37 protein-coding genes and 1 pseudogene are annotated in these 44,770 nt (G+C 64.5%); 19 read left to right on the forward strand and 19 right to left on the reverse strand.

Annotated elements, in window-relative coordinates:
• Positions 1-372 precede the first annotated feature (372 nt).
• Positions 373-1,041, reverse strand: coding sequence for a GntR family transcriptional regulator (locus GSE44_RS21585; protein WP_159350910.1), 669 nt, complete (start codon positions 1,039-1,041; stop codon positions 373-375).
• A gap of 137 nt (positions 1,042-1,178) precedes the next feature.
• Here GSE44_RS21585 and GSE44_RS21590 point away from each other — a divergent pair, with 137 nt between their 5' ends.
• Genes GSE44_RS21590 through GSE44_RS21610 form a run of 5 tightly spaced genes read left to right on the forward strand, consistent with a single transcriptional unit; the run spans position 1,179 to position 7,252 of the window.
• Entirely contained in the window at positions 1,179-2,294 is a 1,116-nt protein-coding gene (locus tag GSE44_RS21590) for an ABC transporter substrate-binding protein (RefSeq protein WP_159350911.1), read from the forward strand.
• A gap of 4 nt (positions 2,295-2,298) precedes the next feature.
• Positions 2,299-4,035 (forward strand): ABC transporter permease, encoded by a 1,737-nt coding sequence (locus GSE44_RS21595; protein WP_159350912.1) that lies wholly within the window; start codon positions 2,299-2,301, stop codon positions 4,033-4,035.
• The gene (locus GSE44_RS21600) at positions 4,028-5,128 is read left to right on the forward strand and encodes an ABC transporter ATP-binding protein (RefSeq protein WP_159350913.1); all 1,101 of its coding nucleotides are present in this window, start codon (positions 4,028-4,030) and stop codon (positions 5,126-5,128) included. The genes GSE44_RS21595 and GSE44_RS21600 overlap by 8 nt, the downstream gene beginning before the upstream one ends.
• Entirely contained in the window at positions 5,115-6,362 is a 1,248-nt protein-coding gene (locus GSE44_RS21605; RefSeq protein ID WP_159350914.1) for a CaiB/BaiF CoA transferase family protein, read from the forward strand. Before GSE44_RS21600 ends, GSE44_RS21605 begins: the two co-directional genes overlap by 14 nt.
• Positions 6,359-7,252: an HpcH/HpaI aldolase/citrate lyase family protein gene (locus GSE44_RS21610; protein WP_159350915.1), complete on the forward strand. Its 894-nt coding sequence runs from the start codon at positions 6,359-6,361 to the stop codon at positions 7,250-7,252. The genes GSE44_RS21605 and GSE44_RS21610 overlap by 4 nt, the downstream gene beginning before the upstream one ends.
• Before the next feature lie 499 nt (positions 7,253-7,751).
• Here GSE44_RS21610 and tcuA read toward each other — a convergent pair whose 3' ends face one another.
• The 5 genes from tcuA to GSE44_RS21630 all read right to left on the reverse strand — a co-directional run bounded on the left by tcuA (position 7,752) and on the right by GSE44_RS21630 (position 13,847).
• Positions 7,752-9,026 carry an FAD-dependent tricarballylate dehydrogenase TcuA gene (tcuA, locus tag GSE44_RS21615; RefSeq protein WP_328799098.1) on the reverse strand — a complete coding sequence of 425 codons (1,275 nt, stop codon included), beginning with the start codon at positions 9,024-9,026 and terminating at the stop codon, positions 7,752-7,754.
• Positions 8,942-10,057: an AI-2E family transporter gene (locus GSE44_RS25385; protein WP_328799099.1), complete on the reverse strand. Its 1,116-nt coding sequence runs from the start codon at positions 10,055-10,057 to the stop codon at positions 8,942-8,944. Before GSE44_RS25385 ends, tcuA begins: the two co-directional genes overlap by 85 nt.
• Before the next feature lie 234 nt (positions 10,058-10,291).
• Positions 10,292-11,035 carry an acetoacetate decarboxylase gene (locus GSE44_RS21620; protein ID WP_159350916.1) on the reverse strand — a complete coding sequence of 248 codons (744 nt, stop codon included), beginning with the start codon at positions 11,033-11,035 and terminating at the stop codon, positions 10,292-10,294.
• Positions 11,036-11,048: 13 nt separating this feature from the next.
• Positions 11,049-12,260, reverse strand: a complete 1,212-nt coding sequence (locus GSE44_RS21625; protein WP_408015138.1) for a patatin-like phospholipase family protein — start codon at positions 12,258-12,260, stop codon at positions 11,049-11,051.
• Between the two features lie 702 nt (positions 12,261-12,962).
• Complete coding sequence (locus GSE44_RS21630; protein ID WP_159350918.1) at positions 12,963-13,847, reverse strand: alpha/beta hydrolase; 885 nt, start codon at positions 13,845-13,847, stop codon at positions 12,963-12,965.
• 923 nt (positions 13,848-14,770) lie between these two features.
• Between GSE44_RS21630 and GSE44_RS25895 the strand changes: the two genes are divergently transcribed.
• Positions 14,771-15,694, forward strand: a complete 924-nt coding sequence (locus tag GSE44_RS25895) for a Bug family tripartite tricarboxylate transporter substrate binding protein (protein ID WP_268893686.1) — start codon at positions 14,771-14,773, stop codon at positions 15,692-15,694.
• A 101-nt stretch (positions 15,695-15,795) separates the two neighbouring features.
• Positions 15,796-17,475, forward strand: a complete 1,680-nt coding sequence (locus tag GSE44_RS21640) for a thiamine pyrophosphate-binding protein (protein WP_159350920.1) — start codon at positions 15,796-15,798, stop codon at positions 17,473-17,475.
• 761 nt (positions 17,476-18,236) lie between these two features.
• Here the strand turns inward: GSE44_RS21640 and GSE44_RS26330 are convergent.
• Both GSE44_RS26330 and GSE44_RS21645 read right to left on the reverse strand, forming a co-directional pair.
• Positions 18,237-18,365, reverse strand: coding sequence for a hypothetical protein (locus GSE44_RS26330; RefSeq protein ID WP_268893684.1), 129 nt, complete (start codon positions 18,363-18,365; stop codon positions 18,237-18,239).
• 152 nt (positions 18,366-18,517) lie between these two features.
• Positions 18,518-18,919, reverse strand: coding sequence for a c-type cytochrome (locus tag GSE44_RS21645; protein ID WP_328799100.1), 402 nt, complete (start codon positions 18,917-18,919; stop codon positions 18,518-18,520).
• Positions 18,920-19,385: 466 nt separating this feature from the next.
• On the opposite strand from GSE44_RS21645, the gene GSE44_RS21650 reads away from it, so the two are divergent.
• The 5 genes from GSE44_RS21650 (at position 19,386) to GSE44_RS21670 (ending at position 23,841) form a co-directional block, all read left to right on the forward strand.
• The gene (locus GSE44_RS21650) at positions 19,386-20,186 is read left to right on the forward strand and encodes a cytochrome c oxidase subunit II (RefSeq protein ID WP_159350922.1); all 801 of its coding nucleotides are present in this window, start codon (positions 19,386-19,388) and stop codon (positions 20,184-20,186) included.
• A gap of 93 nt (positions 20,187-20,279) precedes the next feature.
• Positions 20,280-22,061, forward strand: a complete 1,782-nt coding sequence (ctaD, locus tag GSE44_RS21655) for a cytochrome c oxidase subunit I (RefSeq protein WP_159350923.1) — start codon at positions 20,280-20,282, stop codon at positions 22,059-22,061.
• The gene (locus tag GSE44_RS21660) at positions 22,058-22,759 is read left to right on the forward strand and encodes a cytochrome c oxidase subunit 3 (RefSeq protein ID WP_159350924.1); all 702 of its coding nucleotides are present in this window, start codon (positions 22,058-22,060) and stop codon (positions 22,757-22,759) included. Before ctaD ends, GSE44_RS21660 begins: the two co-directional genes overlap by 4 nt.
• 29 nt (positions 22,760-22,788) lie before the next feature.
• Complete coding sequence (locus GSE44_RS21665) at positions 22,789-23,493, forward strand: heme-copper oxidase subunit III family protein (RefSeq protein WP_235925048.1); 705 nt, start codon at positions 22,789-22,791, stop codon at positions 23,491-23,493.
• Between the two features lie 9 nt (positions 23,494-23,502).
• Positions 23,503-23,841 (forward strand): cytochrome C oxidase subunit IV family protein, encoded by a 339-nt coding sequence (locus tag GSE44_RS21670; protein WP_159350926.1) that lies wholly within the window; start codon positions 23,503-23,505, stop codon positions 23,839-23,841.
• Positions 23,842-24,435: 594 nt separating this feature from the next.
• Here GSE44_RS21670 and GSE44_RS21675 read toward each other — a convergent pair.
• Positions 24,436-24,621: a DUF3606 domain-containing protein gene (locus tag GSE44_RS21675; protein ID WP_159350927.1), complete on the reverse strand. Its 186-nt coding sequence runs from the start codon at positions 24,619-24,621 to the stop codon at positions 24,436-24,438.
• Positions 24,622-25,210: 589 nt separating this feature from the next.
• Here GSE44_RS21675 and GSE44_RS21680 point away from each other — a divergent pair.
• Positions 25,211-25,843 (forward strand): antibiotic biosynthesis monooxygenase, encoded by a 633-nt coding sequence (locus tag GSE44_RS21680; protein ID WP_235925049.1) that lies wholly within the window; start codon positions 25,211-25,213, stop codon positions 25,841-25,843.
• Between the two features lie 182 nt (positions 25,844-26,025).
• Complete coding sequence (locus GSE44_RS21685; protein WP_159350929.1) at positions 26,026-26,487, forward strand: NUDIX hydrolase; 462 nt, start codon at positions 26,026-26,028, stop codon at positions 26,485-26,487.
• Between the two features lie 215 nt (positions 26,488-26,702).
• Here the strand turns inward: GSE44_RS21685 and GSE44_RS21690 are convergent, their stop codons facing one another.
• Entirely contained in the window at positions 26,703-26,957 is a 255-nt protein-coding gene (locus tag GSE44_RS21690) for a GlsB/YeaQ/YmgE family stress response membrane protein (protein WP_159350930.1), read from the reverse strand.
• Positions 26,958-27,464: 507 nt separating this feature from the next.
• Here GSE44_RS21690 and GSE44_RS21695 point away from each other — a divergent pair.
• Positions 27,465-27,941, forward strand: a complete 477-nt coding sequence (locus tag GSE44_RS21695; protein ID WP_159350931.1) for a DUF2934 domain-containing protein — start codon at positions 27,465-27,467, stop codon at positions 27,939-27,941.
• Positions 27,942-28,096: 155 nt separating this feature from the next.
• The gene (locus tag GSE44_RS21700; RefSeq protein ID WP_159350932.1) at positions 28,097-29,107 is read left to right on the forward strand and encodes an alpha/beta fold hydrolase; all 1,011 of its coding nucleotides are present in this window, start codon (positions 28,097-28,099) and stop codon (positions 29,105-29,107) included.
• Between the two features lie 138 nt (positions 29,108-29,245).
• Here GSE44_RS21700 and GSE44_RS21705 read toward each other — a convergent pair whose 3' ends face one another.
• On the reverse strand, positions 29,246-30,103 hold the full coding sequence (locus GSE44_RS21705; protein ID WP_159350933.1) for an alpha/beta hydrolase: 858 nt from the start codon (positions 30,101-30,103) through the stop codon (positions 29,246-29,248).
• Between the two features lie 807 nt (positions 30,104-30,910).
• Here GSE44_RS21705 and GSE44_RS21710 point away from each other — a divergent pair.
• Positions 30,911-31,288, forward strand: coding sequence for a response regulator (locus GSE44_RS21710; RefSeq protein ID WP_159350934.1), 378 nt, complete (start codon positions 30,911-30,913; stop codon positions 31,286-31,288).
• 18 nt (positions 31,289-31,306) lie between these two features.
• Positions 31,307-31,519 carry a dodecin gene (locus GSE44_RS21715; protein WP_159350935.1) on the forward strand — a complete coding sequence of 71 codons (213 nt, stop codon included), beginning with the start codon at positions 31,307-31,309 and terminating at the stop codon, positions 31,517-31,519.
• 517 nt (positions 31,520-32,036) lie between these two features.
• On the opposite strand, the gene GSE44_RS21720 is transcribed toward GSE44_RS21715, so the two are convergent.
• The 6 genes from GSE44_RS21720 to GSE44_RS21750 form a co-directional block, all read right to left on the reverse strand.
• The gene (locus tag GSE44_RS21720) at positions 32,037-34,748 is read right to left on the reverse strand and encodes a hybrid sensor histidine kinase/response regulator (RefSeq protein ID WP_159350936.1); all 2,712 of its coding nucleotides are present in this window, start codon (positions 34,746-34,748) and stop codon (positions 32,037-32,039) included.
• A complete protein-coding gene (locus tag GSE44_RS21725) occupies positions 34,729-34,944 on the reverse strand; it encodes a type II toxin-antitoxin system ParD family antitoxin (RefSeq protein WP_159350937.1) in 216 nt (71 codons plus the stop codon). The genes GSE44_RS21720 and GSE44_RS21725 overlap by 20 nt, the downstream gene beginning before the upstream one ends.
• A 301-nt stretch (positions 34,945-35,245) precedes the next feature.
• Positions 35,246-35,968 (reverse strand): SH3 domain-containing protein, encoded by a 723-nt coding sequence (locus GSE44_RS21730; RefSeq protein ID WP_159350938.1) that lies wholly within the window; start codon positions 35,966-35,968, stop codon positions 35,246-35,248.
• 888 nt (positions 35,969-36,856) lie between these two features.
• Positions 36,857-37,660 carry a Bug family tripartite tricarboxylate transporter substrate binding protein gene (locus tag GSE44_RS21740; protein ID WP_159350940.1) on the reverse strand — a complete coding sequence of 268 codons (804 nt, stop codon included), beginning with the start codon at positions 37,658-37,660 and terminating at the stop codon, positions 36,857-36,859.
• A gap of 61 nt (positions 37,661-37,721) precedes the next feature.
• Positions 37,722-38,591 (reverse strand): HpcH/HpaI aldolase/citrate lyase family protein, encoded by an 870-nt coding sequence (locus tag GSE44_RS21745; protein ID WP_159350941.1) that lies wholly within the window; start codon positions 38,589-38,591, stop codon positions 37,722-37,724.
• Positions 38,588-39,802 (reverse strand): CoA transferase, encoded by a 1,215-nt coding sequence (locus GSE44_RS21750; protein WP_159350944.1) that lies wholly within the window; start codon positions 39,800-39,802, stop codon positions 38,588-38,590. Before GSE44_RS21750 ends, GSE44_RS21745 begins: the two co-directional genes overlap by 4 nt.
• A 400-nt stretch (positions 39,803-40,202) precedes the next feature.
• Between GSE44_RS21750 and GSE44_RS21755 the strand changes: the two are divergent.
• Positions 40,203-41,344: pseudogene (locus GSE44_RS21755) on the forward strand (IS3 family transposase).
• Between the two features lie 511 nt (positions 41,345-41,855).
• Here GSE44_RS21755 and GSE44_RS21760 read toward each other — a convergent pair.
• Both GSE44_RS21760 and GSE44_RS21765 read right to left on the reverse strand, forming a co-directional pair.
• Positions 41,856-42,974: a YihY/virulence factor BrkB family protein gene (locus GSE44_RS21760; RefSeq protein ID WP_235925050.1), complete on the reverse strand. Its 1,119-nt coding sequence runs from the start codon at positions 42,972-42,974 to the stop codon at positions 41,856-41,858.
• A gap of 1,031 nt (positions 42,975-44,005) precedes the next feature.
• On the reverse strand, positions 44,006-44,770 hold a 765-nt coding region (locus GSE44_RS21765), incomplete at its 5' end, for an ISAzo13 family transposase (RefSeq protein ID WP_235925051.1).

A 44,770-nucleotide genomic window follows, 5' to 3' on the forward strand; every position in this document is an offset into this window, starting at 1 on the left:
TACCGGCCCGCAGCGGCCAGCACCCCACGCCATCATCCCCGATAGAGACGATCGCGCCGGTGGCCCCGGTCTCCGGCCGGGCTACGCCCGACCTGCGTCCGGGGCCACCGGCCAACTTGCCTGTCGGTACCGGCCAAGATGGTTGTCGCTGAACACGCCCGACACCGCAAAGCTTCCGTCAGCGCTCCGCGCGGGCATCGCCTACCTCTGTCATGCCGCTTGAATGGTCAAAGTCCAGCTCAGGTACGGAACTGGAGGGAATCACGATCAACTGGTTTGATTTGGACGTTCGCGCCGACCTCGACCAGATTGAGTTTTGAAGGCCTGGAACTCGCGCGCTGCAGCTATCCAGTCTGTCCACAAGAGGTGCGGCTATTTCTCAACCATGCTGTCTGTTTCCGCTGTGTCGAGTGCAGGGTCATTGGCGGGTGAGTCGAGGATGTGAGCGCGTACGCTTGCCGAAACTGCTGCTGGGTTGCGGGAACGGAGCGCGGCAATGATTTTTCGGTGCCCCTCCGCACTGCGCCTTAATGCCCGCACCGAGGGCCAGAGAACCAGTGGCCAGAGGCGGGCGCGGTCCCGCGTCTCGGTCGCAACCTCCACCAGGACACGGTTCGGTGCGAAGCTGTAAAGGGTGTCGTGGAAGTCCAGGTTGGTCTGGCTCTGGCTGGTCATGGTTCCCTCCATCACCGCCTGGTCAAAGGCGTCGGCCTTCGTCTCCAGCAGGCGCAGTGCGGCATCATCCAGTCTCGGCAGCGCGCTGACAGCGGCTTCGGATTCCAGCAGCGCACGCACCTCCAGCATGTCGCGCACCCTTCTCAGGTCCGGCATAGCAATGCGGAAGCCCCGGTTCGGCACATGCTCTACCGTCTGCCGCAGTGCCAGTTCGGCCAGTGCGGCACGGACGTCGAAGCGCGTGGCATCGAAGCGCTCCTCCAGATCCACCTGACGCAGCCATTCTCCCGAACGGTAGGCGCCGGCGCGGATGGCAGCGGCGATCTCCGCGGCAAGGTGACGCTTTCGAACGGTTGAGCGAGCCATGCGGGGATTGTTCCCGAGGTGGAAAAGGGTTGCGCCAGCCGTAAGCCTAGGCTTAGCCTATTGGCGCCAATCTATGCGCCAAAGAGCGTCGGGTCGAGCCTTCTAGAGTCGGCCTATATTTGGGAAGGAAACAGAGAATGGTCTGGATCGGCCGTCGCACGGCTTTGGCTATCCCTGCCCTTGTCCTTGCGGACCGGGCGCTGGCGCAGGGGGCGCCGCCCTCCTATCCGCAGGCCTATCGCGACATCGTGGCGGGGGGAGAACGAGAGGGGAGCCTGCTCGTCTACTCCATCATGTCCGCCGAGAACTGGCGGCCCGTGCTAGAGGGTTTCAATCGTCGTTATCCGAAAATCCGTGTCGAAACCCTCGACCTGCCGAACTCGCGGGAGGTGTTCGAGCGCTATCTGGCTGAGCGGGGCACAAACAGCCGAACGGCAGACCTGCTCGCCACCGCCGATCCCTCGGGCTGGATCGAGTTCCAGCAGCGTGGGGAGGTGATGCCGTATGAATCGCCGGAGGCCGCCGCCTGGCCGGCCTGGGCCAAGCCCTGGCCGGGCGTCTACACCATCTCCGCCGATCCGCTGGTGTTCATCTTCAACAAGTTGCTTGTGCCGGAGGCGCAGCAGCCGAAGAGCTTCGCTCAGTTTGCCGCGCTGGCGCAGGAGAACCAGGGCCGCTGGCGCAACAAGATCACCAGCTACGGCGCGCATTTCGGCGGTTTCGGCTACTCGGCGAATTTCGGCTTCGTGCAGAAGCACGGCGACCGTGCCTGGGAATGGTTCCGGCAACTGGCGCCGCTACAGCCGCGCTGGGAGCGCTCCGGCGGACCGATGACGGAGAAGGTCACCTCCGGCGAGTACGCAGCCGGCTGGTTCGTCTCCGCCATCACCTTCTGGCCGCGCCTGAACGATCCGGCCCGGGCGCGCGTCCTGGGTTGGAATTTCATCGAGGACGGCCAGCTCGTCATCCTCCGCGGCATGGCCATCCCCAAGGCGGCGCGCAACGTCAACGCCGCCAAGCTGATGATCGACTACATCGCCTCGGCCGAGGGTCAGCAGGCCTTCGGGCGCGGTGGCCTGACTCCTGCGCGTCCTGACGTGCAGCCGGGGCAGGGCATTCGCCATACCTACAGTTCCATCGTGCAGGCCATCGGCGGCGAGAAAAACCTTGCCTTCATCGACTACAACCCGGCGATGGTGGACCAGTACCAGCCCTTCGTTGATCGTTGGAAAAGCGCCTTCGGGGTGAGCTGAGGCCATGGACGCCATTGCCGCGCGGGTGGAGGCTGCGCCAGCAGCCCCGCCCGCCGTCCCACGCATCCCGCGCGCCGTGCCGATCCAGTACGGAACCGCGCTGCTGGTGCTGGTGCTGGTCGCCGCGCCCCTGCTGCCGGTGCTGTTGCAGTCCCTGCTGGATGGCGCGCTCTACGAGCATGAATACACGCTGACCCTGGCTAACTTTGCGCGTCTTGCACGCACCGAGGGCTTCGGCCAGGTACTGCTGAACACCGCGTTGCTGGCCGGCATGACCACGGTGGTCGCGCAGGTGGCGGGCACCGTCGCCGCGATCCTGTTCGGCCGCACCGACCTGCCGATGGCGCGCGTGCTGGGCGAGTTCTTTCTCTGGCCGCTCTACCTCTCCGCCCTGGTGCTGTCCTTCGGCTGGTATGCCGTTTACGGGCCATCCGGCTACCTCACGCTGCTCTGGCCCTCGGTACTGGGCGAAGCGCCCTGGAACCTCTACTCCCTGGCTGGCATGGCAATGGTGGCGGGCGTCTCGCAGGCGCCGCTGGCCTACATCTATTGCCTCTCCTCCGCGACGATCACCGACCCCTCACTGGAGGAGGCCGCACGCGTCTCGGGCGCCGGCACCTTCCGTACCCTCTGGCGCATTACCCTGCCGCTGATGATGCCGGCCATTGCCTACAGCGCGGTTCTGAACTTCACCATAGGGCTGGAGCTGCTGTCCATCCCGTTGATCTTTGGCGACCCGGCCGGCATCACGGTCCTGACCACCTTCCTGTTCAACAACGGTGTCTCTTCGCCCCGGCCCGACCACGGGCTAGTTGCCACGGCTGCGGCGCTGATGCTGCTCATCGTCTGTTTTCTGGTCTGGCTACAGGGCCGGATGCTCGGCAACACGCGCCGCTTCATCACACTTGGTGGCAAGGCCACGCGGCCACGTGCCTTCCGTCTCGGCGCACTGCGCTGGCCACTCTTCACGCTTGCCGTGCTCTACATCCTGGCGACGGTGATCGCGCCGATCGGCACGCTGGTGCTGCGCGCCTTCACCAGCTTCCTCTCACCCATGATCCCATTGGGCGAGGTGCTGACCACCGGCAACTTCGCCACGCTGTTCGACTATCCTGTCTACTCGCGCGCGGTGTGGAATTCCTTCGTGGTCAGCCTGCTGGGCGGCGCATTGGCGACGGCGCTGATCGGCCTGATCGCTATCATAGTGCATCGGTCGGAGTTCCGCTTCCGCGGTGCGCTGCATTATCTGGCTCTGTTTCCGCGGGCCGTGCCCGGCGTTGTCGCCGGCATCGGCTTCTTCTACGCCTTTGCGCTGCTGCCGGGGCTCGGGGGCTTGCGCAACTCCATCTGGATCCTGGTGATCGCCTTCACCATGCGCTTCATCCCGGCCGGCCTCGGCGCCGTAGCACCCATGCTGCTGCAGGTGAGCCCCGATCTGGACCGCGCCGCTCGCGTCCAGGGCGCGGACTGGTGGACCACCAGCCGCCGCATCGTGCTGCCCCTGATGCGGCCCGCCCTGGTCGGTTGCTACACGATCCTCTTCGTCTCGTTCTTCAAGGAATACTCCACGGCCATCTTCCTCTTCGCACCGGGCAGCGAGGTCATCGGAACCGCGCTGCTGCAGCTTTGGGTGCAGGGGGAAGCGGGGCTGGTCGCCGCGCTGGCCACCATTCAGGTGGTGACCATCGCGGTCTGCATCGCCGCCGTGCGCGGAATCTTCGGGGTGAAACTGCATGGCTGACCTCCTGATCGAAGGACTTACCAAGCGCTTCGGCGGCGTTACCGCCGTCGATAACATCAGTCTCCACGTGGCGGACGGCGAGTTCGTCACGCTGCTCGGCCCTTCTGGCTGCGGCAAGTCCACCACGCTGGCGGCTATCGCAGGACTGGACCAGGCGGATGGTGGGCGCATCGAGGTTGGCGGCACCGTCTACTTCGATGCCGCGCGAGGCATCTACCGCCCGCCCGAAGCCCGCAGCTGCGGGTTGGTGTTCCAGAGTTACGCGCTTTGGCCGCACATGACGGTGGCGGACAACGTTGCCTTTCCGCTCTCCCTGCGGAAGGTACCCGGTCCCGAGCGCCGCCGCCGCATCGAGGAGGTGCTGGCGCTGGTCGAGATGGAGCGCTTCGCCGACCGCTACCCGCATCAGCTGTCGGGCGGGCAGCAGCAGCGTGTGGCGCTGGCGCGCACCCTGGTCTACCACCCGGCCATCCTCCTCCTCGACGAGCCGCTCAGTAACCTTGACGCCAAGCTGCGCGACCGTGCCCGCGCCTGGCTGGCGGAGCTACGCACGCGGCTGCGGCTGACCACCATCTACGTCACCCATGACCAGATCGAGGCGCTCTCGCTCTCGGACCGGGTGGTGGTGATGAACGGCGGCCGCATCGCGCAGGTCGGCGCGCCGCAGGAGATCTATGAGCGCCCCGCCGACCCGTTCGTGGCGGATTTCATCGGCACCACCAACTTCCTGCCCGCCCGCGTGGTAGGGGCGGCGCCGGCAGGCGGGCGCACCTTGCTGGAGCTGGCTGACGGTCAGAGGCTGGAGGTCGTGGCCGAGCGTCCGGCCGCCGAGGGCAGCCGCGTCACGATAGCCTATCGCCCGGAGCAGATCCGCGTCGCACCGGAAGGTGGCGGCGGCGAGGATGGGTCGGTCCTCTCTACCCACGTCACCAGTCGTTCCTACATCGGCGGCAACTGGCAGATCGGGCTCGACCTCGCCGGCTCACCGATGCGGCTGGAGGCGAGGCAGGCGCCCGCCGGCGATCCGCTGCGCCTCTGGCTGCCCCATTCCGGTGGCATCCTGTTCCAGGGAGGTGCCGATGCCGCCGCTTGACGCCAGCGAAGGAGGTCTGCCCCGCGCCGACTACACTCCCGGAGTGCGCGGGCCGCTCGAAGGCCTGCGCGTCCTCGACCTGTCGCGGCTCGTTGCCGGCAACACCCTGACCCAGCACCTGGCTGATTTCGGCGCCACGGTGGACAAGGTGGAGCCGCGCGACGGTGACACGCTGCGCGGCTGGCGGGTGCGGGGCGTGGAGACCGCCTGGAAGGTGCATGGCCGCGGCAAGCGCAGCCTCTGCATCGACTTCCGCCATTCAGGAGCGGTGCCGCTGATCCGCCGCCTTGTTCCCGGTACGGCTGTGCTGGTGGAAAGCTTCCGTCCGGGCACGCTCGAGGCGATGGGCCTCTCACCCGAAGCGCTGCTGGAACTAGAGCCGCGCCTTATTGTGCTACGCATCAGCGGATGGGGCCAGGACGGTCCCTACAGCCGCCGCCCCGGCTTCGGCACGCTGATCGAGGGCTTCGCCGGCTTCGCCGACATGAACGGCTTCGCCGACCGTGAGCCGGTGCTACCGCCGATGTATCTCGCCGATACCATTGCTGGGCTGACCGGCACCTTCGCGGCCATGGCCGCCCTGCGGGAAGTAGAGGTGAATGGCGGCCGCGGGCAGGTCATCGACCTGCCGTTGCTCGACCCGCTCTTCACCGCGCTGGGGCCGCAGGCGGCGAACTACAGGCTGACCGGGCGGACCAAGCAGCGCACCGGCAGCCGTTCTTCCACGGCTGCGCCGCGTAATGTCTACCGCACCAGCGACGGTGCCTGGGTCTGCCTCTCCGCCTCCACCCAGGGCATGGCGGAGCGGGTGCTGCGCACGATCGGGCGGAGCGAGTTGGTAGATGACCCGCGCTTTCGCACCAACGAGGCCCGCGTGGCGCATAATGCGGAACTGGACGCCGTGATCGGCGGCTTTGTCGAACAACGAACGTTGGAGGAAAACGTGGCCTTCTTCGAGGCGGCCGAGGTAACGATCGGCCCTGTCTACGACATCGCGCGCTTTATGAAAGACCGGCATGTGCAGGCGCGGGCCCTGCTGGCCGACTACCCGGACGAGGACATGGGGCAGTTCCCCATGCACGCCGTCTCGGCACGGCTCTCGGGCACACCCGGCGCCATCCGCACCCCGGCGCCGCGGCTCGGTGAGCACAACCGGGACATCCTCGCCGCGCAGGGCTTCACCCCGGCCGAGATCGACGCCGCGCTCGCCTCCGGCCTGGTGAGGGCATCGTGAGGACCGCCCCGCATCCGGTCTGGCGCTCCGGCCTTTTTGTGCCGGTGAACGTGGAGCGTTTCCTGGCCAAGGCCAGCGAGCGCGGCGCGGACGCCATCCAGCTTGACCTGGAGGATAGCATCGCACCCGGTGACAAGCCCGAGGCCCGCAAGCGCGTGGAGGCGGCGGTGGCGCAGCTGCGGCGGGAGGGCCGCTCCGATATCCTGGTGCGCATCAACCAGCCGCTGGAGGACGCGGTGCGCGACCTGGAGGCGGCGGTGATCCCAGGTGTCGACGCCATCATGGTGACCAAGACCGAGGGGCCGGACCACCTGCGGCTCTTGGACGAACTGGTCTCCCGCCTGGAGCAGCGGCGAGGGCTGCCGGAGGGCGGCATTCGCTTCGTCGCGCTGATCGAGGCGCCGGGACCCTTGGCGCAGGCACACAGCATTGCGCGTGCCACGCCCCGCCTCGTCGGCCTCTCGCTCGGCGCCGAGGACTACGCCACCGCGACCGGCGGCGAACCGACGGAGGAAGTACTGCTGATGCCCAAGCAGCAGATCTTGCAGGCCGCCACCGCAGCCGGGCTGATGCCGATGGGTACCATTGGGACCGTGGCCGATTACTCCGACATGGACGCTTATGCGAGGGTGGTGCGCCGCTCCGCTCGTTTCGGGTTTGTCGGCGCTTCGGCGATACATCCTTCGCAGGTGCCCGTGTTGAACGCTGGCTTCAGTCCCTCCAGCGAGGCGGTGGCGCAGGCGGAGCGGATTGTTGCCATGGATCGCGAGGCAGCAGCCCAGGGGCGCGGCTCTTTCGCGCTCGATGGCAAGATGATCGATATCCCGATCGTCCAGCGAGCCGAGGCGCTGCTGGCACGGGCGCGGGCTATCGCCGCGCGCAGCGGTTGAGACCAGAGGCAACAGAGGGCGCTTTGCCTGGCGGCAACGTCCAACCATGGGGAAAAGTCGTATCATGCCTAGGTGCTTCCCGGCGGGGCGTCGTCCGCTCGCGCTTGGCCCAGCTGTCCTCAATCATGGTGCTGTCATGGTGATCGGCCCGCTCCCAAGTGCGCAGGTCCTGGCGGTCTGATCCTGGCAGGACATCCTCTGGATCAAGGCCGGCATCGGGCTGCCGGCCTTGGACGGGCTGTACGCCTTGTCTGGGACACTTCCGCGGGCGCAGCGCAACGCCGGGACCATCGAGAAGGTGCCGGTTGCCTACATCGCGCTGGCGCGTAGCCCCAGGCTGCTCATCTATCATGCAGGCGAAGGCGGCGCGCCTTCGCGGCCTCAGCTTTCACCCGGAGCTGGCCGAAGAAGATGCATGGTCGGGATGATCCTCCCGGCTCCAAAGATCACCATGAGCGCCAATGACGCCGAGTTCGCAACAATGCCGAGGGCGCGGCAATCATCCTCCTGCGGAGCGGTCCATGGTGGGGGCGCCGCAGGTGAGAGCGTGGCGCGCAGCGGATTCGCCGGCCAGCCGCCCAAAGACGGCACCGGCTGTCAGGCCCGCCCCGCCTGGATAGCCGTAGTAGAACAGGCTGCCCACCAACTCCCCAGCCGCATGGAGGCCGGGAACGGGGCGCTGCGCCACGTCCAGTACGCGGCCGGTGGGTGGATCGGTCGCCAGGCCGCCGAAGGTGAAGGTAATGCCACAGCTGACCTGATAAGCCTCGAAGGGTCCTTCCTCGATGGCCTGGGCCCAGTTGCTCTTGTCCACCGGCAGACCCTGCGTGCGCCGACCGTCGGTGACCTGGCGGTCAAAGGGAATGTCGGTGCAAATGGCGGCGTTGAAGCGGCGGATCTCCTCCAGGAAGCCGGCCGGATTCACGCCCTCCATCTTCTCCGCCAACTCCTCCAGCGTCTCCGCACGGACCTTGGCGACGCCCCGCATTCGATGGGTGTCGGTCAGCAGCGGGATCGCTTTGGCATCGAAGACCTGCCAGGCGAAGCCGTCCGGCTGGGCAAGAATCGCGCGGCCCATCTTTGAATAGGTGCGGATGCGCAGGTCCGAGCCCTCGTCCATGAAGCGCCGGCCCTCGGCATTCACCATGATGCCGTAGGAGTAGGAAAATTTGTTGAAGCCGTCGCCGACGGCGAGGTCGCCAGTGGGCGGGGCGTTGCTGTCCCAGGCGACAGAATGGCAGCCGGACCAGTGGCCGGTGGACATGGCGCCATTCTCGAGCGCCATGCGGATGCCCTCGCCGGTATTGAAGCGCGTGCCGCGCACCTTCTCCAGCTCCCAGCCAGGCCCCAGGTAGCGGGCGCGCATTTCTGCATTCGCCTCAAAGCCGCCGCAGGCGAGCACAACGGCGCGGGCAGGAATCTCGATCACCGCATCGGCGGTGCGGACGCGGACGCCACTCAGCTCTCCGCCGTTGAAAAGGAGACCGGTGGCGCGATGGTCGTAGCGGATCTCGATGCCGGCCTTGGTGGCGGAGGCGAGTTCCGCCGCGATCAGTCCTTGGCCACCGCCCCATGCGTCCAGCACGAGTTCGCCGCTGAAGGCGACGCAGCCATCGGGGCTGCGGACCGCCATGCGGCCCCAGATCGGGGTGAAGCGGACGCCCTGGCGCTGCGTTGCAGAGCTGGCGGTTATTGCTCGCCGAGCAAGTCGCGCCAAAGGAGCATCAAAACCGCCATGATGGCGGGGCCGAGGAAGAGGCCCAGGAGCCCCCAATTCTCTAACCCGCCGAGGATGCCGAGCAGTACCCAAAGGAACGGCAGGCGTGTTGCTCCGCCGATCACTGCGGGACGGACGACGTGGTCGGCCAGTGACGTCACCACCATCCCAAAGGCAAATACGCCGGCAGCACCTTCCAGCGCCCCCTGCATCAGCAACCAGAGAGCCACGGCTCCGAAAATGATGGGGGCCCCGAAGGGGACCATAGCGGCAACTGCTGTCACGGTCCCAAGCAGAACTGGGTGGGACAGGCCAGCAACGGCATAGGCCATGCCAAGCAATGTGCCGACGCCCAGCCCGACGAGCACGAGGCCATTCACTGTGACGTGCACGGAGGCGATCGCTTGCCTACCAATGCGCTCGCCCGCCGGCCCGAAAAGCCGATCAGCAGCCAGGAGAAGTTGCTCGGACAGCTGTCGGCCGTGACGCAGCAGAAAGAAAAGCGTGAGTAAGGTGAAGCAGAACTGCACGAGACGATGTACGAGTTGAGATCCGAAGCGGCGGCCGATGGACAGGATATCAACCTGATTGAGCCTGCTCAGCCATGCTGATGTGCCGGCCGGATCGCTCAATGTGCGATTCCACCAATCCGCGACAGCTGTCCCGCCTATCGGCAGGGCAGCGACCCAGGTTGGAATCGGCACGCCATCGCGCTCGACAGCACGAATCCACTCGAGGGCAACGTGCATCTCCCGGCTCAGTTCGGCAGCGGCGATCATCAAAGGCACGATGAAGAGAAGCCCAAACGCCACGGTGAACATACCTGGCAGCAGGATGTCGAGCCTGGGTGCAGGCCAGTAACGCCGAACGTGCTTGTAGAACGGCCAAGCGGCGATGGCGAAGACCGTCGCCCACACGAGCGCCAACAGGAAGCCCCGCAGAGTCCACAAGCCGAGCAGAAGTAGGGCGCCCCCAAGAACGACTCGAGCTCTGCGTTGCGCCGACGACTTACTCGGCGACATGATTGCAGCCTGCGCTGAGGGTAGCGCCTGGCCAGTTTCAGCATGGTCCGTGGGGTGCCGGCTCATAATCTCGAAGGCTTCTCACAGTTCGAAAGTAGGGCGCGGCTGACGCCTATCGCGGCCGCGCCTCGCTCCTGTCCGAACGCCGCGGAATCCCTGAAGCAGCGATCATGACGTTCGCACGCCCCCGATCCTCCGCCCTGGCATAGAAGGTCGGTGCCGATGGTGCAGCCGGCGACGACGGAGTCGAGATTCTCAGCACTCATGGCGGCGCTCCAGAAACAGGCCGCTAGTCGGCCGTCACGCAAGGTAATCGTGCAGCACACGTCCATAGGGCAAGGTGAAATCCACCACCTGATGGCGTCCGCCGGCAATACGGCGGATCGGCAGATCTGCGACGCGGCAGTTCACATGCGGGATCAGGTGCAGACGCGCGTCGCCTTCCCAGGCGCCATGCACGACAACATCCTCAAGGCGGTAGGCAACGAGCTGCGCCACCTTCATGGAGCCGTCGACATCGGGCAGAAGCTTCAGGTTCACATTGAGGCCGCCGATTCCCTTTGCTACCTCGTCCAGGCGGTCGTGTAGGCTGCGGTGCTTATAGGTCATTGTGCCAAGGGCGACGCGCTCGTCATCGTAATATAGCGTGCCGGTCAGCGTGTCCTTCGTCACCTTGAGCTCCGGTTGGCCCCACTTCTTCGGGAAACCCCAGATCTCGCGGCCTGCCGAGATCGGGGGCTCGTCGTTCAGGTACATTTGGATCGAGAAGTTGCAGGGCTCACCCTGGTACAGGGCGTGGGCCCCGCTGCCGCTCTCCTCGTAGTCGCCGAAGCCCGAGGAGTCCGGCATCTTCATCCACTCAAAGTAGACGAGGTTGCCCGGCGCCGGCTCCAGCGGCTCCGGCAATATTGCGCGGAGCGCCTCTGGATCGGTTTCGTAGGTGATGATCAGGTATTCCCGGCGCACGAACCGGTAGGGACCGCGCGGGTAGCTCGGAGACGAGGCGGGCATGCTCGTCGCGCGCAAGATGTCGTCACGGTTCATGGCGGTCTCCTATTCAGTCTTCGTGGCCGGGGTCGATGACCATCACCCCACCGTCGGGTGGCAGGGCAGGGCGGCTACCATGACGCGCCATGTAGCGTTCCACGTCGGCCACGCCGCACGCCCAGTGCTCCATCATGGTCTGGCGCGAGAACTCGTAATCCTTCGAGCCGCCCTCATAAGGGCGCTTGCGATAGATCAATTGCACGACGGTGACCGCGTTCTCCTGCGCCATATCGCGAAGCAACCGGACGTCCTCGCTGTCGGACAGTTCCGGCGGCAGGGCCCGGATCAGCCGCCGTACGGCAGCCTTGGCGGCGTGCAGGCGCAGATGTGCATCGGTGTTGAGGCGGGTGCGGCTGGAGTAGCGGATATCGGTCTCGCGTTCGTCCGCCTCCATTAGGTTGCGTGGCATTGGTCCGCGCGCGTTGAACAGATCCACCTGGAAGATGACCAGATCATTGACGCCTTCCTCGTCCAGCACGAACTCAAGCGGGGTGTTGGAGACCAACCCTCCATCCCAGTACGGCTCCCCCTCGATGTTAACGGGAGGAAAGCCCGGCGGCAGCGCACCGGAGGCCATAATGTGCTCCGGCCTGATCGTGGTCCGGCTGCTGTCGAACACGACGTTGTTGCCCGTCAGGATGTTGACGGCTCCAACACTGAGGCGAACCTTCCCGTCATTGATCCGGTCGAAGTCCACCAGGCTCAGTAGCGTCTCGCGTAGCGGCGCCGTGTCGTAGAAGCTCAGTGCCGCCGGGCTTCCGGGGGCGGCGAGCGGTGGCCCGAGCAGCCGCGGCTGGAAGAATCCCGGTACACCGAAGATGGCCACCATGGCGGCGCTCAGCTGGTTCAGCGTGGTTCGGACGCCGTCGCCCAGCATCAGCGTCGGCATGCGTGGCGGCGGCATAAGGCCGGACGAGGCTCGTTCCCAGAACGTCCGCAGCCGCTCCACCCGCCGCTCGGGCGGGTTGCCGGCGATCAGGGCCGCGTTGATGCCTCCGATGGAGACTCCGGCCACCCGGTCAGGCTCCAAGCCGTGCCTCGCCAGTGCCTCGTACACGCCGGCCTGATAGGAGCCGAGCGCGCCGCCGCCCTGCAGGACGAGCGCGATCCGGGTAGGCGGGCGGAGTCGCCTCCCGCCTGGCGTGTCACGCGCTGGACTAGTGGGTGTGTCGTTCCTTGGCACGTGGAGTCCTGCTCCTCTTCGCCAGTGCAGAAGCACCACTTCCGTTCCGAGACTGCAATGTTGCACATCACTGCGAGCTTGGACATATTCGATTCCGGCGGTGGAGCCGCGTCCTGCAAAGGGAGGCTACTCAGCTGATGCTTCTGTCGCAGCCAGGCATGGCCGAGCTGCGGCCTGCCAAGTTGAGTTCGGCTGCAAAGTTCCCGGGACGGCCTACCAGGATAGAATGGGGCAGAGCCGGCGGCGAGATCCTGGTTTCCACCTTCACCGCGGCGATACACACGCACTAGCGATGGCCGGATACGTGCTGCCGGTGCTGCTGAGCTGGCACGTCGGGGCGCGGATGAATGAGATCGCCGGCGACGCCAGCGTTGCGCTCGACCCGGAGGAGTTCTGGCGCGCCTGGGCCGCCCGCGCGGCGGCCAGGGTGGATACATTCGCACCGGAGTGGGACTTCTGGACCCCTGCCGAGAAGCCGCTCGCCGCATTGCGGTGCGTTGAGGAGTTCCCGCGTGCGGACTTGCCGCCGCAGCTGCAAGTACCTCGACGCACTTCAGGACCAGCTAAGCAGAGTTCGTGCAGCAAGGCACCGCCGCGCCGCGGCCCTGACCTGCCTCTTCGCCTGCTGGAGATGCCGGGCGGGTGCCAAACAGCGCAACGGCTGCCAGAAGCAAAGTCCGATTTCCTGAACACTGAGCGCCGGCCCAGCTGCGTGCCTCGCCAATGCCCGTGCCAGCCCTGCTACGTCGTAGCCAGACGGACAAAGGCACCAACGGCCGCCAGAGCGCGCCGCCCGGCCTCCAGTTGGGGATGGAAGAGGTGCCAAGCATGGATCATGTGCGGCCAGGCCTGCAGCGTCACCCGGACATCTGCCGCCGCCGCCCGACCTGCGAGCCGCACTGCATCATCGAGCAACGTCTCGGCGGTCCCGACCTGGATCAGTAAGGGCGGCAAACCGCGCAGATCGGCATGGAGCGGTGAGGCTGCTGGCGTGCGCGGATCGGTGCCTTGCAGGTAGATTGCCGCGAGCTCCGTCAGGTACGGCTTGCTGATTAGCGGATCGACGGCCGCCTTCGTGTCCATCGTGACCCCGGTATTCTCCAGGTCCACCCAGGGCGAACTGAGCCAGGCGCAGGCTGGTAAGGGCATGCCGCTCTCGCGCAGCCGCACCAAGGCCGCAACGGCCAGACCGCCGCCCGCACTCTCTCCGGCTATGGCGATGTGCGCCGGCTCGAAGCCCTGGGCCAGCAGATAGCGATATCCAGCCAACGCGTCCTCAAGTGCGGCAGGAAACGGGTGCTCGGGCGCGAGGCGATAGGCGAGTGCCAGCGTGCTTGCCCCCGCAGAGCGCCCGGCCTGTGCGATCATGTGCCGGTGGCTCGCGATCGAGCCGGAGACGTAGCCGCCGCCGTGCAGGAACAGGATCACGCGCGCCGGGTCGGCGCCGGGCGTCGTGGTCCACTCCGCCGGGACGCCGTCCGCATCGGCCGGCTCCACGCGAACATCGGACGGCAGGGCATATTGTGCGCCGAGGCCATCGAGGCGCAGGCGCCGTTCGGCTAACTCGGCCGCCCGCGGGTGCGCCGCCAGCATTTCGCGAATGGCGTCGATCTCACCGTCAGCCATGAGCCCTGTCCTTGCAGCAGATCGGCAGGATAGCAGACACAGCAGATGGTGTCCCAATCCTTGGCGCCGATGTTCCGCCTTGCCCGGCTCTGCTGGGACTTGCCACCCGTCGGCCGCATCCGGCCGAACGGGGTGGTGTGATCGACCTCGATGCCCCGGCTGGGTGCGGTCCGCACAAGACTGGCAGCTCGCCTCTCCGGAACGGGATGGCTGCTTGCGGCCGACTGGGCGCGGCAGGGGCTGCCGCTGTTTCCGGCGCCTTCTGATGCCGCCGGCTGAGCGTATGTTGCCAGGACCCTCTTCCGTGCACCAATGCTCAGCATTCAATCAGTCCGTCAGGATGAGCGGAACGGACGGAAAGGATTTCTGAATGCGGCGGGGCCCGTGCATCAGGAGCGGGATCTTTCGCCCGGCCAAATAGGCGCGGCTGACGAAGTCCGAGGGTTTGCCGAGCCTTGTTCCTCTCGGGCTTCGGTGGCGCATGCGCTTGGCCAACCAGGAAGAGCGCGGGTCGAGAAAGGTCGTCGATCTAAAGCTCCGAGGCTTCGAAGAAGCTGTGCTTGGTCTCGGCGCTTTGGAAGCGGACGGGAGGGAAGGCTTCCATGTCCTACTCCTCAGAGCTCCAACCTCTTGCAGAGACTTGTTGCAGCGGCGATGATCTTCGTCGTCGAGATCGCCGATCGCTGCGCCGGAAGCTGCCTCTTCGCACTCGGTCCCGTGCCGCAGGTTTCGGTGGTGTCGGCAGCGGATCATACTGGTGCAGCATCGGAGACGAGCGCATCGACGAGGCAGCGGTCTGTCCGCCACTTCCAGTATACAAAAGAAGCATGTCGGAGGAATCGATGGCTCACAGGGACCCCGCAGCGCCAGGGTATATGTTTGGCTCCGCTCTTGGCCGGCGTTCACTCGTGGCGGCGGCGGGCATGGTTCTTTCCGCACCGGCCCTCGCGCAGGAGCTTTGGCCTCGGCGCCCCGTGCGGATCCTCGTTGGCTTTCCTGCTGGTGGCACCACGGATATCCTTGGCCGTTTCGCAGCACAGATTCTCCAGGAGGCGCTTGGCCAGCCTTTCGTCGTGGAGAACCGCCCCGGCGCTGGTTCGAACATCGCCGCGCAGGCAGTCCTTCGCGCTCCTGCAGACGGCTACACCCTGCTGCTCGGCTCGCCTGGCACTAACGCGATCAATCCGCACCTTTACAGTAATCCGGGTTTCGACCCGCTCACCGACTTCCTACCGATTGGGCAGATCGCGGAGGTCCCCAACTTGATCGCGGCACATCCCTCCGTCGGTGTGCGAGACGCAGCGGGCCTGATTGCCTTGGCGAAGCAGCGAAGGCTCTCCTATGGGGAGACCAGCATCGGAGGGTCCACGCATTTAGCCGCTGAGCTGTTCCGGCTGATGGCGAACATCGAGGCGACGCATGTGCCCTACCGCGGCAGTGCACCCATGATGACGGACCTTCTGGCAGGCCGTATCGACTACGGCTCCGATAATCTGCCCTCCATCCTGCCGCACATCCAGTCCGGATCGCTGGTCGGTATCGGCGTCACCTCAAAGGAACGCTGGCCATCCGCTCCCACCATCCCAGCCATTGCCGAGACGCTGCCCGGCTACGAGGTCACCGCTTGGTTCGGGCTCGTTGCTCCACGCGGAACGCCCGAGGATGTTATCGGCCGGGCGAGCGCCGCGTTGCGCATGGGCTTGGAGAAGCCCGAGGTCGCGGCGCGCATGACTGAGTTGGGAGCGCGGCCATTGCCCGGAACGCCAGAAGTCTATCAGGCGCGCAACGTCACTGAGTTCAAACGTCTTGGCGAACTGATCCGGCGAATCGGTGTCCGGGCTGAGTAGTGGCGGCTGCTTGGCGGACGTGGGGCGCCCGGCCAATCTCCAACCCTGCAGGAACCTTCAAACCGCTGGCGGCCTCGCGCCGCCGCTTGGATCAATGACCCATGTCCAGCCCATATACCGTTAGCGACCTCATCGCCGAGTTCCTGGAGCGGTGCGATGCCGATACCATCTTCGGCATCGTGTCTGTACACAATATTCCGATGCTCGATGCGATCGGGCGGAGTAACCGCATCCGCTTTGTCATGGCCCGTGGCGAGCTGGGCGCAAGCCACATGGCCGACGGTTATGCCCGCGCCTCGGGCAAGATGGGCATCCTCTTCACAAGCACCGGGCCAGGAGCCGCGAACGCAGTCGGCGGGCTCGTCGAGGCGCGCTTTGCTAGCTCACCTGTTCTTCACATCACTGGACAGACGGCGACGAAGTTTGCCGAGCGCGGGATGGGCACGGTCCACGACATACCGGACCAGCGTGGTCTGATGGCGGCTGCCGGAAAGTCTGCCTACACCGCCCGCAACGCAGCTGATGTCTTTGCCATCCTGCGTCAGGCGGTGGCGGACGCCTTGAGCGTCCCCCAGGGACCGGTCACCATCGAGGTGCCGACCGACATCCAGCGTAGCCCCGTACCGCGACCTGCCGGTCTCGATCACTACACCCTGCCAAACTTTCCACCGCTCCACCCATCGGAGGCTGAAGTCGACGCCCTCGTCAGGCATGTTGCCTTGGCGAAGCGGCCTATGCTCTGGTTAGGCCGAGGCGCAATGCATGCTGGCGAACCGGCGCGTGCGCTGCTCGACGCCGGCTTCGGGATGGTGACGAGTTGGGCGGGGCGAGGCGTCGTGCCCGAGGACCACCCGATGAACCTCGGAGCCCTGAACGGCGGCGGAAACGCGATCATCGAGGATTTCTACGAAACCGTGGACCTGATGCTGGTCGTAGGATCGCGGCTAAGGGGTCATGAGACGCAGGACTTCTCGGCGGCGCTTCCGAAACGGCTGCTCCAGATCGACGCGGATCCGCGCGCCGATGGTCGAACCTACCCGAACATCGGTTTCGTGCACGGCGATGCGCGCCTTGTGCTGGAAGAACTGGTTATGCGTCTTGGCGGCCGTACAGCCGTTGAGGCCGGCTTCCGCGGCGAATTCGTCAAGCTCAAGGACCGGGCCAGGGCAGCGTTCAAGGCATCGCTCGGCCCGTATGGCACCTTTGCCGATCAACTCCGTGCGGTGATGCCGAGGGACGCGATCTGGGCTCGAGACGTCACCATCAACAATAGCACCTGGGGTAACCGGTTGCTGCAGCTGTACGATCCGACGACGAATATCTATCCCATCGGCGCCGGTATCGGCCAAGGCATGTGCCTCGGCATCGGTGCAGCGCTCAGCCCGGGCGATCGCAAGACAGTGGTTCTGATTGGCGATGGAGGATTCGCGCTCAGCATCGCTGAACTCTGGACCATCGTTCAGGAGAGGCTGGAGGTCGTGGTCATCGTCGCGAATGACGGTGGATACGGCGTCATCCGACACATCCAGGACAAGGCTGTCGGCGGCCGGCGTAGGTTCGACACGCTCCTGTCGCCGGACTTGGCGGAACTGGCCCGCCTTGCCGGCCTGCCGTTCTGGCGCGTATCGGAGCCAGGGAACTTTGGAGCGGCCGTTTCTGAAGCAATGGCGGTGCAGGGGCCGACGATTGTCGAGATCGACATGAGAGCCGTTGGTGAGCACCCACCATACTTTCCCTACGGGTCAAAGATCTCGGCCGCTCCCTTCCAGCAGGAGGTTTGAAGGGCATCATCAAGTTGAGACGGCCTAGCTTGGCTGGACGGGCCAGCTTAGGGTGGTCGGGGCTACGTACCCTAGCCAAGCGACGGACGGAGCCCGGGTAAGGCCAATGCCGCGATGCGCCGGCCAATCTCCTCGCCGGCCTCGCGGCCGAAGCGGAAGTGTAGCCCGTAGCGAGCCGAGCCTCGCCGGCCTGGCTGAGCATGTCCCGAAAGTGGGTGCGTCGTTGGGGAAGAGAGCCCCGAGCACAGAGGTTGCGGCTGCCGACCGGCAGGAATGCGCCGAAGGAAAGCTGGGATGGGCTGGGTGAGCGCAAGACGCCGTTCGAAGATGGCACCCTGGGCGCCAGGAGGCGATGCTGGGCGCCGCAGGTCGGTTCCCAGCCCAGCGGTTGCGCCCGTCGGGGATGGTGCCGCTCCAGGGCCGGCTGAGCCGTCGCCGTGGGCCCGGCCTCGCGCCACAGCCGCTCGCCCTCTGCTGCGAGCGTGCTGAACCGCGCCGCCTCGGCCGGGAGAAGATTCCTCAGCATGGTCGCGGCCGCGGCACCGGTTTTTCCGCCCGCACCCAGCGGCAGTGGCCGGTCAGACCGGGCTCACTGGCCGTTGAAGGCGGCTGCCTCCCTGAGGTTGATCAGAAGCTCACGGCTCGTCGGTGCTGACCTCCACGAGGCAACTGCCAAACCAACGATGCGCAGGCACCGCATCATTGTGAGCGGGTAAGAAGCGAAACTACCGCGATGCAGCCGGAAAAGGGCAGGGGGTGGCTTAGAGTTCGGCCGCCTGCGACCTCTGCAGCGCCACGACGTCTAGCAGGATGCGCAGGAGGTTTATCTGCTGCAGCACCTCCGTCTCCCCCAGCACCGTCGGACGAGACGGGAAAAGGTCAATCCGCACCCCAAGGGCCGCGGCATCACCCGGCCTGCCCGCCGTGCGTCAGATCGTCATCAGTTGCCTGTTCGCCTACCTCGAAGCACCCGTCCGACGGCCCCATGGTAGGCGCTATTTCCCGCCGCCCAGCAACTCAAAGCGCCCAGGTAGTGCTCGCGTTATTTCTGTTCTCGCAGATAAGCCAACAAATCATTCAGCTGCTGCTCGTTCCGCAGTCCAGCGAAAGCCATGGATCCGCCTGGAACCACCTCCTTCGGGTTTCGGATGTAGGCGCGAAGGGTATCTTCGGACCAGACCAGCCCTCCCTCCGCCTTCTGCCTCATGCTGGTGGAGTAGCGGAAGCCGTCCAATGATCCGGCAGGCCGGCCGACAACGCCTCGCAGGTGAGGTCCAACAAGGTTACGGTCAAGCGCGTGGCAGGCTCTGCACTGTCCAAAGACCCGCTGGCCGGCCGACACATCTCCGCCGGCTTGCTGCGCGGAGGCCATTGTCCCTAAGGCCAAGAGAATCGCCGACGCCGATACGAATTTGAGCATGTGCCAAGCTCCGGCCTGCTGCATCCATCTTATGCCCGGCCTCGAACGCTTGGGAAGCAAAACAATGTTCACGGCTCCTCATCTCAAGACGTCGGCCCATGGTCGGTCCGCCATGAAACGCCCCCGTTAGGGGTCGATCGCCCAATCATGGGCCGCAGCTTCAATCTCGTTGACATACATGCAAGCGGTGCGATATCGATATAAGAGCCTAATCTTCATCCCCGTCATGTTCGGACGAGGCTGCATGCGACCCGCAGGCAGTTCGGTTGATTGAGGATCAGCCGGACCGGTGCGAGCAAGATCGCCAGGCGAACCGACTGGTGATCCCCGCAGAAGCCATCCGGGCCATGCTACTGCTTTGTTCCGATCGGACGGAGGGGGATTGGCCGTAGTTCCACCGCGACGCGTTGCACCGAGCGTATCAGAGGTGAGTGCTCGATCCCTTTGCTAATTCGGATCCGCCGCCTCTGAAGGCAAGGATGGGTCAGGGATGGTGGTCGCGCTGATTATGGTGCTTGTGGTCGTCGGCTCGGTGGCCTTCCACTTGGTCAGCCCATGGTGGTGGACACCCATCGCCTCGAACTGGCACTACATCGACAACACGATCACCATCACCTTCTGGATCACCGGCTTCGTGTTCGCAGCTGTGGTCCTGTTCATGGCCTACTGCGTGTACCGCTTCCGACACCGACCCGGACTACGCGCCATGTACGAACCAGAGAACAAGCGGCTGGAGTCATGGCTCACTGTTGTAACCGCTGTGGGTGTGGCCGCCATGCTGGCGCCGGGGCTTTTTGTCTGGAGCCAGTTCGTGACGGTTCCGCCAGGATCCTCGGAGATCGAGATCGTTGGGCAGCAGTGGCGCTGGAGCTACCGCCTGCCTGGTCCAGATGGCCGCTTGGGCCTTTCGGATGTACGATACGTCACCGCTGATAACCCCCTGGGCCTCAATCCGGACGATCCAAACGGGCGCGATGATGTCGTCATCGACAATGACGACCTGCATTTGCCGATAGGAAAGCCCGTAAAGGTGCGGCTTCGTTCCATTGACGTCCTGCATGACTTCTACGTTCCCGAGTTCCGCGCGAAGATGGACATGATACCAGGTTCCGTAACGTATTTTTGGTTTACCCCGACCCGAACCGGCACATTCGAGGTGTTATGCGCCGAGATGTGTGGAACGGGCCATTCGGTGATGCGCAGCAGGGTCCTCGTGGAGACCGAGGTCGAGCACCGGGCTTGGCTAAGCCAGCAAAGAGCCTTTGCTGAACTGGAGGTATCAGGAAGATAAAGAGGCGCGGCCGACACTTGCATATTTCGGCGAGGATGAGCGGCACGACTAAGGAGTCTTCCATACACGCACACGAAGCGGGAGGAGAGTTCAATGAGCAGTGCAGCGCCCGGTGTGCAGGAGGTCATCCCCGCCTCTGACGTGGCTGAGGCCGAGCTCTACCATCCACACAGCTGGCTGACGAAGTATGTCTTTAGCCAGGATGCCAAGATCATCGGCATTCAGTACACTGTCACGGCATTGGCGATTGGAACTGTCGCTCTGGTTCTGTCCTGGTTGATGCGTGTGCAGCTCGGCTTTCCCGGCGTGCTTTCCTTCATCGACCCTGCGACCTACTACCAGTTCATCACCATGCATGGCATGATCATGGTGGTTTATCTGCTCACCGCTGTCCTTCTCGGCGGCTTCGGCAACTACCTCATCCCGTTGATGCTCGGCGCACGGGACATGGTCTTCCCCTATGCCAACATGCTGAGCTACTGGACCTATCTGCTGGCGGTTGTGGTCCTCGTAGCAAGCTTCTTTGCGCCCGGCGGGCCAACCGGTGCCGGATGGACCCTCTACCCTCCGCAAGCCATCCTCTCTGGTACGCCAGGACAGGACTGGGGCATCATCCTCATGCTCGTGTCGCTGATGCTGTTCATCATCGGCTTCACCATGGGCGGGCTGAACTATGTCGTCACGGTGCTGCAGGCCCGTACGAGGGGAATGACGCTGATGCGGATGCCGCTCACCGTATGGGGAATTTTCACAGCGACGGTGATGGCTCTGTTGGCCTTTCCTGCACTTTTCGTCGGCGCGGTGATGATGCTCTTCGACCGCCTCCTTGGGACCAGCTTTTTCATGCCCGCCTTGGTGGAGCTTGGACAGCTTCGGGAGCATGGCGGCGGAAGCCCAATCCTGTGGCAGCACCTGTTCTGGTTCTTCGGGCATCCGGAGGTCTATATCGTCGCCCTCCCAGCCTTTGGAATCGTCTCCGACCTGATCAGCGTCCATGCGAGGCGGAACATCTTCGGCTATCGCATGATGGTGTGGGCCATCGTGGCGATTGGCGCGCTCAGCTTCGTGGTCTGGGCGCACCATATGTATGTCAGCGGGATGCATCCGTATTTCGGGTTCTTCTTCGCGACTACTACCCTCATCATCGCGATCCCCACGGCCATCAAGGTCTATAACTGGCTACTGACCCTTTGGCGCGGGGACATCCATCTCACCGTCCCGATGCTCTTCGCCCTCGGCTTCATTGTTACGTTCGTGAACGGAGGTCTTACTGGCCTCTTCCTGGGCAACGTCGTGGTGGACGTTCCTCTGTCGGATACGCTGTTCGTCGTGGCGCATTTCCACATGGTGATGGGCGTGGCGCCGATCCTCGTCATCTTCGGGGGCATCTATCATTGGTATCCGAAGGTCACCGGCCGGATGCTGAACGAGGGGATGGGAAGGATCCACTTCTGGGTCACCTTCCTCGGAGCCTATGCAATCTTTTTTCCGATGCACTATCTCGGCCTGCTCGGAGTGCCGCGCCGCTACCATGACCTCGGCGAAATGGCCTTCGTGCCCCCCTCCACCGCCACCCTGAACGCCTTCATCAGCCTTGTTGCCTTTGTGGTTGGCTTTGCGCAGATCGTCTTCCTCTTCAACCTATTCTGGAGCCTGAGAAGGGGGCGGGAGGCAGGCAGCAATCCCTGGAACGCAACGACACTCGAGTGGCAGACGCCAGAAACCCCGCCCGGCCATGGCAACTGGGGCAAGGAGTTGCCGGTAGTTTATCGCTGGGCTTATGACTACAGCGTTCCAGGCGCCGCACGGGACTATGTGCCCCAGAACGAGCCCATGCCTGCCCCGACGCGGGCGGCGACGGGGCAAGCGACATGATTTTCACCCTGCTGTTCCTGGCGGCCGTCGCCGTGATCGCCGGCATATGGCTTTTCCGGCAAGGACTGACGAGCAAGCCTTGGCTAGAATCCGCGGCACCCGCAATGGCCAGCGCGCCGCCGGTGCCCGCTGCGAGAATGGGACTGCGTGTCTTCATCACCGTGGCGACGGGCTTCCTCGTGCTCCTGGTCAGCGCCTATTCCATCCGCATGGAGATGGCGGACTGGCGTCCGCCGCCGCAACCCGGCTTGCTCTGGGTCAATACGGGGGTGCTCATCGTCAGCAGCCTCGCCCTGCAATGGGCCAGATCGGCGGCGGGTAGGGGTGACATCCAGGCCGTTCAGGATGGGCTGGTGTTCGGCGGGACCAGCGCGATTGTCTTCCTGTTGGGCCAGCTCATGGCTTGGCGGGAGATGGCGAATGCCGGATATTTGCTGACGAGCAATCCAGCCAACGCGTTCTTCTACATTATCACGGCCGCGCATGCGCTCCATGTCCTGGGTGGGCTGGTGGCGCTCGCGCGAGCGGGCATGTGGCTGCGACGGGGAGCCGCAATCGGGAGACTGCGTCTGAGCGTGGATCTCTGCACGACCTATTGGCATTTCCTGCTCGTCGCTTGGCTCGTGCTCTTCAGCCTGCTGGCCTTCGCTCCGTCCTTTAGCTGGCTCTACGCGATCTGCACCGCACCGTTCAGATAGGGATCCCTCCCATGCCGGACACGGCCCCCATGCAGGCGCAGGATTCAACAGCCCGAAGCGCGGGCTGGCGGGGCGTGGTGGCTGACTGGTCCTCGGACCAGCAGTCATTCAAGGATGTCTCCTGGGGGAAGGCCATGATGTGGATCTTCCTCCTGAGTGACACCTTCATCTTTGGCTGCTTCCTTCTCTCCTACATGACCGTGCGGATGTCGACTGTCGTGCCGTGGCCAAACCCTAGCGAGGTCTTTGCCCTGGAGATCGGTGGCGTGCATCTCCCGCTCATCCTGATCGCCATTATGACTTTCGTGCTCATCACCAGCAGCGGGACCATGGCGATGGCGGTGAACTATGCGTATCGCCGGGACCGTCGCAGGACCGCGCTTCTGATGCTACTCACCGCCGCACTCGGCGCCTCCTTCGTCGGGATGCAGGCCTTCGAATGGAGCAAGCTGATCCATGAAGGGGTCCGCCCCTGGGAGAATCCCTGGGGCGCTGCTCAGTTCGGCTCCAGCTTCTTCATGATCACCGGTTTCCACGGCACGCATGTGACCTTCGGCGTCATCTTCCTGGTGATTGTCGCAAGGAAGGTCTGGCGCGGCGACTTCGACGACGGCAGGCGAGGCTTCTTCACCAGCAGGAAAGGGCGTTATGAGATCGTCGAGATCACGGGGCTTTACTGGCACTTTGTCGATTTGGTGTGGGTCTTCATCTTTGCCTTCTTCTATCTTTGGTAGGAGGGATCAGTGGCTGAAGCAGCGGCACATGCGGGGCAACAGCAGCATCCGCTCAGGCTCTACGTTGTGGTCTGGGTGTGGTTGTTCATCCTCAGCACCTTCTCCTACTTGGTGGATTTCTTTCAGCTGCAGGGATATCTCCGCTGGTCGCTCATCCTGCTCTTCATGATGTTGAAGGCGGGGCTGATCACGGCGGTCTTTATGCATATGGCCTGGGAGCGGCTGGCGCTCGCCTATGCCATCCTGCTTCCCCCGCTCCTTGTTCTGGTCTTTGTCGGCATCATGGTGCTCGAGGCCGACTACACCCTGTTCACGCGAGAGGAATTCCTGGAGGCGGGACGTGGCTGATTATGGCGAAGGCAGGCTGGTGGTCCGGCGCAACAACGTCTCGGCCAAGTCCTTGGGAGGCATGGCCGCAGCCGTGTGGCGTGATGGGCACCGGTGAAAGGCCGCGTCTCCGCAATCGCGCCATCATCGCGGCGGGGCTATTGCTTTGCATTCTCGCTGCCGTGACTCTCGCCTATTTCCTCGGCTTTCTCGATAGGCTGGGCTGACTTCCTCCAAGGCAGGCGGCTACGATCAGGCGTCAGACAGCCATGACAAGTGGATTGATCGCAGCGGCTCTAACGGAGGATCGGGTGGCCACGCGCAGGCCCACATCCCGGTCGAGGAGCAAGGGGTAGGGGTAAGCACCAGGACAGCGAAGAGGAAGCTGACGGCATTCCTCAGCATGATGACTTCCAGCCCTTGGTGGTTGTGAGGCAGGCTGGAGCAGTTCGCTGACAGAGGCCGGTGGCTAGGAGCCCATGATTATCTGGTAGACCCGCTGAGCGGCGAAGAGCCACCCGACGTAAATGATGATCAAACCCTGCTTTCGCGGTACGCTCACCAGTCGCCTTGCATGCGAGCAGAGCGAACCGCTACCATCTAGCGCGTGCCGTTTCAGGGCCGAGGTAGGCCCAGCGCCATGGCTACATCCGCCACCCGTGGTCCTGCGTGACGGACCGCGATTGCGACATCAAGTTCGGTCACCCCAAGCCTTTTGGCCCACTCCCGGATGTCGTAATCGTCGGTAATGTCGATCCGTTCGCGGACTGGTTTTTCAGGTTGCTTCTTCAGTTCGAGCACTGGATGTCCTCCCTGATCTACCCTCGCGCGATGCGGGATACGACTTGGCTGAAGCGTCTGTGGTATCGCGTGTTAAATGCTCCAGTAACAATGTCGGGAGTGGTGTCACCTGTGCCGGTGTTTCGGACGGCGCCTAGGCCGGCGGCAAAACCTGGGGATACACAGCCGCTAATTGATAGGATGTGGTCGCTCGTCAGGGGCCGGAAAATCCGCTGGAGAATCTGTCAGCGCGGCTCCTGCGCATGTCCGGTTTCCATCAGCCATAGAAGTCCGGCGATTGGGATCCTCACCTCAACAATACCTGCTTCTGAGCCTCGGCGAGATCCTCGTCGGAGGGCGCGAGATGCGCGCAAATCTGGCGTGGGGCTGGGACGGCTGCCGCGGCCCCAATGGAGGTTCGAGGCAGGGGCGCTGGGGCCACCACGCCTGCAGGAGTCGTCCCGTTTGCTCACTGGGTGAGGCAGGGCGCAACCCCAATTGCCAAACGCTCGTTCATTCCGGCAGCTGCCTCCGGGGGCGGGGCCCTTGCTGCCCGCTCGGTGCGCCAGGAGGGCCGACCTCCGCCGGCGGGCAGGAGATGCGGGAGGCGATGGCCGTGCATGTCATGATCAGCAAGAGCCACCTGGCGGGGTCCGGGAAGGACCTCGCTCTGCGCATTCGCGATCATGTGGTGCCGTTAGTCCAAGGAAGGCCTGGGTTCCGGGGCTACTGCGTTTTCGTGGCCGAGCAGGGCGATGCCGCATGCTCCGTCAGCATCTTCGACGATGGCGAAAGTGCCAGGGAGGCGGATGGCCGCATCCGTGAATGGAGCGGGGTGCATATGCGGGACCTCGTGGCGGGGGCGCCAGAGGTGCTGGGCGGGGAGGCCGCCTTTCAAGCGGTTCCGGAGCCGCAGGAACAGCAGAAGGATCGCCACGACGCCTTGTTCGCCGTGATCCGGCACTACCAGGGCCTTCCCGGGCAGACCGAAACCATGCACTCACTGGTGAGCGAGCACACGCTTCCCGCCATCACCCAGGCGGAGGGATTTCGCGGCTTCTATGCCTTCCGGGACGAGGAGGATCCCAACCAGGCCATCTCCTTCACCCTCTTCGACCGGCGAGAGAACGCGGTGGGTGCGCATGAGGAGGTCCTGTCCATCATGCGGGAGCAACTCGCCGAGCTGGCCTATCAGGAACCGGAGGTCGTCATGGGAGAAACGGTTGTGCTGGTCGCGGGCTAGGGCGACCGCAGCCCAGCGCGAGACCGATGTGCACACGACGCATGGAGTCCTGGAAGCACCCTCCCATGAGCGGTCCACGGCTTCGGCTGCAGGCGACACACCGGCACGCATGATCGGGAGCATTCCTTGCGAAGCCGCTGCGCCACCGCGCCCCGCGCTTTCTCGGTAGAACGGAGAGGCCGATGCCTGGGAAGCCCGCCCGACCACATCGGACCAGCTGTGGGGTCGTGGTGAGTGATGGGCCGCATGTACTCCTCGGCCATGCGACACGTTCGGTTCTCTGGGACATTCCCAAGGGAGTTGCCTTCCCTGGCGAGCCCTTCGCCGAGGCTGCTGCGAGAGAGCTTCGGGAGGAGACAGGTCTGAGCGTTGTACCTGCGGAACTGGTTGATCTTGGCGTGCACACTTATCTGCGGGGCAAGGACCTCGCCGTCTTCGCATGGCGGACTGATGCGATGCCCGATCCAACGACGCTGCGCTGCACCTCCTTCATGCGCCTGTCGGGCGGCGGCTGGATTCCGGAGTTCGACCGCTTCGCCGTGCTTCCCTGGGAAGAGGCGCTAGGGTGCGTCGGCAAGAACCTTGCACGGGTCCTCCGGGATCTTCGCGCCGGACCCGCATGGCCCGTTTCTTCCATTGTGTGATGGAGGGGGCGTACTTGCAGGTCCTTTGTGACGCCCAGCTGCTGAACGAGGTGCCACTGGCCGCAATCCAGTGCTGAGTTCCCGGTGCAGCCCGCTGCGAAAGTGCAGTGGGCTGCACCGGCGAATCGTTCGGAGCTCTTGCAGCAGAAACCCCATTCCCGGCCCCATCGCGAAGCGCGCTTCCCGGGGGTGAGTCTAGGTTCCGAGGACGACCCTCAGGCCGCCCGGCGCCCCACGACGAGGCGATAGATCACCAACACGATGATTGCTCCGACCACCGCCCCGATAAAGCCGGCTCCTTCATCAGCCCGATACCAGCCAAGGGCTTGGCCGAGATAGGTCGCGACTACAGCGCCAATGATGCCGAGGATCGTGGTGATGATGAAGCCACCGGGATCGCGACCCGGCATCAGCAGTTTGGCGACGATGCCCGCCAGCAGGCCAATAATGATAGTCCAGATGATGCCCATGATGCTCTGCTCCAGAGGATAGCTAGGCAGGGAGCGCCAGGCTTCATTGTGGGTTTCACTCGTTCAAGACATTTGTGGCAACGACGGCGGAGGTGTTGCGCCGTTGCTCGCTGCCGCACGCGTGGTGGCTAGCCGCAAGACTGATCGCCAGGGCGGACCCCATCCTTAGCGGCTACTTGGATGGGCGGAGTGCCGCCTCCTGGCGCGAAGACCGCAAGACAGTAGGGGAGGGAAGGTACGCCCCTTGCCGCCACAACGCGGGCGAGCCGGCCGTGAGTCCGGTCAACATCGAAGAAGCGGGAACGCCGACCGTGATCCAAAGCAGTAGCATGAACGGCACCATCCCGCCGGTTGCCGTGAGGGGCGGCGAACGCGCCCTGGGCTCGGAAGGCCCGGCGACAGACCTCGGCAACTAGGAACAACTCCATCCCAAATGTCTTCCGCCAAGCATCGCGCCCGGCGGCTTGGCACCCTATGTGGGATGGCAACAAGGCAGGGAGGTCAGCCATGACAAGCATCGTCACCGGGCTGTTCGGGAGGCGTCGCGAGGCGGATCTGGTAGTTGAGCACCTGGTCCAGGAATTCGCCATTCCGCGGGAGCAAGTCCAGGTTCACGCGGCAGATGCCGAGGGAAATGACGCCCGCTCGGCGCAGGATGACACCCAGGAGGCGCCCTTGTCCGAACTCGGATTGCCGGAGGCGGCCCTGCGCGCATACCAGGAAGGTAGCCGAAAGGGCGGCATTCTGGTCGTCGCCTGGGTGGATGACGAGCATTTGGATCGCGCCCTGGCGGCATACCGGGAGTATGGTGCCGAGGAACCCCGTGCACAGCAGGTAGAGTCACCTGCCCATGAAGGAGCTGACGTAGAGAGGCAGATTCAGCTGCGGGCATACTTCCTCTGGGAGGAGGAGGGGCGGCCTGAAGGCCGTGACCTGGAGTTCTGGCACCGGGCCCGCCAGATCGAGGGAAGTGGTCATACATAGAAGGCAGCGTTCGTTCATCGGTTCAGCGGGACACCCGAAGAGACATCCTGCTTCACTACCCCGTCTTGCAGAGCAACAACGGGTCGGGCGACGCGTTCGGAAGCCTGCACATTGCGTGGTGGGTCGACCACCTTCCCGCGCATCAAAGGATAACGATGTACCTCTTCGGCAGATCCGGAGGCGCTCGGCGCCATGGACGGACCCTGGCATGGGTCGCTGGTGCACTCGGTGCGCTTGCCCTGCTCAACCACGTCGCCGCGCGTCGGGCGGAATGCAGGCACCCACCCGAAGGCTCCTTCATCGAAGTGGATGGAGTTCGCCTGCATTACAGTGATCGGGGCACAGGAAGCCCGGTTGTCCTGATCCATGGGAACATGGTGACAGGTGATGATTACAACACCAGCGGTGTCGCCGAGCTGCTGCTGAAGAATCACCGGGTCATCATCTTCGACCGCCCCGGCTTCGGCTACAGCGAACGCCCGCGGAGGCGGCTGTGGACGGCCAAGAAGCAGGCAGATCTGCTTCGCAAGGCGCTCCGCCAACTGGGCGTTGAACGGCCAATCGTGGTCGGACATTCGTGGGGAGCCATCGTGGCCCTGGCACTCGCCGAGCGGCATTCGGCCGAAACGGCAGGCCTCGTGCTACTGTCCGGCTACTACTTCTGGACACTACGTCCAGATGTTTTGCTGGTAGCCCTCGGAGCGATGCCCGTTGTCGGAGACATTCTGCGCTACACCGTCTCGCCTCTGTTTGGCTGGCTGACGACACCGCTGCTGAAGCGGGTGCTGTTCTCCCCTGCCCAGGTTCCCTTCCGCTTCCACGAGGAATACTCCCCAGCGATGTCGCTGCGGCCTTCACAGATCCGCGCCACGTCCATGGACGGGGCCTTGATGATCCCAGGCGCTCTGAGCCTGCGGCGCGGCTATGGGAACCTGTCCATGCCGGTGGTCATCATGGCTGGGGACGGCGACAAGGTGGTGTTCAAGCGCTCGGCGGAACGTCTTCACGCCAGGATCAGAGGCAGTGACCTCCAGATTGTGGAAGGAGCCGGGCACATGGTTCATCACCTCGTGCCCAGCCAGGTTCTGGGTGCCGTCGAGGCCGTGGCTGCTGCCGCACAGGATGGTGTTGCCGATTTCGTGGAGAGGCAGCGGGCACCAAAATAGCCGCGTCCGGACCGTAAGCGCGAGCACCACGATCCGAATGCCGTCCGCGGCAAGGCTTGCGGTTGGATGCTGAACGTCGCACATGGCGAGGATTGACCGCGTGGTGACCCCCGGGCGGTAGCCGCTCGGCTTCTCTCGTTAAGAGCCCGCCAGGGACCCGGCTGCATTCTCCGCGCAACGGGTCGCCTCGGCGCGCAAGCGGGTTAGAAAGCCCATGGCCGCCTGTCTGGCGACCGTGCCCTGATCCGCCAGCAGCGCCGGATGCCCGACCTCTGGCAGGAAGGCCCCACCTGCGGGGCAGGGCGCCTCCGCTAGAATTCTGTGGCCGTGCTCCACGGGGACGATGCCGTCTCGCTCGCCATGCAGCACGAAGACGGGAGCCCGTACGCGTGGCAGGCGTGCCAAGCTGTCGAAGGGATGGCGCAGGAGCAGCCGAACAGGTGCCCAGCGGAAGGCATCCGCCGCGAGCTGACGCACCGAGGTGAAGGGGGAGTCCAGCAGCACCCCCGCCACCTGCCGCTCCGAGGCCAATGCCACCGCGACACCGGTACCGACGCTCTCACCCCAAACCAAGAGGGGCGAGCCCGGCCAGCGCGCCGACGCCCAATCCGCCTGAGCCCGGGCGTCGGTGATTAATCCTCTTTCGGTTGGCAGGCCGGGGTTGCCGCCGTAGCCCCGGTACTCGGCCAGCACGACACCATAGCCTGCGGCGGCGAAGGGACGCATGGCTTGCTCGCGGTGCCCGGCATGCCCGCCATTGCCGTGCAGGTAGAGGATCACGGGCATCCCGGGCCCGGGCTCGGAGGCCCAGAACTGCAGGCGCAGCCCATCCGCCGTGCTGGTCGCCTGGGCAGAGAAGCGGGAGCCCGGTATCGGCTCGCCAAGGGCGCCACCGCCCGCGGGAAACAATGTCCGTTCCTGGAACCACCACAGGGCTGCCACTGCAAGGACCCAGGCCAGGACCAGTACGAGGACAAATGAGACCACGCGCTTCATTCTCTCCTGAGCTCCCGGTGCCGCAGGCTCTCGGATCAGGACGCTGAACGGGAGAGGCTTGATCCAGAATAACGCCGTCGGCGCAAAACGAGATGCGCCGGGCCGCAGAGGGAGTCTGCCCGCCAAGGGTAGCTTGGCTTGTCGGGCATAAGCGGAAGCCCAGTCGGCGTCTGCGGTGCAGGCATCCCATGAAGGAAGGCAACTTGTACCGGTGTTGCTCCACAGGTTTTTGAACACGGATGGTGCCTCGCCACCCTGAGAGCCGCCCCGCTCGGGCGAAGCGTGCTGGATCTCATCCAATTGGCAAAAAGAAGGCGGCACCGTGAGGCGCCGCCGAGTTTAGGGAGGAAACGTCCAAGAAAGCAGCAACCCGGGAATGCCGAATTGCTGCGCTGCACAATATGGCTGTGGAGCCGGTCATGCAAGTCATTTTTGCAGTGCAGCATGGGTCCTTTATGCTCTGTTTCATAACGCAATAATAAGAAGTCGCTAAGCCGCCGGAGGCTCGGCCTTGGTGGGTGGCCCTGCGGCGCACGCGGCTTGCCAAGAGAGCAAAGGTACACCGGACGGCACTGGGAAGTTGGAGCGGGGCACCCGGACCCCTCACGCAAAGAACTTCGCGCCATCCGCGTTTCCTGCGTGGACACAGGGTTCGAGTTCATCGTGGGGAATGGGTGTGGGGCTGGGGTGCAACTGTGGGAGTCATCGCCATGACCTCCAGCGATTGTGTTGATGCCACGTTGATAACCTGCGCTAGTTGACCGCACCGAGCGGCGTTCCTGCCGACAGAACATGATGAGTCCGGGCATGAGCGTGGTCATCCTGGTCGAGGACGATTCGGCCGTCCGTGAGATCCTGGTCCATACGCTCGGGCATGCGGGTGTAAGGGTGCTGGACGCCGATTGTCCGAACAAGGCGCTCCTGCTGGTCAGCTCGACACCAGAATGCATGGCTGTCGTCACGGATATTAACCTCCATGCCCGCATGGATGGCTTCGATGTCGCCGAACGCGCACTCGAGATGAACTCGGACCTCGCGATCGTGTACATCAGCGGCCACTATGAGCACTGGCTCAGGCGAACCATGAAGTCCTGGGAGCGCTCCCTTACAAAGCCCTTTGAACCCAGCGAATTGGTGGAAGTCTTACGCGAGTTGGAGAGCTCTACCGACCGCTTGCAGGCATGAGCCGAAGGAGCAGCCTAGATGGCAGAGCACGTCTACAAGCTTATCGAGCTTGTCGGGACCTCCGGCGAGAGTGTCTCTGATGCTATTGAGAACGCAATCGCAAGGGCCAGCGCGACCGTGCGGAACATCCGGTGGTTCGAGGTGGTCCAGGTGCGTGGCGAGGTGGCAGAGGGAAAGGTCGCACACTATCAGGTAACGCTGAAGGTCGGGTTTACGCTCGACGAGGAATAGCTCAGCGCCTGTCTTGGAATTCTGACTTCCCAGCACCCCTCAGGCTTAGTGCTCCTCCACTAGGGCGCCAATCAGACGCAACATGTTGAGTGTACTTCTGAGAACGACAATGCGGCAGGCGTTCATCCGAAGCCGGGCGACTGGGGGACCCTGTCCGTTCCTACTGCGCGGCTGGGCCTGGGTGATCGTCGCCCCGGCCGCCTGAGCCGCCTGGAACGTAGCCATAGCTAAGCGAGCCGGCCAGCCCGACACTGGGTGTTGAAGTGTAGCGTCCGGCCGCTTCCCTGCAGTGGCTTCTGCGCCGCCAGCGCCGGTTGTTCGGTCAGCGCTTTCGTCACCACGGGAAGTTGCCTGCGGGACTTGGCTTACCTCAGTGCGGCAATGGGAGGCGCAAGCACAGAATCCGCCGGTGTGGACGCGGCGAAGGCGAGTTGCGCCAATGCCGGGTCAGCAGTCACCCCACGTTCGCCCGTCCCTTTGGGATGAGCCGAGGCTGGCACTCCGACATGACCCTGCGTCACCGGCCCGGCCGCAGCGCCTTTGACAGGCCCTCAACCGAATAAGGCTTGTGCAGCAGCTCGAAGCCCCGGGCACCACCCTTCGCGAGCACGTGGCTATAGCCGCTGGTCAGGATAATGCGCAGCTTAGGCCACCGGCGCCGGATCACCTGACCGAGCTCCACCCCGCTCATGCCGGGCATGACCACATCCGAGAAGACGGCGTCAAAACGGCTTGCATCCTCTTCGAGGATCCGCAACGCGGCCTGCGCGCTGGGCGCCCATGTCGCGGTGTAGCCGAGATCCTCCAGCAACTGCTTGGCGAACTCGCCAACCTGGGTGTTGTCCTCGACGAGCAACACGTTCCTGCGCCCCTGTTCAGCCAGTCCCGCTCCCGCGCTCGGTACCGTGGGCTGGCTCGTCGGTTTGGCCTGAGCCTGCGGGAGATACAGCGTGAAGGTCGTACCCCGCCCCACCTCACTCTCGACATGGAGTTCCCCACCGGACTGCTTGGCGAAACCGTAAACCTGGCTGAGGCCGAGACCCGTTCCTTTGCCGACCTCCTTGGTCGTGAAGAAGGGCTCGAAAATCCTGCCTAACAACTCGGGCTTGATGCCTACTCCGGTATCGGACACAGAAACCGCCACGAACTCGCTTCGGGTGCCCTTGTGACCACGGGACGGAGGTACCTCTGAGGCCAGCCAAGTCCTGAGGGTCAGGCGGCCCTCGCCGTCCATTGCGTCACGAGCATTGACCGTAAGGTTGACCAGGGCCGTCTCGAACTGGTTCGGGTCGGCCTCTACGGCGCGGCCCCGGCATGCGATCACGGTCTCGATCGCGATGCGCGCCCCGACCAGGGGACGGATGAGATCCGTGATGGCCCCCACCCGCTCACCCACGATGAACACCTCGGGCTTGAGAGGTTGGCGCCGCGCGAAGGCGAGGAGCTGCCCCGTAAGCTTCGCTGCCCGGGTGGCTGTGTCCGAGATCGCGTCGACATAGCGCTGCCGCCTCTCCTCCGGGAGGCCCGGGCGGCCGAGCAAATCTGCTGAGGACTGGATGATCGTCAGAAGGTTGTTGAAGTCATGTGCCACTCCGCCTGTGAGTTGGCCCACGGCCTCTAGCTTCTGGGACTGGCGCAGGGTCTCCTCGGCCGCCATCAGCTCGGCCGTGCGCTCGGTAACCAGGCGCTCCAGCTCCTCGGCCGCGAGACGGGCTTCGGTGATGTCCACGTTGCAGCCGGTGTAGCCGAGGAAGGTGCCTGCGTCGTCTGCGCGCGGCACGCCCTCACAGCGCAGCCACCGAACCTCGCCATGCCGGTCCCGCACGCGGGTCTCCGTGTGGAATGGTCTCCGTTCGTCGAAGGCCGCGAGGAAGGTGGCGGTGTGCCGTTCTAGATCCTCGGGCAGGACGATGCTGGCCCAACCGTCTCCCAACATCTCCGCCGCAGGGAGCCCAAACATGTGATCGTAATGCATGTTGGCGAACGTGACCTGACCGGCCTCGTCCGTCATCCAGATCAGCGCTGGAGCGCTGTCAGCCATGTGGCGGAACCGCGCCTCGCTCTCGCGCAGGGCCTGCTCGGCCTCCCGGCGGCCCGTGACGTCCAGGACAAATTCGACCACCTCCTCACCGACCCTGCGCGGTGCGAAAAGCCCCCACCAGCGCGAGCCATCCTTGCGGAAGTATTGCTTTTCGTAAGGCGTGGCCTCACCGATGGTGGTCACCTCCGCGACCGCCTTCAGGGATGGCGGGTAGAACTCCGGCGGGGTCAGCTCCTGCCAGGTTTTGCCGATCACCTCCTCGCGGCGGTAGCCGGTCATCCGCAGGAAGGCGTCGTTCACCTCCGTGAGGCCGAAACCAGGGCCCCAGAACACCACGCCGACCGTCGATATGGAGAGCGCAGTTCGAAGCCGCTCCTCACTGCGGCGCAGAGCTGACTGCGTCGTCTCGAGCTCGGTGACGTCACGGGAGGAAGCCAGCAGCAGCCCGGGCTGTCCCTCGCTGCCCGGAACCGAGGTCACCTGCACGTCCCACCACTTCGGCGTCCCCTTGGCGGTCGGGCAGAAGCCCTGGAACCGGCCTACCCGACCGGCACTTGCCTCGGCCAGGGCGTGTTCAACCTTGCTCTGCTCGTTCTGAGGCCACAGGGATATCCAAGGCCTGCCGTTGATAGCCGGAAGGTCAGCGATCTCCATCAGCTTCAGGCCGAGGCCGTTCATGAAGGTCACCCGCCCGTCGAGGTCGAGGAGCTTCAGGCAGTCAGGATTGCTCTCCAGGACGTTGTTCAGCAGCACCTTGCCAGCTTCGAGCCGCTGACCGGCCTCGTGCCGCTCGGTGCGGTCCCGGACGATCTTGCAGTAACCGATATGCTCCCCCGCCTCGTCCTCGAGCCGGGTCATGGAGCCCGCCCCCCAGAAACGGGAACCATCCTTCCGGCGGTGCCAGCGCTCGTCCGTGGCGCAGCCAGTGGCCCCCGCCTGCGCCATCTCGAGGTCGCAGGCGTCCTTCGCCTGATCCTCAGGTGTAAAGATGATGCAGGCATGCTGGCCAACCGCCTCGGCCTCGGACCAGCCCATCACGCGCTCGGCCGCGCCGTTCCAGCTCGTGATGACCCCATCGAGGTCAGCCGTGAAGATCGCGAAGTCCGTCGCGCTCTCCAGGACCAGTTCGGCGAGACGGCCCGGGTTCAGCTGGCAAACACGGGACTTGCTAACCGGCGCGCGGTCCATCGTCACCGCTCGTGCAAAGGCTGGGAACATCGGCTTGGCGCGGGAGGATCGGCTCCGCCTCGGCGCGTTCGAGCAGGCGCAGGGCGGCGCGGACCACCTCGCTCGAGCTCTGGTATCGGCCGGAGGCGACGAGCCGGGACACGAAGTCGCACAGCTCGCCTGTCAGCGCGACGTGAAGGCTGTGGTGGGCAGGCATCCCACCCTTCTAGTCGGGTGTAAGGAGGGTGTCACCCCCGGCTGGCTCGTCAGCCTCGTGGCGCCTCCTTTAGGTCCTATTGGGCGTCCATCCCAAAGTTTAGACAGCCTCGGCGGAGCGTCTGCGTGAGAGGCAATCCGCACCCGCCTCGCCCGCATTCCCCGCAGGGGGGGCGGGATGCCAACCGAGATCAGGATTGGAACCGCGGGCTGGAGCATCCGGTTCGGCAGCGGGCGCTGCAGCTCCTTCAATCCGCGAGGCCTCCCGCCCGTTGTGGGGATGCCGGTTTCGGCTGTCCCCCTCAGCGTTCGAGCATCGAGCCGTGAATCCATCCCACTGGCTCGGCTTCACCGACCTGGTACCAGCCGCCCGGCGCCTCCGCGAAGACCCTGAGCCTTGTCCCTCTCGGGACGACGCGCAGAACTGTTCCACCGCCGGCTGGGTTGCTGCGGAGATTGACCGGGTGCGCCAGAGTCGTTGTAACCGAGCCCTGTGAGGGCATGCTGCCGGTGGACGCCGGCGGCAAGGTTGGAGGTGGCGCCACCTCGGCCACAGACGGTGCAGGTGCTGGCAGCCGCGGAGGTGTCGTTCCTCCTGCTCCAGAGGCCGAAGTGTCTGGCACGGGCGGCAGGGGCACGACGGACCGGACAGAGGTCGGTCCGCCCTCATCGTAGCATCGGGTGGTTGTTTCCACGTAAGTGCGTGTGGCTTCCGCGCTGCTGGAAGCGACGAATTGCTCGATCCGGTCCATGTTCGGGCTGACGACCGACACGAACGGAATATACGGGTCCTCGCGCGCACCTGTGAGATTCACTTGCCCGCAGACCGCATAACCGCCCAGGGCCTGCCTGTGGACGATCACGCCCCTGAGCTTGGCACCCGGGGTGATGTTTCGGAGTGTCGAGCGCAGCCGCTCCTCAGACGCCTTCACGGCGGCTGCAGCCTGCGCCTCGCCTCGCGCCGCCTGCTCACGCTCCCTCTTGATATCTGCGTCCTCGCAAGCCGCCATGGCGAGCAAGATCATCAGTAAGGGCGCTGCAATCCTCATGCGCATCATCAGTCCCTTAACGCGGAGGCGGTGTAGAAGGACCGCGGCCCGGCGGATATTTCCAACGGTCTTTAGCCTTTCTGTGGAGGTGGATCGCTATCGCAGGCTGCTAGAATTCCACCGTGGCCATTGGTTCGCGGCGATTCTATGCCTGTCCTGAACAGCGAGGGTAGAATGGGAACCAAGAGCGAGGTCAGAAGTTCACAGCTGAGAACATCCGTGGTGCGTACTCCGCTGGAGTCTTGGTCGAGGCCGGCATCGCATATTGGAAGCACGTCATCGGCGACACACGACGCTCGCGCGCAGATTGGTGCCGCACGATGCAAGTGGCCCTGGCCAGCCGCACTCGGTCCGGGCCAGCTGGCGGATCGTGTTCAGCACCATCCGTCGATTCACTGCCGGTGACCGGTCCCGCCCGCCTGAACGGGCAACAAGGGGCGAACCATGCCCCACCCCGCGTTCGCCAGATCCTTCGGGAACGCTGCCGTTCGGAGGGAACTTGCCACGCCCGATGCTCCTTGGTCCACATCTCGCCTCTTCAGGTTGAGGCCGAGCCCTCATCCAACCAAGATAGGCATTCTCAAACAGGCAAATGAGCGGAGCTTCTGACGGACGCAGAAGCATCGCCACCTTTCCTCTGGCGCGGACAGCAGAGCTGGGACATCCGCCCCAACCCTGGGCCCTCTCAATTCAGTCCGGCTTGATCGCGGCCGCCTGCACGAACTCGCTTATCCGGGCGCGGTGCTGCGCCAGCCAAGTCGTAAAATCCTGCCGACTGCTTGCCACGGTCTGGCGCCCAGCTGGTCGAGCCGTTGCCGCACCTCTGGTAGCGCGAGCGCAGCCCGCGCCACCTCACCGGCACGGTCAAGCACAGCACCGGGCGTCCCCGCCGGGGCATAAAGCCCGGCCACATTCATAGATGTCAAAGCCTGGATAGGTCTCCGAGATCGCCGGAATCTCCGGCAACGGCGCGATGCGGGACAGGCTCGAGACGGCCAGCGGACGAAGTTTTCCATCCTGCACCAGGGCCAACACCGCCGTGACCGAGGCGAAGGTGAAGCTGATCTGGTTAGCCAGGAGGTCCTGCACCGCTGGGCCGCCGCCGCGATAGGCGACCTGCGTGACATCCATCCCCGCATGCCAAGCTAGCGAGGCACAGGCGAGATGCCCCGCCGATCCATTGCCCGGAGTGCCGTAGGAGAGCGTCCCTGGCTGCTTCTTCGCGAGCGCTACCAGTTCCGGCACGTTGTTCACGGGCAGCGACGGATGCACGGCCAGGATCTGTGGCGACACGGTCAGCTGCGCGATCGGCGCAAAGTCGCGCGCGTAGTCGAAAGGCAGGTTCCGATAGAGCGCATGGTTCGATCCATGGGCTGCGGCATCCACCAGCAGGGTGTATCTATCCTTCGGGGCCCGGGCGACCTCGGCGGCGCCGATTGTCCCCTTCGCGCCCGGCCGGTTCTCCACCACCACAGGCTGGCTGAGTGACTGCGTCATGGGCGTGGCGATCAGCCTTGCCGACGCATCCGTGCTGCCGCCCGGCGCATAGGGTAGCACGATGCGAACGGCCCGCTGTGGCGAGGCGCCTTGGGCCCCTGCGACGGGCAGCGGCAAGGCCAGGACGGCAGCTGCCGTGAGCAGGCCGCGGCGTCGGATCTCCATGTTCATGGCTTCCTCCTCGCTCTTATGCAGGGCGGCCTGGCGATAGCGGCCTGACCCGCCACGGCCACTATCCTGCCAGCACCAGGATCTCCTCCGCACGTCGAACCACGGGCGGATCCACCATTTTACCGTCGATCTGGAAGGCGCCGCGTCCCTCTGCCCGAGCCGCAGCATCACCTGCCACCACGCGGCGGGCCCAGTCCAGCTCCTCCGCTGTCGGAGCAAAGGCTTCGTTCAGAGGCCCAACCTGCGACGGATGCACGATCAACGCGCCGCGGAAACCCAGGCGACGTGCGCGCCGTGCCATTTCGGCAAAGGCCGCGATATCGGAATAGGCGCCGATGCTCCCGACGAAGCCGAGCGGCAGGATTCCCGCCGCGCGTGCCGCGCAGAGCACGGCATAATTCGGGGTGAGCAGCGTATCGGGTTCCGGCACGCCGCCAATGGCGGCGGAGTAGTCTTCCGGCCCCAGCGTCATGGCCGCGACACGCGGATGAGCCCCTGCAATCGCCGGCAGCACGAACAGGGCTCCGGGCGTCTCCACCTGCAGGATCAGCCTGATTCCGCCGGGTTGCAGCTCCCGCTCCACCTCCAGTTCCGCCACAGCATCGGCCACGTCGCGGACGAAGCCCGTATCCTCGACCTTTGGCAGCACCAGGGCCGTCAGGCCCGGCAGCACAGCGGCCTCCAGGTCCTGCCCGATATGCCGTAGGCTGTGGTTCACCCGGACCATTGCCGCCGTGCCGTTGCACGTGATGCTGGCGACGGAGTCTCTGAGCATTGCACGCGCGGCCGGCTTCTCTGCGGCGGGAACCGCATCCTCCAGATCCAGGATCACGCCATCCGCGCCGCGCTCATGCGCGCGGGCGATGAAGCGCTCCACATGCGCGGGCACGAAGAGGAGCGAGCGCCAACGGGGCACAGCGGGCTTGGTCATGCAGCATGGTTTCCTGCGGTCTTGCTGCCGGGCCCGGTGATCACGCCTTCGGCCAGCAGCGATTGGATTTCGGACTTGGAGAGAGCCAGCACCTCGCGCAGCAGCGTAGCGCTGTGCTCGCCCGATGCGGGCGCCGGCATGGTAACGGCGGGTGCTGCGCCGTCCTCAAAGCGGATCGGCGGCGCATGAACCGCCGCGCGGCCCAACTCGGCATCGGGCAGGTCCAGAATGGCGCCCCGCTCACGAATGTAAGGGTGGTCCCGCAACTCCGTGGCGTCCAGAACCGCGCCGGCCGTCACATCTGCGGCCTCGAACAGGGCAAGATTCTCCGCGAGGTTTTGCGTCGCGATCGCGCCGCCGATGATGGCGTCCAGCGCGTCCACATTCGCCTGCCGTGCCTCCGGGCTGGAGAAGCGTGGATCGCGGATCAAGGCCGACTGGCCAAGCGCGACGAAAAGCCGCTCAACTGAGCCCTGGATCCCGGCCGAGAGCGCGATCCAGCGGTCGTCCGCGGTGCGATAGACGTTGCGTGGCGCATGGCTCGGCGCACGGCTTCCCTGGCGGAGCGGCGCCCGGCCACTCACCTGGTGGTCAAGCGCCAAGGGGCCGAGCACGGAGAGCACTCCGTCGGAGAGCGCCAGATCCAGCACCCGGCCCAATCCGGTGCGCTCCGCCTGGCGCAGCGCCGCGGTAATGCCGACTGCGCCGTAGAGCCCCGTCACGCTGTCGGCCAGCGGCAGGGTTGGCAGCACCGGCTCCCGGTCTGGGAAGCCGTTCATGGCCGCGAAGCCCGAAAGCGCCTCCACCAGGGAACCGAAGCCTGGCTTGTGGCGCCACGGGCCCGTCTGCCCCCAGCCGGAGATGCGCGCGATGATCAGTTGCGAGTTCCGCGCATGGAGCCCATCAGGGCCAATCCCCATTCTCTCCAGCGTGCCAGGGCGACAATTTTCTATATGTGCATGGGAATGAGCGGCGAGGTCCAGCAGCAATTCCTTGCCACGCGGCGAGCGAAGATCAACCGACAGGCTGCGCTTACCCCGTCCATAGGCTTTACAATGGGTGGAGACCCCCTCGGTCCGCCATGCCCGCAGCTCATCTCCATGGCCTGGAGCCTCGATCTTGATGACCTCCGCCCCGAGATCCGCGAGGGCGGCGGTCAGCACGTTCCCGGCCACCAGTCGTGACAGGTCAAGAATGCGCACTCCCTCCATCAGGGATGCGAAGGCTGGCCGATGCTCTGATGCCGACACCGTTTCCTCCACGTTCGGCGGAGGACGTACCAGGGCCCTGGCCAGAGCGGAAATATGATTGTGGACTGGTAGCCATATCAATTCCCGATGGGCCGTGGGCATGAGAGAGCTCGGCCAGAGTGCTGCGGGTGCCAGGGTGGCATGTGCAGGGAAGAATCTTCCGCCATTACGCATATTGTCGTTGGCGACTCTCCGGAGCGTGCTCTAGGTGGGCATCACGACTGCGCGACAGGTCGGATCAGACGGTGAGCAGTTCCGGTAAGCTCTGGTCGGTGTTCTCGGCTCAACCTTCAGTTGAGGTGGTCCCCGGATTTTGGACAGGCGGTTAAGCTCGGTCTGCCTGAGAGAAGGACGGACCCGGATGACGGGTAAGCGGACGCGGTATTCGGCGGATTTCAAGGCGAAGGTGGCGCTTGAGGCGCTGCGGGGTGAGCTGACGACGGCGCAATTGGCGGCGAAGCACGGCATTCACCAGACGATGGTGGGGGATTGGAAGCGGCAGGCGATGGAAGGGCTGGCCGCGGTGTTTTCCGGCAAGTCAGCGGCCGAGGAGAGCGCGAAGGCGGCAGAGGCGGATGTCGAGAAGCTGCATGCCAAGATTGGGCAGCTGGTGGTGGAGCGGGATTTTTTGGCGAAAGCGTCCGGACGATGAGCCTGGAGCGACGACGGCAGATGATCGAGCCCGATCACCCGCAGCTGTCGATCGTGCGGCAGTGCGAGCTGGTCTTGATCAGCCGATCGGGGTTCTACCACCGGCCTGCCGAAGAGACGCCGCTGAACCTGGAGTTGATGCGGAGGATCGACGCGCAGTTCCTGGAGACGCCCTGGTATGGCTTGTGGCAGATGGCACGGCACCTGTGCCGGGAAGGCTACGAGGTCGGACGCAAACCTATCCGGAGGCTGATGGCCTAGATGGGCCTGACGCCGATCTACCAGCGGCCGCGGACCACGGTGCCGAACCCCGAGCACCGGGTCTTCCCCTACCTGCTGCGGGAGTTGGTGATCGATCGGCCAAACCAGGTCTGGTGCACGGACATCACCTACCTGCCAATGCGGCGCGGCTTCCTCTACCTGGTCGCGGTGATGGACTGGGCGACGCGGAGAGTGCTGAGCTGGCGGGTGTCGAACACCATGGATGTAGAGTTCTGCCTCGAGGCGTTGGAAGAGGCCCTGGCCCGGTTCGGGCGGCCGGAGATCTTCAACAGCGACCAGGGCAGCCAATTCACCTCGCCGCGCTTCACCGGGGTGCTGCAACAGGCGGGGGTGCGCATCTCAATGGACGGCCGCGGCCGGTGGATGGATAATGTCTTCATCGAACGGCTGTGGCGCAGCCTGAAGTATGAGTGCGTCTACCTGCACGCCTTCGAGACCGGCTCGGAACTGCGGGCCGGGCTGACGAAGTGGATCGGCTACTACAATGCCGGACGCCCACATAGCGCGTTGGCGGGGCGGACCCCCGATGAGGCCTATGGGGCAAACCAGGCGAACAAATTGGCGGCCTGACGACAACCAGGACCGAGCTTATCCAGGCCGTCAAACTGTCCAACGCTTGGGGGCCACCTCAAGTGGCTGGATGAGTGTGCGGGAGATGGTGCCGCCACGACGAGTACTGGGCTTGCGCCGGCCCAGGAATGGAGACTGCTAGAGGAGTTTCGGCACAGGCGTAAGAGCGGGATTCAGCTCATCCTGTCCATGCCGGCCAGGCAAGAGCGCAGTGAAGCGGACGCGTGGTCTCAAGGTGAACGAACTCGTGGGGAGTGCTCTGAAATGTGCCTGTCCCGTCATACGGAGTGGTAGCAGTCCGGGTGATCCTCAGGACCACTCCTCAGGCGCGGGCCGCGTGAATATACGTATGATGGAGGTGGCACGGGACCATTTCCGTCCCGACAGGTCGGGGACGGATCTGGTTCGGCACCTAGTTCAGAAATGGACCTATCGCGCCCATGCGCTGGATGCTTGCACGGCAGTCTATCGTCAGCACAAAGCGTCTATTGCGGCTCGCCCAAACCGAGACTTAAGGTTCAGCTGGCGCCACCGTATCGGCCATGCGCGCTCCGCGAGTGCCTATAGGCTGCTCTGAACCTACTGTCGTGTCCTTTTCAGTCTGGCGCTCCATTTCAGCATCTAGCTCCGCGGCAACCAGGATGATGGTGGAAGAAATCCAGATCCAGGTCATGAAGCCGATTACAGCGCCGAGTGAGCCGTAGGTCTCATTGTAGCTGCCGAAGTTGGAGACATAGAAGGAGAAGGCGGCTGAACCGAGCAGCCAAGCAATGGCCGCGAAGGCACTGCCCCAACTAATCCAGCGCCACTTTGCTTTGTCGCGGCTCGGGCCATAACGGAAAAGAAAAGCCAGCAAGACAGCGACCGCGACAAGCATGAGCGGCCAGCGGAGCACACGAAGGACAAGTTCGACGGTTGGGCCGAAACCGACAAAGCTGAGGGCCACAGGCACCGCCACCACCGCCGCGATTGCCAGCAAAGCGAACAGGATCGCGCCTAGCGTGAAAGCCAGTGTGATCGCGGTGCGCTTGAGAAAGCTGCGCTCTTCATGCTCTTCATAAATGAGGTTCAGCGTGTCAAAAGCTGCCTTGGTTGCCCCATTCGCGCTCCAGAGCGAGACCGCTAGCCCGATAACCAGGCCAAAGCCCAAACTGCCGCCGCTCTGCGCCGCAACGCGCTTCACCTGTTCCTCGATGATCTGCATGCCCCCACCCGGGACGACGCCTGAGAGGGCAGCAAGGTGGCTGGTGATATCATCGGGATTAGCGAATAGGCCGTATAGCGAGACAAGCGCGCTAAGTGCCGGGAACAGGGCAAGCAGAACGTAGAAAGTTATGCCTGCAGCCTCGGTGAGCAAGCGGTCCTCTGAAACCTGCTGGAACGTGCGGCGCAGGATGTCCCACCAACCGCGCGCAGGAATTTCGGAGGGAGTGTCCGCGCTCTGCCCGCGGTCCTTGCCACTCCGACGAGATGGGGTTCGTCTACTCTGTCCGACGGCAATGGCGCCTTTGGCCACTCCATGGGCAGGCCTCATGGGCGCCTCTTGCTGGCGAAATCCGATAATCATCAGACTGATTGATGCGATGATCGCCGCGAGAAGCGGGCTTGGCCACCTATTCCGCGCCTTCATGGGATTCTCCTGAAGTGGAGGCTTCGTGCGGCACCGCAGGGCGGCCTGTTGCCGTGCAAGCCTTAGTAAGGCGCTTGCGGCCCCATTTGCCCGCGCTGGGCAGTCGTGGGTTGTTGCCACGACCGGCAACTCACCATCGACACAGCGCCGGCCGGTTGAGCCTTGTAACACCTCACGTCCCGCCAAGTTTACCGCAGGCGATAGCCTGTAGGCTGGCGGTCAGCCGGTCGTCCTTGTTGCGTCGGAACATTCGCGGCCGCCCTGGCACTTTGACCGAGGCAAGGCGGGTTGAGGCGGATAATGACAGCTTAACGCATTCAGGCAGTCACATGAGGGCACGCTTCCTGCCGCCGGATCTGAAGGCCTCGGCGCAAGTGCGGCGGTACGTGGTCGCAGATATGAGATGGCGAGGATGGATGGGTCCATGGTTCATGCCGGACGCTGAGAGGAACCGCAGAGCCTGTTGCGGATATTTGAACCGCCACGTCTGGCACGCCCGCCTCCGGTAGCGCCTGTCGGCACGGTTGTTCAGGTACCTGCTCATTCGATGCCGGAGCTCGGGCAGGGGTATGCTGGGCCGCCCCGTTGCTTTGCAGGCCCGGTGACGATCCGCCGCGGCTTGCATTTGATGCCTGCAAGCGGACGCTTGAAGAACAGCGTGGCAGCTCAATCTGGCGACGTGATGCAGCCAGACCTTGCAGCTGACGATCTCGCGGCAATGCGGTAGCGACGGTAGGTGGTTGGTTCTGGCGTCATCCGACCTGCCTTGCCCATCAGTCCTTTCAGACCGATCCGAGCTTACGTGGCAGCGCCAGGCGGGGGAGGGGGGTGGGGATAGTCCCGCCTCGTCACCGGGCCAGGGTGAGGTCATGGGGAAGGTGCCGGCCCTCACCAAGTCAGGCTTGTAGATCGTCAGCAGGCGGCCGCTTTTGCCCATGATGTCAAGTGTGCGTTCAGCTTCGAGACTTGCTCCGTTCTCTCCATGGTCCTGAGCCTAGGGCATGGCAGAGAACTACTTGCCATGCAGCATCTTAGGCGGGACGTGGCGAGAGGGTGTAGTTCCAAGCGGGGCAAACTGTGTGTGGAGAGAGACGAAGCCGGCGCATTTCGTCATCGGACACACTCTCTCCGGTCTCGTTGCCGCCGCGCTTGAGGCTTGTGGTGACTTGGAGCCCGGTCACTGTTGTGGTGCCGGCGATGTAGCGTCGGATGGTCTCGAAGCTACGCAGCGGCACACCGGCCCAGTTGAGGCTGATGTGGCTGAAGAGCCGGTGCTCGACCGGGTTCCACTTCGAGCAGCCGCTGGGGTAATGGCATACTGTGACCTCGAGACCGCAGGTGTCGCAGAGCTGCTCCTGCAACTGCGCCTTCCACACGCGGGAGCGGCAGCTCTTTGACCCACCCGCATCAGCAAGAACAAGAAGGCGCTCGGTCTTGGGGAAGCGCCGCCGCCCTTCGGCCTCCCACCAGTCGCTGATCGCCTCGACGGCAAAGCGCGGCGTGTCGAAGCAGTCGCCGATGCAGACATGACCGCGGTTTGTCGTCAGCTCGTAAATGCCATGCGGGATCGCTTGACCCACCGCATCCTGCGGCCAGTCATGCACCAGCACGGCCTCGGCCTTCTGGCACCACGCCCGGCCGGCATTCCTGAAGTTACCGACCAGCTCCTTTTTTTTTGGCATCCACACTGATGATCGGCGCGCCTGCTGCAACGAACTCCGCACGTTGTTCAGCGATGTGGCGGAACTGAGCGTCGCGCTCAGGAGGCGAGGCGCGTGCCTCGGTGCGGCGCGCAT

The sequence above is a fragment of the Muricoccus harenae genome, from assembly GCF_009848505.1.
In the GTDB taxonomy this organism is placed as follows: Bacteria; Pseudomonadota; Alphaproteobacteria; order Acetobacterales; family Acetobacteraceae; genus Roseomonas; species Roseomonas harenae.

Bases quoted from the DNA above. Each gene is read 5' to 3' on its own strand.
- GSE44_RS21585 (WP_159350910.1), bottom strand. From the start codon at position 1,041: ATGGCTCGCTCAACCGTTCGAAAGCGTCACCTTGCCGCGGAGATCGCC.
- GSE44_RS21590 (WP_159350911.1), top strand. From the start codon at position 1,179: ATGGTCTGGATCGGCCGTCGCACGGCTTTGGCTATCCCTGCCCTTGTC.
- GSE44_RS21595 (WP_159350912.1), top strand. From the start codon at position 2,299: ATGGACGCCATTGCCGCGCGGGTGGAGGCTGCGCCAGCAGCCCCGCCC.
- GSE44_RS21600 (WP_159350913.1), top strand. From the start codon at position 4,028: ATGGCTGACCTCCTGATCGAAGGACTTACCAAGCGCTTCGGCGGCGTT.
- GSE44_RS21605 (WP_159350914.1), top strand. From the start codon at position 5,115: ATGCCGCCGCTTGACGCCAGCGAAGGAGGTCTGCCCCGCGCCGACTAC.
- GSE44_RS25385 (WP_328799099.1), bottom strand. From the start codon at position 10,057: ATGAGCCGGCACCCCACGGACCATGCTGAAACTGGCCAGGCGCTACCC.
- GSE44_RS21620 (WP_159350916.1), bottom strand. From the start codon at position 11,035: ATGAACCGTGACGACATCTTGCGCGCGACGAGCATGCCCGCCTCGTCT.
- GSE44_RS21630 (WP_159350918.1), bottom strand. From the start codon at position 13,847: ATGGCTGACGGTGAGATCGACGCCATTCGCGAAATGCTGGCGGCGCAC.
- GSE44_RS25895 (WP_268893686.1), top strand. From the start codon at position 14,771: ATGGTTCTTTCCGCACCGGCCCTCGCGCAGGAGCTTTGGCCTCGGCGC.
- GSE44_RS21640 (WP_159350920.1), top strand. From the start codon at position 15,796: ATGTCCAGCCCATATACCGTTAGCGACCTCATCGCCGAGTTCCTGGAG.
- GSE44_RS21645 (WP_328799100.1), bottom strand. From the start codon at position 18,919: ATGCAGCAGGCCGGAGCTTGGCACATGCTCAAATTCGTATCGGCGTCG.
- GSE44_RS21650 (WP_159350922.1), top strand. From the start codon at position 19,386: ATGGTGGTCGCGCTGATTATGGTGCTTGTGGTCGTCGGCTCGGTGGCC.
- ctaD (WP_159350923.1), top strand. From the start codon at position 20,280: ATGAGCAGTGCAGCGCCCGGTGTGCAGGAGGTCATCCCCGCCTCTGAC.
- GSE44_RS21660 (WP_159350924.1), top strand. From the start codon at position 22,058: ATGATTTTCACCCTGCTGTTCCTGGCGGCCGTCGCCGTGATCGCCGGC.
- GSE44_RS21665 (WP_235925048.1), top strand. From the start codon at position 22,789: ATGCAGGCGCAGGATTCAACAGCCCGAAGCGCGGGCTGGCGGGGCGTG.
- GSE44_RS21680 (WP_235925049.1), top strand. From the start codon at position 25,211: ATGGCCGTGCATGTCATGATCAGCAAGAGCCACCTGGCGGGGTCCGGG.
- GSE44_RS21685 (WP_159350929.1), top strand. From the start codon at position 26,026: ATGCCTGGGAAGCCCGCCCGACCACATCGGACCAGCTGTGGGGTCGTG.
- GSE44_RS21690 (WP_159350930.1), bottom strand. From the start codon at position 26,957: ATGGGCATCATCTGGACTATCATTATTGGCCTGCTGGCGGGCATCGTC.
- GSE44_RS21695 (WP_159350931.1), top strand. From the start codon at position 27,465: ATGACAAGCATCGTCACCGGGCTGTTCGGGAGGCGTCGCGAGGCGGAT.
- GSE44_RS21700 (WP_159350932.1), top strand. From the start codon at position 28,097: ATGTACCTCTTCGGCAGATCCGGAGGCGCTCGGCGCCATGGACGGACC.
- GSE44_RS21705 (WP_159350933.1), bottom strand. From the start codon at position 30,103: ATGAAGCGCGTGGTCTCATTTGTCCTCGTACTGGTCCTGGCCTGGGTC.
- GSE44_RS21710 (WP_159350934.1), top strand. From the start codon at position 30,911: ATGAGCGTGGTCATCCTGGTCGAGGACGATTCGGCCGTCCGTGAGATC.
- GSE44_RS21715 (WP_159350935.1), top strand. From the start codon at position 31,307: ATGGCAGAGCACGTCTACAAGCTTATCGAGCTTGTCGGGACCTCCGGC.
- GSE44_RS21720 (WP_159350936.1), bottom strand. From the start codon at position 34,748: ATGGACCGCGCGCCGGTTAGCAAGTCCCGTGTTTGCCAGCTGAACCCG.
- GSE44_RS21725 (WP_159350937.1), bottom strand. From the start codon at position 34,944: ATGCCTGCCCACCACAGCCTTCACGTCGCGCTGACAGGCGAGCTGTGC.
- GSE44_RS21730 (WP_159350938.1), bottom strand. From the start codon at position 35,968: ATGATCTTGCTCGCCATGGCGGCTTGCGAGGACGCAGATATCAAGAGG.
- GSE44_RS21740 (WP_159350940.1), bottom strand. From the start codon at position 37,660: ATGAACATGGAGATCCGACGCCGCGGCCTGCTCACGGCAGCTGCCGTC.
- GSE44_RS21745 (WP_159350941.1), bottom strand. From the start codon at position 38,591: ATGACCAAGCCCGCTGTGCCCCGTTGGCGCTCGCTCCTCTTCGTGCCC.
- GSE44_RS21750 (WP_159350944.1), bottom strand. From the start codon at position 39,802: ATGGAGGGAGTGCGCATTCTTGACCTGTCACGACTGGTGGCCGGGAAC.
- GSE44_RS21760 (WP_235925050.1), bottom strand. From the start codon at position 42,974: ATGAAGGCGCGGAATAGGTGGCCAAGCCCGCTTCTCGCGGCGATCATC.